The 56,512-nt window shown below is 64.7% G+C and carries 54 protein-coding genes and 1 pseudogene (2 of these 55 only partly in view); 30 read left to right on the top strand and 25 right to left on the bottom strand.

Annotated features, from left to right (window positions below):
• The 5 genes in view from kdpC to X733_RS29165 are tightly spaced (at most 18 nt apart) and all read right to left on the bottom strand, a layout consistent with a single transcriptional unit that may run on beyond the window.
• Positions 1-448 carry the 5' portion of a potassium-transporting ATPase subunit KdpC gene (kdpC, locus tag X733_RS165385; protein ID WP_023817175.1) on the bottom strand. 119 nt of this gene lie to the left of the window's left edge, so 448 of the gene's 567 nt are visible here — the first part of the coding sequence; it begins with the start codon at positions 446-448; its stop codon lies beyond the left edge, outside the window.
• A gap of 12 nt (positions 449-460) precedes the next feature.
• Positions 461-2,554 carry a potassium-transporting ATPase subunit KdpB gene (gene kdpB, locus X733_RS165380; protein ID WP_023817176.1) on the bottom strand — a complete coding sequence of 698 codons (2,094 nt, stop codon included), beginning with the start codon at positions 2,552-2,554 and terminating at the stop codon, positions 461-463.
• Positions 2,551-2,778: a hypothetical protein gene (locus tag X733_RS165375; protein WP_023817177.1), complete on the bottom strand. Its 228-nt coding sequence runs from the start codon at positions 2,776-2,778 to the stop codon at positions 2,551-2,553. The genes kdpB and X733_RS165375 overlap by 4 nt, the downstream gene beginning before the upstream one ends.
• Positions 2,779-2,786: 8 nt before the next feature.
• Entirely contained in the window at positions 2,787-4,490 is a 1,704-nt protein-coding gene (kdpA, locus tag X733_RS165370; protein WP_023817178.1) for a potassium-transporting ATPase subunit KdpA, read from the bottom strand.
• An 18-nt stretch (positions 4,491-4,508) separates the two neighbouring features.
• On the bottom strand, positions 4,509-4,598 hold the full coding sequence (locus tag X733_RS29165) for a K(+)-transporting ATPase subunit F (protein ID WP_023817179.1): 90 nt from the start codon (positions 4,596-4,598) through the stop codon (positions 4,509-4,511).
• Between the two features lie 403 nt (positions 4,599-5,001).
• Here X733_RS29165 and X733_RS165360 point away from each other — a divergent pair, with 403 nt between their 5' ends.
• A complete protein-coding gene (locus tag X733_RS165360; protein ID WP_023817181.1) occupies positions 5,002-6,780 on the top strand; it encodes an NAD(P)/FAD-dependent oxidoreductase in 1,779 nt (592 codons plus the stop codon).
• Between the two features lie 163 nt (positions 6,781-6,943).
• On the opposite strand, the gene X733_RS165355 is transcribed toward X733_RS165360, so the two are convergent.
• Both X733_RS165355 and X733_RS165350 read right to left on the bottom strand, forming a co-directional pair.
• A complete protein-coding gene (locus X733_RS165355) occupies positions 6,944-8,170 on the bottom strand; it encodes an amidohydrolase/deacetylase family metallohydrolase (protein WP_023817182.1) in 1,227 nt (408 codons plus the stop codon).
• 105 nt (positions 8,171-8,275) lie between these two features.
• A complete protein-coding gene (locus X733_RS165350; RefSeq protein WP_023683098.1) occupies positions 8,276-8,641 on the bottom strand; it encodes a RidA family protein in 366 nt (121 codons plus the stop codon).
• Positions 8,642-8,816: 175 nt separating this feature from the next.
• On the opposite strand from X733_RS165350, the gene X733_RS165345 reads away from it, so the two are divergent.
• Complete coding sequence (locus X733_RS165345) at positions 8,817-9,302, top strand: hypothetical protein (RefSeq protein WP_023686540.1); 486 nt, start codon at positions 8,817-8,819, stop codon at positions 9,300-9,302.
• A gap of 132 nt (positions 9,303-9,434) precedes the next feature.
• Here X733_RS165345 and X733_RS165340 read toward each other — a convergent pair whose 3' ends face one another.
• Complete coding sequence (locus X733_RS165340; protein WP_023817183.1) at positions 9,435-9,659, bottom strand: hypothetical protein; 225 nt, start codon at positions 9,657-9,659, stop codon at positions 9,435-9,437.
• A 146-nt stretch (positions 9,660-9,805) separates the two neighbouring features.
• Here X733_RS165340 and X733_RS165335 point away from each other — a divergent pair, with 146 nt between their 5' ends.
• The 3 genes from X733_RS165335 (at position 9,806) to X733_RS165325 (ending at position 13,181) form a co-directional block, all read left to right on the top strand.
• Positions 9,806-10,447, top strand: coding sequence for a glutathione S-transferase family protein (locus X733_RS165335; protein ID WP_023710834.1), 642 nt, complete (start codon positions 9,806-9,808; stop codon positions 10,445-10,447).
• A gap of 137 nt (positions 10,448-10,584) precedes the next feature.
• Entirely contained in the window at positions 10,585-12,087 is a 1,503-nt protein-coding gene (locus tag X733_RS165330; RefSeq protein ID WP_023817184.1) for an ATP-binding protein, read from the top strand.
• Positions 12,088-12,215: 128 nt separating this feature from the next.
• Positions 12,216-13,181 (top strand): hypothetical protein, encoded by a 966-nt coding sequence (locus tag X733_RS165325; RefSeq protein WP_023817185.1) that lies wholly within the window; start codon positions 12,216-12,218, stop codon positions 13,179-13,181.
• A 68-nt stretch (positions 13,182-13,249) separates the two neighbouring features.
• Here X733_RS165325 and X733_RS165320 read toward each other — a convergent pair whose 3' ends face one another.
• Positions 13,250-13,693, bottom strand: a complete 444-nt coding sequence (locus X733_RS165320) for an SRPBCC family protein (protein WP_023683102.1) — start codon at positions 13,691-13,693, stop codon at positions 13,250-13,252.
• A 415-nt stretch (positions 13,694-14,108) separates the two neighbouring features.
• Between X733_RS165320 and X733_RS165315 the strand changes: the two genes are divergently transcribed.
• From X733_RS165315 to X733_RS01000000165685, 4 genes and pseudogenes are all read left to right on the top strand, one after another.
• Positions 14,109-15,533 (top strand): family 16 glycosylhydrolase, encoded by a 1,425-nt coding sequence (locus X733_RS165315; RefSeq protein WP_023817186.1) that lies wholly within the window; start codon positions 14,109-14,111, stop codon positions 15,531-15,533.
• On the top strand, positions 15,534-17,294 hold the full coding sequence (locus X733_RS165310) for a type I secretion system permease/ATPase (protein ID WP_023817187.1): 1,761 nt from the start codon (positions 15,534-15,536) through the stop codon (positions 17,292-17,294).
• Positions 17,295-17,351: 57 nt separating this feature from the next.
• Positions 17,352-17,546, top strand: a pseudogene (locus tag X733_RS1000000170545) (HlyD family type I secretion periplasmic adaptor subunit); the annotation flags it as partial.
• An 85-nt stretch (positions 17,547-17,631) separates the two neighbouring features.
• Entirely contained in the window at positions 17,632-18,690 is a 1,059-nt protein-coding gene (locus X733_RS01000000165685; protein ID WP_245274363.1) for an HlyD family type I secretion periplasmic adaptor subunit, read from the top strand.
• On the opposite strand, the gene X733_RS165305 is transcribed toward X733_RS01000000165685, so the two are convergent.
• A complete protein-coding gene (locus X733_RS165305) occupies positions 18,677-19,666 on the bottom strand; it encodes a GlxA family transcriptional regulator (protein ID WP_023817188.1) in 990 nt (329 codons plus the stop codon). The two genes, X733_RS01000000165685 and X733_RS165305, sit on opposite strands and share 14 nt — an antisense overlap.
• Positions 19,667-19,872: 206 nt before the next feature.
• Between X733_RS165305 and X733_RS165300 the strand changes: the two genes are divergently transcribed.
• The 5 genes from X733_RS165300 to X733_RS165280 all read left to right on the top strand — a co-directional run bounded on the left by X733_RS165300 (position 19,873) and on the right by X733_RS165280 (position 23,922).
• Complete coding sequence (locus X733_RS165300) at positions 19,873-20,079, top strand: hypothetical protein (RefSeq protein WP_023817189.1); 207 nt, start codon at positions 19,873-19,875, stop codon at positions 20,077-20,079.
• 356 nt (positions 20,080-20,435) lie between these two features.
• Positions 20,436-21,584, top strand: coding sequence for an amidohydrolase (locus X733_RS165295; protein WP_023817190.1), 1,149 nt, complete (start codon positions 20,436-20,438; stop codon positions 21,582-21,584).
• Positions 21,585-21,672: 88 nt separating this feature from the next.
• Positions 21,673-22,032 carry a hypothetical protein gene (locus tag X733_RS165290; RefSeq protein ID WP_023817191.1) on the top strand — a complete coding sequence of 120 codons (360 nt, stop codon included), beginning with the start codon at positions 21,673-21,675 and terminating at the stop codon, positions 22,030-22,032.
• A gap of 103 nt (positions 22,033-22,135) precedes the next feature.
• Positions 22,136-23,011, top strand: a complete 876-nt coding sequence (locus X733_RS165285; protein WP_023698639.1) for an alpha-1,2-fucosyltransferase — start codon at positions 22,136-22,138, stop codon at positions 23,009-23,011.
• Positions 23,008-23,922, top strand: coding sequence for a glycosyltransferase family 2 protein (locus X733_RS165280; protein WP_023817192.1), 915 nt, complete (start codon positions 23,008-23,010; stop codon positions 23,920-23,922). The genes X733_RS165285 and X733_RS165280 overlap by 4 nt, the downstream gene beginning before the upstream one ends.
• Here X733_RS165280 and X733_RS165275 read toward each other — a convergent pair.
• Both X733_RS165275 and X733_RS1000000170070 read right to left on the bottom strand, forming a co-directional pair.
• A complete protein-coding gene (locus X733_RS165275) occupies positions 23,906-25,117 on the bottom strand; it encodes a cytochrome P450 (RefSeq protein ID WP_023817193.1) in 1,212 nt (403 codons plus the stop codon). The two genes, X733_RS165280 and X733_RS165275, sit on opposite strands and share 17 nt — an antisense overlap.
• A gap of 13 nt (positions 25,118-25,130) precedes the next feature.
• Entirely contained in the window at positions 25,131-25,799 is a 669-nt protein-coding gene (locus X733_RS1000000170070) for a hypothetical protein (RefSeq protein ID WP_031202403.1), read from the bottom strand.
• Between the two features lie 198 nt (positions 25,800-25,997).
• On the opposite strand from X733_RS1000000170070, the gene X733_RS01000000165690 reads away from it, so the two are divergent.
• Positions 25,998-26,990, top strand: a complete 993-nt coding sequence (locus X733_RS01000000165690) for a hypothetical protein (protein WP_023817194.1) — start codon at positions 25,998-26,000, stop codon at positions 26,988-26,990.
• A 160-nt stretch (positions 26,991-27,150) separates the two neighbouring features.
• The gene (locus X733_RS165265; RefSeq protein ID WP_023817195.1) at positions 27,151-27,591 is read left to right on the top strand and encodes a hypothetical protein; all 441 of its coding nucleotides are present in this window, start codon (positions 27,151-27,153) and stop codon (positions 27,589-27,591) included.
• 292 nt (positions 27,592-27,883) lie between these two features.
• Here the strand turns inward: X733_RS165265 and X733_RS165260 are convergent, their stop codons facing one another.
• From X733_RS165260 to X733_RS165225, 8 genes are all read right to left on the bottom strand, one after another.
• On the bottom strand, positions 27,884-28,864 hold the full coding sequence (locus X733_RS165260; protein WP_023817196.1) for an ABC transporter permease: 981 nt from the start codon (positions 28,862-28,864) through the stop codon (positions 27,884-27,886).
• Positions 28,865-29,126: 262 nt separating this feature from the next.
• Positions 29,127-30,098, bottom strand: a complete 972-nt coding sequence (locus tag X733_RS165255; RefSeq protein WP_023817197.1) for an ABC transporter permease — start codon at positions 30,096-30,098, stop codon at positions 29,127-29,129.
• The gene (locus tag X733_RS165250; RefSeq protein WP_023817198.1) at positions 30,095-31,645 is read right to left on the bottom strand and encodes a sugar ABC transporter ATP-binding protein; all 1,551 of its coding nucleotides are present in this window, start codon (positions 31,643-31,645) and stop codon (positions 30,095-30,097) included. The genes X733_RS165255 and X733_RS165250 overlap by 4 nt, the downstream gene beginning before the upstream one ends.
• A gap of 241 nt (positions 31,646-31,886) precedes the next feature.
• Positions 31,887-32,921, bottom strand: a complete 1,035-nt coding sequence (locus X733_RS165245; RefSeq protein WP_023683115.1) for an ABC transporter substrate-binding protein — start codon at positions 32,919-32,921, stop codon at positions 31,887-31,889.
• Between the two features lie 77 nt (positions 32,922-32,998).
• Positions 32,999-33,913, bottom strand: coding sequence for a sugar phosphate isomerase/epimerase (locus tag X733_RS165240; protein ID WP_023817199.1), 915 nt, complete (start codon positions 33,911-33,913; stop codon positions 32,999-33,001).
• Positions 33,914-33,935: 22 nt separating this feature from the next.
• Complete coding sequence (locus X733_RS165235; protein WP_023817200.1) at positions 33,936-35,471, bottom strand: mannitol dehydrogenase family protein; 1,536 nt, start codon at positions 35,469-35,471, stop codon at positions 33,936-33,938.
• Positions 35,468-36,250, bottom strand: coding sequence for an SDR family oxidoreductase (locus X733_RS165230; RefSeq protein WP_023704171.1), 783 nt, complete (start codon positions 36,248-36,250; stop codon positions 35,468-35,470). The genes X733_RS165235 and X733_RS165230 overlap by 4 nt, the downstream gene beginning before the upstream one ends.
• Before the next feature lie 79 nt (positions 36,251-36,329).
• Positions 36,330-37,217: a MurR/RpiR family transcriptional regulator gene (locus tag X733_RS165225; RefSeq protein ID WP_023704170.1), complete on the bottom strand. Its 888-nt coding sequence runs from the start codon at positions 37,215-37,217 to the stop codon at positions 36,330-36,332.
• Between the two features lie 86 nt (positions 37,218-37,303).
• Between X733_RS165225 and X733_RS165220 the strand changes: the two genes are divergently transcribed.
• Together X733_RS165220 and X733_RS165215 are read left to right on the top strand one after the other, a co-directional pair.
• Positions 37,304-38,488 (top strand): Gfo/Idh/MocA family oxidoreductase, encoded by a 1,185-nt coding sequence (locus tag X733_RS165220; RefSeq protein WP_023704169.1) that lies wholly within the window; start codon positions 37,304-37,306, stop codon positions 38,486-38,488.
• A gap of 210 nt (positions 38,489-38,698) precedes the next feature.
• On the top strand, positions 38,699-38,950 hold the full coding sequence (locus X733_RS165215) for a hypothetical protein (protein ID WP_023817201.1): 252 nt from the start codon (positions 38,699-38,701) through the stop codon (positions 38,948-38,950).
• A gap of 12 nt (positions 38,951-38,962) precedes the next feature.
• Here X733_RS165215 and X733_RS165210 read toward each other — a convergent pair whose 3' ends face one another.
• The 3 genes from X733_RS165210 to X733_RS165200 are packed head-to-tail and all read right to left on the bottom strand — an operon-like array spanning position 38,963 to position 42,005.
• Positions 38,963-39,826 (bottom strand): carbohydrate ABC transporter permease, encoded by an 864-nt coding sequence (locus tag X733_RS165210; RefSeq protein WP_023817202.1) that lies wholly within the window; start codon positions 39,824-39,826, stop codon positions 38,963-38,965.
• The gene (locus X733_RS165205; RefSeq protein WP_023817203.1) at positions 39,823-40,713 is read right to left on the bottom strand and encodes a sugar ABC transporter permease; all 891 of its coding nucleotides are present in this window, start codon (positions 40,711-40,713) and stop codon (positions 39,823-39,825) included. Before X733_RS165205 ends, X733_RS165210 begins: the two co-directional genes overlap by 4 nt.
• Positions 40,713-42,005 (bottom strand): sugar ABC transporter substrate-binding protein, encoded by a 1,293-nt coding sequence (locus X733_RS165200; RefSeq protein ID WP_023817204.1) that lies wholly within the window; start codon positions 42,003-42,005, stop codon positions 40,713-40,715. Before X733_RS165200 ends, X733_RS165205 begins: the two co-directional genes overlap by 1 nt.
• Before the next feature lie 316 nt (positions 42,006-42,321).
• Between X733_RS165200 and X733_RS165195 the strand changes: the two genes are divergently transcribed.
• From X733_RS165195 to X733_RS165165, 7 genes are read left to right on the top strand one after another with little or no spacing between them, the layout of a single operon-like run.
• On the top strand, positions 42,322-43,596 hold the full coding sequence (locus X733_RS165195) for an extracellular solute-binding protein (protein WP_023817205.1): 1,275 nt from the start codon (positions 42,322-42,324) through the stop codon (positions 43,594-43,596).
• A gap of 49 nt (positions 43,597-43,645) precedes the next feature.
• Positions 43,646-44,578, top strand: coding sequence for a sugar ABC transporter permease (locus X733_RS165190; RefSeq protein ID WP_031192920.1), 933 nt, complete (start codon positions 43,646-43,648; stop codon positions 44,576-44,578).
• Complete coding sequence (locus X733_RS165185) at positions 44,575-45,432, top strand: carbohydrate ABC transporter permease (RefSeq protein ID WP_023691908.1); 858 nt, start codon at positions 44,575-44,577, stop codon at positions 45,430-45,432. The genes X733_RS165190 and X733_RS165185 overlap by 4 nt, the downstream gene beginning before the upstream one ends.
• Positions 45,429-46,169, top strand: a complete 741-nt coding sequence (locus tag X733_RS165180) for a PIG-L family deacetylase (RefSeq protein ID WP_031195993.1) — start codon at positions 45,429-45,431, stop codon at positions 46,167-46,169. Before X733_RS165185 ends, X733_RS165180 begins: the two co-directional genes overlap by 4 nt.
• Positions 46,166-47,041 carry an ROK family protein gene (locus tag X733_RS165175; protein WP_023691907.1) on the top strand — a complete coding sequence of 292 codons (876 nt, stop codon included), beginning with the start codon at positions 46,166-46,168 and terminating at the stop codon, positions 47,039-47,041. Before X733_RS165180 ends, X733_RS165175 begins: the two co-directional genes overlap by 4 nt.
• Positions 47,038-47,808 carry a GntR family transcriptional regulator gene (locus X733_RS165170; protein ID WP_023683130.1) on the top strand — a complete coding sequence of 257 codons (771 nt, stop codon included), beginning with the start codon at positions 47,038-47,040 and terminating at the stop codon, positions 47,806-47,808. Before X733_RS165175 ends, X733_RS165170 begins: the two co-directional genes overlap by 4 nt.
• A 37-nt stretch (positions 47,809-47,845) precedes the next feature.
• The gene (locus tag X733_RS165165) at positions 47,846-48,637 is read left to right on the top strand and encodes an SIS domain-containing protein (protein WP_023700933.1); all 792 of its coding nucleotides are present in this window, start codon (positions 47,846-47,848) and stop codon (positions 48,635-48,637) included.
• A gap of 62 nt (positions 48,638-48,699) precedes the next feature.
• Here X733_RS165165 and rsgA read toward each other — a convergent pair whose 3' ends face one another.
• Positions 48,700-49,713 (bottom strand): ribosome small subunit-dependent GTPase A, encoded by a 1,014-nt coding sequence (gene rsgA / locus X733_RS165160; RefSeq protein WP_245274118.1) that lies wholly within the window; start codon positions 49,711-49,713, stop codon positions 48,700-48,702.
• A 186-nt stretch (positions 49,714-49,899) separates the two neighbouring features.
• On the opposite strand from rsgA, the gene X733_RS1000000169280 reads away from it, so the two are divergent.
• Entirely contained in the window at positions 49,900-50,037 is a 138-nt protein-coding gene (locus X733_RS1000000169280) for a hypothetical protein (protein ID WP_023691904.1), read from the top strand.
• Positions 50,038-50,496: 459 nt separating this feature from the next.
• On the opposite strand, the gene X733_RS165155 is transcribed toward X733_RS1000000169280, so the two are convergent.
• On the bottom strand, positions 50,497-52,092 hold the full coding sequence (locus X733_RS165155; RefSeq protein ID WP_023817209.1) for a GMC family oxidoreductase N-terminal domain-containing protein: 1,596 nt from the start codon (positions 52,090-52,092) through the stop codon (positions 50,497-50,499).
• Between the two features lie 304 nt (positions 52,093-52,396).
• Between X733_RS165155 and X733_RS165150 the strand changes: the two genes are divergently transcribed.
• From X733_RS165150 to X733_RS165135, 4 genes are all read left to right on the top strand, one after another.
• On the top strand, positions 52,397-53,467 hold the full coding sequence (locus X733_RS165150) for a sugar ABC transporter substrate-binding protein (protein WP_023683136.1): 1,071 nt from the start codon (positions 52,397-52,399) through the stop codon (positions 53,465-53,467).
• A gap of 102 nt (positions 53,468-53,569) precedes the next feature.
• Complete coding sequence (locus X733_RS165145) at positions 53,570-54,610, top strand: ABC transporter permease (RefSeq protein ID WP_245274364.1); 1,041 nt, start codon at positions 53,570-53,572, stop codon at positions 54,608-54,610.
• A 5-nt stretch (positions 54,611-54,615) separates the two neighbouring features.
• Entirely contained in the window at positions 54,616-56,118 is a 1,503-nt protein-coding gene (locus X733_RS165140) for a sugar ABC transporter ATP-binding protein (RefSeq protein ID WP_023751371.1), read from the top strand.
• Positions 56,119-56,122: 4 nt separating this feature from the next.
• Positions 56,123-56,512, top strand: partial view of an ABC transporter permease gene (locus tag X733_RS165135; protein WP_023751370.1) — the 5' portion only. Its footprint extends 579 nt past the window's final position; only the first 390 of its 969 coding nucleotides appear in the window; it begins with the start codon at positions 56,123-56,125; its stop codon lies beyond the right edge, outside the window.

The following is a 56,512-nucleotide window of genomic DNA, read 5'->3' on the forward strand; positions in this document are numbered from 1 at the left end:
CGTCGAAGCCCCTGGCCTTGGCCACCCGAGCGACCTGGAAATAGGCGGCGTTCGGGCTGATGGCGGGGTCGAGGCCGCTGCCGGACGTCGTCACCAGATCCATCGGCACCGGCTGGTTCGGGTTCTCCGCCTTCAGCTTTGCAACATCGCCCTTGATGCGGTCGATCAGCTTGGGGTTGGTTGGACCGAGATTGGAGCCGCTGGACGCTGCGGCGTTGTATCCGTCGCCGGCAGCCGAGGGGCGGCCGTGGAAATATGTGTCGCCGGCAAAGCCCTGGCCGATCAGCTCGGAGCCGATCACCGTGCCATTCTTCTCGATCAGGCTGCCATTGGCCTGGTGCGGAAACAGCGCCTGGGCGATGCCGGTCATGCCCAGGGGATAGATCAGGCCGGTCAAAACGGTGAAAAAGACGATCATGATAACAGCGGGTCTTATCTGAGTGAGCATGGACGTATTTCCTTAAGCGAGGCCGAGGCCGGTGACGATCATGTCGATCGCCTTAATGCCGGCGAAGGGAACGATGATGCCGCCGAGGCCGTAGACCAGGAGGTTGCGGCTGAGCAGCGCGCCGGCGCCGATGGCGCGGTATTTGACGCCTTTCAGCGACAGCGGGATCAGAGCGATGATGATCAGCGCGTTGAAGATGATGGCCGACAGGATGGCGCTCTGTGGCGTCGCCAGATGCATGATGTTGAGCGCTTGCAGGGGGCCGATGGTATGTCCCGGCGCAGCGTAGAAGACGGCAAACATGGCCGGGATGATGGCGAAGTATTTGGCGACGTCGTTGGCGATCGAGAAGGTCGTCAGCGAGCCGCGCGTCATCAGCAGCGCCTTGCCGATCTCGACGATCTCGATCAGCTTGGTCGGGTCACTATCGAGGTCGATCATGTTGCCGGCCTCGCGGGCGGCAACCGTGCCGGTGTTCATGGCGACGCCGACATCGGCCTGCGCCAAGGCCGGCGCGTCGTTGGTGCCGTCACCGCACATGGCGACCAGCTTGCCCTTGGCCTGTTCGTCGCGGATCAGCTTCAGCTTGTCCTCGGGCGTGGCCTGGGCGAGGAAATCGTCGACGCCGGCTTCGGCTGCGATCGCCGCCGCAGTCATCGGATTGTCGCCGGTGATCATCACGGTGCGGATGCCCATTTTGCGCAGTTCGGCGAAGCGCTCGCCGATACCACCCTTGACGATGTCCTTGAGGTGGACGACGCCGAGCAGGCGGCCGTCACGCTCGACGGCCAGCGGCGTGCCGCCCGACTTGGCGATCTCGTCGGCGATCGCCTGGATATCCTTGACGGTGTCGCTGCCGGGGCGCGTGCCGTGAGTGGCCGATGTCGACTGGCTGACATAGGCGAGAACCGAATCGACGGCGCCCTTGCGCACCGACGAGCCATCGATGTCGACGCCGCTCATCCGGGTCTGCGCGGTGAAGGGCACGAAGCTGGCATGCAAGGTTGCCATGTCACGGGCGCGGATGGCGTATTTCTCCTTGGCCAGCACGACGATCGAGCGTCCCTCAGGCGTCTCGTCGGCGAGCGAGGCGAGCTGCGCGGCATCGGCCAGTTCCTGTTCGGTGACGCCCTTGACCGGGCGGAATTCGGTGGCCTGGCGGTTGCCGAGCGTGATGGTGCCGGTCTTGTCGAGCAAAAGCGTATCGACGTCGCCCGCCGCTTCGACGGCACGGCCGGACATGGCCAGCACGTTGAAGCGCACCAGGCGGTCCATGCCGGCAATGCCGATTGCCGACAGCAGGGCGCCGATGGTGGTCGGGATCAAGGTGACGAACAGCGCGACCAGCACCGTCACCGGGATATAGCCGCCGGAATAGGAGGCAAAGCTCGGGATCGTGGCGGTGGCCAGCACGAAGATCAGCGTCATGCCGACGAGCAGGATGTTGAGCGCGATCTCGTTGGGCGTCTTCTGGCGCGAGGCACCCTCGACCAGCGAGATCATGCGGTCGAGGAAGGTGTGGCCGGAGGCGGCTGATATGCGCACGCGAATCCAGTCGGACAGAACCTGCGTGCCGCCGGTGACCGCGGAACGGTCGCCGCCGGATTCGCGAATGACGGGTGCGGACTCGCCGGTGATTGCCGCCTCGTTGACCGAGGCCACGCCTTCGACCACTTCACCGTCGGACGGGATGATGTCGCCGGCTTCGACCAGCACGATGTCGCCAACCTTCAGGCTGGTGCCGGGCACCAGCTTGAACCTGGAGCGGTCTTCGCCGGCAAGCAGCTTGGCCTGGGTTTCGGTGCGCGCCTTGCGCAGCGAATCGGCATGCGCCTTGCCGCGGCCTTCGGCGACGGCCTCGGCGAAGTTGGCGAACAGCACGGTGAACCACAGCCAGATGATGATCTGCAGCGTAAAGCCGAAATCGCCGCCGCCGGTGACGAGATCCTTGACGAACAGGACCGTGGTGAGAAGCGACACGATGGCGACGACGAACATCACCGGGTTCCTGACCAGCGTGCGGGGGTCGAGTTTCCTGAAGGCGCCGCCGATGGCCGGCCACAGGATGCGGGCATCCATGATGCTCGCGGATTTGGACTGGCTCATTTGGTGGCTCCAGTATCTGAACTGTTGGCCGGCACCGACCGATCGGATGCCGAAAAGAGGGGCGGCGGGCCATAGGCCAGCAGCCAGATCACGATCATGACTGCCGCGAGGCCGAGGAAGGTAGATACGCTGGGGAAGGGAGTGGGCGTTTCCTCCCCCTCACTGCCGGCTCGTGGGCCGGCTCGCGGCCGGGCCTTCATGCGTTTTGGGTAGAACCAGGACATGACAAGCCTCAGAATGTCTGGCCGTTGATGGCAGCCAGGTGCTCGACGATCGGTCCGATCGCCAGTGCCGGGAAGAAGGTCAGGCCGACGACGATCAGGATGACGCCGACGAGCAGGCCGACGAACAGCGGGCCGTCGGTCGGGAAGGTGCCGGCGGAAGCCGGAACCGTCTTCTTCGTCGCTAGCGAGCCGGCAATGGCAAGCGCTGGAATGATGACGAAAAAGCGACCCACCCACATGGAGATGCCGAGCGTGATGTTGTACCAGGGCGTGTTGCCGGAAAGGCCGCCAAAGGCCGAGCCGTTGTTGGCCGCCGCCGAAGTGTAGGCATAAAGAACCTCGGAGAAGCCATGCGGACCGCCATTGGCCATCGAGGCGACGGCGCTTGGCAGCACGACCGCTATTGCCGTGAAGACCAGCATGACCAACGGCAGAGCGAGGATGGCGAGCATTGCCATCTTGACCTCCTTGGCCTCGATCTTCTTGCCGAGATATTCGGGCGTGCGGCCAACCATCAGGCCGGCGACGAACACGGTGATGACGATGAACATGACGATGCCGTAGAAGCCGGCGCCGACGCCGCCGACGATGACTTCGCCGAGCTGCATGTTGAGCATCGGGACCAGGCCGCCAAGTGCTGTGAACGAGTCATGCATGGCGTTCACCGCACCGCAGCTCGCAGCCGTGGTGATGACGGCGAATAGTGCCGAAGCGGCAATGCCGAAGCGGCTCTCCTTGCCTTCCATGTTGGCGCCGTCGACGCCTAGCGCATGGACCAGCGGATTGCCCGCGGCTTCCGCCCAGTAGCAGATAACGACGCCAGCGATGAACAGCACACCCATCGTGGCCAGGATCGCCCAGCCCTGGCGCTGGTTGCCGACCATGCGGCCGAAGACGTTGGTGAGTGCAGCACCCAGCGCGAAGATCGTCACCATCTGGATCATGTTGGAGATGGCGTCGGGGTTTTCGAAAGGATGCGCGGCATTGGCGTTGAAGAAGCCGCCGCCATTGGTGCCGAGCATCTTGATGGCAACCTGCGAGGCGACGGGCCCAAGGGCGAGCGTCTGCTTGGCGCCTTCGAGCGTGGTGGCATCGACATACGGCCCCAGCGTCTGCGGCATGCCGAGCCAGACATAGACAAGGGTGAGCACGATGCTGAGCGGCAGCAGGATGTAGAGCGTGCAGCGGGTCATATCGACCCAGAAATTGCCGATCGATTTGGCCGAGGCGCGGGCGAAGCCGCGGATCAGCGCCACCGCAATGGAAATGCCGACGGCGGCGGACATGAAGTTCTGCACGGTGAGGCCGGCCATCTGCACGAGGTAGGACAACGTGCTTTCGCCGCCGTAATTCTGCCAGTTGGTGTTGGTGACGAAGCTGACGGCAGTGTTGAAGGCGAGATTGGGTTCGACCGATGCCATCCCGGCCGGATTGTAAGGCAGGACGCCCTGCAGGCGTTGCAGAAAGTACAGCACCAGGAAGCTGGCAAGGCTGAAGAAGATGATGCCGGCCGCATAGGCGGTCCAGTGCTGCTCCTCGCGTTCGCTGGTGCCCGAGATGCGGTAGAGGCCGCGCTCAACGGGCCCGAGTATTGGCGACAGCAATGTGCGGTCGCCGTTGAAGACGCGGTACATGTAGCCGCCGAGCGGCTTCACCAGCAAGACGACGATCCCGCAATAAACCAGGATCTGTATCCATCCGTTGAGTGTCATGGCTTTCCGTGCCTTGCTTCAGAAGCGTTCTGGGCGAACGAGGGCGTATGTCAGGTAGACGAGCAGGAACAAGGTCACGCCGCCACCGAGGGTGTAATCGACAAGCATGGTGCGATCCTTCCGCTTAAAGAGCGTCGCAAGCTTTGATGTAGGCGAGGGAAAGGCCGAAGAACAAAACCTCGATCCCGATGACGACGATGTCCATGTGTGTTGGTCCTTGCTTCTGCTTGTATTTGGCGCCTGCGACTGGCGAGCCAGAAATTCCATGAGAACGACCCGCTGTAGCTTCGATGGCTACGGCGCCCGGAGCGTTTTGCTCGAAGTGGAATATGGACCCGATCGCCATAAAGGTTCGAGACAGGCCGCGGAGGAAAGATATAAAATTCCTATAAAGATTTCGGGGAGATGGCTCCGTTTCGGGCCGCCAGAAACCGACGCCATGATATCGCGACCCCCCTTGCGGCGGCGCCGTCTTTCGAAACAATGGGAAGGCAAGGTGAGGGAAAAACAGATGCTCGACATGGCACCATCGAAACAGGCGGCGACATGGCTTTCCGCGCTTGCACGGGCGCTGGAAGCTGATGACGCCGATGCGGCCGCCAACCTGTTCGTCGAGGATTGCTACTGGCGCGATCTGCTGGCTTTCACCTGGAACATCACCACGATGGAAGGCCGCGATGCGATCCGCGACATGCTGCAAGCGACGCTGGCGGAAGTGAAGCCCTCACACTGGACGCTGTCCGGCGAGGCGACCTCGGATGAAGGCACGGTCGAGGCCTGGTTCACCTTCGAGACGTCTGTCGCGCGGGGCGAAGGGATTGTACGCCTCATGGATGGCCGCTGCCGGACCTTGTTCACGGCGGTGCGTGAGCTCAAGGGGTTCGAGGAACAAAAGGGACCGGAGCGGCCGCTTGGTATCCGTCACAAGGCCGATCCGAAGCGCGAAACCTGGGCGGAGGCGCGGGCGCGCGAGACGCGCGACCTCGGCGCCACCGAGCAGCCCTATTGCCTGGTGATCGGCGGCGGGCAGGGCGGCATCATGCTCGGCGCGCGGCTGAGGCAGCTCGGTGTGCCCACCATCATCATCGAGAAAAATGCGCGCCCCGGCGATTCCTGGCGCAACCGTTATCGCTCGCTCGTGCTCCACGATCCGGTCTGGTACGACCATCTGCCCTACATTCCGTTCCCGGAGAACTGGCCGGTGTTCACGCCCAAGGACAAGATGGGCGACTGGCTGGAGATGTACACCAGGGTGATGGAGCTCAACTACTGGGTCGCCACCAAATGCGTCAGCGCCAGCTATGACGAGACCGAGAAGGTGTGGACTGTGGTGGTCGACCGTGTCGGCCGGCAGATCACGCTGAAGCCGAAGCACATTGTCTTTGCCACCGGCGCCTATGGCCCGCCACGCCAGATCACGCTGCCCGGCGCCGAGACCTTCAAGGGCGAACTCCTGCATTCCAGCCAGTATGCAAGCGGCGAGAAATTCCGCGGCAGACGTGTCGCTGTCATCGGCGCGGCAAGCTCGGGGCACGATGTCAGCGTCGACCTCTGGGAGAGCGGCGCAGACGTCACCATGATCCAGCGGTCGCCGACGACAGTGGTGAAATCCGACACTCTGATGGAAGTCGGCTTCGAGATCTTCTCGGAAAAGGCTTTGGCGCGCGGCATCAGCACCGACAAGGCCGACCTGATCGTCGCGTCCACGCCGTTCGCGCTTGTACCCAAGGGCCAGCGGGATCTTTACGAGGTGATCAAGGCACGCGACGCAGACTTCTACGACCAGCTACGCGCCGGCGGCTTTGCCATCGATTTCGGCGAGGACGAGACCGGGCTGTTGATGAAGGCCTACCGCACCGGCTCCGGCTACTACATCGATGTCGGCGCCTGCGAACTGATCATCAATGGCGAGATCAAAGTGAAGAGCGGCGTCGGCATCAGTTCATTGACGCCGACCGGCATCCTGTTCGACGACCGCAGCGAGCTGGCCGTCGATGCGATCGTCGCCTGTACCGGCTACCAGTCGATGAACGAGACCGTGGCGGCCATCGTCTCGCGCGAGGTCGCCGACAAGGTAGGGCCTTGCTGGGGCCTCGGCTCCGGCGTCAAGGGCGATCCCGGTCCTTGGCAAGGCGAGCTGCGCAACATGTGGAAGCCGACGGCGCAGGACGCGCTGTGGTTCCACGGCGGCAATCTGGCGCTGTCGCGGTTTTACTCGAAATATGTGGCGCTGCAGATCAAGGCGCGGATGGAAGGGATTGCGACGCCGGTGTTTGGGGGCGGTGAGTAATTCGGGCGCTAGCGATCTCCCCCATTGAGGGGGAGATGTCGCCGAAGGCGACAGAGGGGGTCGCCACGCGTGGAGCGCTGACCTCCAGCTGCCGCGAGGAGCTTGCGTCCGGTCGAACCGACCCCCTCTGGCCTGCCGGCCATCTCCCCCTCAAGGAGGGAGATTATCCACGCCCGAAATGCCGTGCCGCGACCTCGACATGCGTATGGTGCGTGTGGGCCTCGAAGCGCTCGGTCTCGTTGTGGTCGGCGGCTTCGTTCGGCCACCAGGCACCACCCACGACGATGCCGTCCGATGTGAGCCGCTGATCCGCGATCAGCGCCGCACCGACCGCATCGACGAAGGTAAAGCGCCCGGGGCGCAGTCTCAGCACCGCGACATCGCCGACACCGCCAACTTTCAGCGTCCCAAGCTCCGGCCTGGCGATCGCCTCGGCTGGCCTTTGCGTGGCGGCGCGCAGCACCTCGACCAGCGGCATGCCGAGCGCCATTAGCTTCGACATGCAGACCAGTATGTCGAAGGCCGGACCGTCGACGCAATAGAGATGCACGTCGCTGGAGATGACGTCGGGCGCGAGGCCCTCGACCAGCATCGCTTTCGCCACGGCGAAGTCGAACGATCCCATGCCGTGGCCGATGTCGAAGATGACACCGCGTTCGCGGGCCAGATACATGTCCGGCCGTACCGCACCGGAGGCGAAGACCGGCGCATTGGGGAACGGGCGAAAACAGTGGGTGAGGATGTCGCCTCTCCGCAGGCGCGGCAGCACTTCGGAGCGGCCGGGCGGCGGCTCGTCTATATGCGCCATCAGCGGCAGGCCGGCCTGGTCGGCGGCCTCCAGCGCGAGATCGACCGGCGCGATGCCGCTGGCGCCGCCGGCATGCTTACCGGAGCGCACTTTTACGCCAACGACGACATCGGCGTGCTCGCGCACCGCAGCCACCGTCTCGCGTGGCTCGCAGAGCCTGAGATCGCTGCATTCGCCGACCGAGACGCTTTGTGAGAAGCCGAATATGCCGGCAAAGGAGATGTTGACGTAGGCGAGAATACGCACCTTCGAGCGCTCGATGACATGGCGGCGAAAGCCCAGAAAATTGCCGGCGCCGGCGCTGCCGGCATCGATGAAGGTGGTGGTTCCGCTCTTGGCCGCCAGCCGGTCGGCGTCAACGCCCAGCGAGGTGCCGCCCCAATAGACATGGCTGTGCAGGTCGATGAGGCCGGGCGTGACGATGCAATCACGAGCGTCGACTATCTTGGTGGCGTGCTCGGCATCGATCGCCGCCTCGATGGCCACGATCCGTCCGCCCGCAACGGCGACATCGCGCGGCGCGTCCAGGCCCGAGGCCGGATCGATCAGGCGGCCGCCCTTGATCAGGAGATCGAACTGCATCGGCGCCTGCCTCTCTCTTTGTTTCGGGGCATGATCTTTGGACAAAACGGTTTCCGTTTGTCCGAGAAAACCGGTTTCCACTTTTCGGGATCATGCCCCGACTGGTCAAACCGGCCGGTAAGCGACGGCTTCGACCTCGATCTTGATGTCGATCATCAGCCGCGATTCGACCGTGGTGCGGGCCGGCGGATTTTTCGGGAAGTGCTTGGCGTAGACGGCATTGAAGGCGCCGAAGTCGCGCGCGTCCTCGAGCCAGACCGTGGTCTTGACGACATCGTCCATGGTGCAGCCGGCCAGCGCCAGTGCTGCCTTCACATTCTGCAGCACCTGCTCGGTCTGCTCGGTAATGCCGCCCTTGACCACAATGCGGTCGCCGTCGACCGGCACCTGACCTGAGATGTAGACGAAATCCCCGGCGCGCACGGCCGGCGACAGCGGCACGTGGGATGTTCCAAAACACTCTTTGGGCAAGGGAAACTCCTGTTCAGAATGGCGGGCCGCGCCCCGTTTTCGCCGACCGCTCTACGCCTGTCCCGGTGATCCTCATAGGGGGCTTTTTGGAAAGCAACATTTTTCCAAACGCGTGTTGCTTTATCGCAGGCTCGCCAGCATCTTGCGCGTCGCATTTTCCCGACAGGAGATTTCAATGACCTTCGACAAGAACCCGTTTCCAGAGGGCGATGCCGATCGTCACGCGCTCTGGGAAATGCTGGTGCGGCGCGACATCGACGCCTTTATCGGTCAGGACTGGTCGATGGTCGAGGATGATTTCCTCGCCGACAGCTTCTTCGGCATGCATGCGCATTTCCTCAGCGATGCCGACGCCTGGCGTCTGCAATTCCCGAGCCTTGCCGTCTATCGCGACGAATGGCTGCGCCAGGCCAAGGAGACGGCGGCGACCGAATTCGCCGAGCCGCTGCGCGAGGCGCTGTTTCGCGTCACCAACATGCGCGACATCGACGTCGATGGCGACCGCGCCGTGCTGCACAAGAAGTTCAACGGCTCGGTGGCCAAGGCCGATGGCAGCGTCGACAAGCTGAAATGGCAGACGCTGTATTTTTGCAGGAAGGTGGCGGGCCACTGGAAGATCGGCGGCTTCGTCGGCTACATGCCACATCCCTTGGGGATCTGAGTCTTGCCGCTTATGCTACTGCCGGCCTTCGCGCACGAAGACGTGCGCCTCCCGGGCTGCAGTTGTAAAAGCTCGCCAACCGAACTCACTCGAGCTCAAGCGAGTTGAACGGGACAGGTTCGTCCAACAGGGCTAGCGGTGGTCGAACACGACCGCCATGGTCTTACCAATTGCCGCCATGACCACGAGTTCGACGAGATCGTCGTCGCTGTCGACACAGGTTGGATCCATCCGGCGGATGGCGTCGAGCGCCGCTCTAGTCGAGACGGTATCGCCGGCGCGGAATCTGGAAAGCGCAGAGGAAACAAGGTTCTGGGTTGTCACGTCGATGACAGGTACGCTCGGCACTACGTTCATGGCTTCCTCCTGCCAAGAACCCTCTCCCGAAGGAAATAATACGCCGAACGACGGCGTGTGCCAGCGGAATCGTGGTCCGACCAGATTGCCTGGAGGGCACGGTTGCGTGTTTGATAGGATCGAGCCCACAGCATCCAGGACCGGACATGAAACTGTACTTCAGCCGCAATCCCAATCCGCGCCTCGCGGTTGCAACTGCACGTCATCTGCAGGCCAAGGTCGAGTGTGAGTTTGCGGCACCCATGGCGCCCGGGCAGGCTGAGCGGTTTCGTCAGCTCAATCCCAATCTTACCCTGCCGATATTGGCATGGCCGGGCGGCAGCCTGTGGGAAGCCGACGCCATAGCCTGCCTTCTGTCGCGCGAAGCGGGTTCGGATTTCTGGCGCGGCGGCGGCGACCAACCCGACATGATCCGCTGGCTAAGCTGGGGCAAGGAAAATTTCGTGCGGGCCTGCGACACCGTGCATTTCGAGCGCGGAACCAAGCAGCGCTACGGGATTGGGCCCGTCGACCAGGGCAAGGTCGAGGAGGGGCTGGCGGAGTTCCGCATCGCGGCAGCGATTCTCGAGGCGGAGCTCGCCAAGCGGCCATGGCTTGTGGGCAAGTCGCTCTCCTATGCCGATTTCCGCATGGCGACGTTTTTGCCGTTCAACGATGCAGCCGGCCTGCCGCTGGCGGACTATCCCTCTGTTCTGGGTTGGTATCGCCGGCTCGAAGCCATCGATGCCTGGCGCGATCCCTTCGACGGGCTGGAAGCGCCGCTTCTGCCGCCGGTCAACTCCGCTTGATGTGCCTTCCCTATGGGCAGATGGGCTGATGTGTGGCGCTTTGGCAGCATAGGTGTGGAACAGCGGGCGAGTTGCCATGGCGCGCTCGACGGCTCGCGGCCGGGTTGATAAGCCCTGTCCGCAAGGAGAGTCGTGACATGACCGTAGCCATCGAGATGGGACAGACGACGGCGGGTGCGCCGGCGGCGCTCGACCTTGAGGAGCTGCTGGCGACCCGGCTTCTGGTGCAAGGCAATTCCGGCTCCGGCAAATCGCACCTTTTGCGCCGGCTCCTGGAGCAGAGCGCGCCCTGGGTGCAGCAGACCATCATCGACCCGGAAGGCGATTTCGTCTCGCTGGGCGACCATTACGGCCATCTGGTCATCGATGCCGAGGAGCATACGGAGCGTGGCCTGCAAGCAGCCGGCGAGCGGGCGCGCATCCACCGCGTCTCCACGGTGCTCAATCTCGAAGGGCTCGATGCCGAGAACCAGATGCGGCGCGCCGCTGCCTTTCTCGGCGGATTGTTCGAGGTTGCCCGCGAGCATTGGTATCCGATGCTGGTGGTGGTCGACGAAGCGCAGCTGTTCGCGCCCGCCGTGGCCGGCGAAGTGTCCGACGAGGCGCGAAAGCTCTCGCTCGGCGCCATGACCAATCTGATGTGCCGCGGCCGCAAGCGTGGCCTTGCCGGCATCATCGCCACGCAGCGGCTGGCAAAGCTCGCCAAGAATGTTGCGGCGGAGGCCTCCAACTTCCTCATGGGCCGTACCTTCCTCGATATCGACATGGCGCGCGCCGCCGACCTTCTGGGCATGGAACGGCGTCAGGCCGAGGCGTTTCGAGACCTGGAGCGCGGGCACTTCATGGCGTTGGGACCGGCGCTGTCGCGCCGCCCGCTCGGCGTGCGCATCGGCCAGACCGAGACCAGCCCGCGCAACGGTACGCCGCGGCTGATGGCAATGCCGGAAACAGCGCTTGAAGACGCACGCGCCATCATCCTGGCGGCGCCGCCGCCCGAGACGATCCGCGCGCCGCGCCGGATGGCGTCGCCGGAGCTGCTCGACCAGCTGATGGCGGCCAAATCGGCGGCGCTGGACATCCGCCCCGAACCTGCGGAACCGGCGGTAAGCGCCGAGGATATGGCCGAGCGGCGAGAGCGGGTGGACCGTGTCCTGCGCGCCATCCTGGCGCAGCCCAATGCGGGTTTCCGCGTCATCGGCGTGCTTTATCAGGAGTTCGTCGTCCGCTGCCGCATCGAAGGCCTCGCTTCGGTGGTGCCGGACCTCTCAGAATTCCGTCGCATGCTGACGCGCGCCCGCGCCGGGCTCGGCGCCGACATGGCAGGCGATGACGCCTGGCAGGACGTTTCCGTGCGCGCCTCGCTGCTGCCCGAGGACATGCAGGGCGTGTTCATGATGATCGCCCGCGCCGCCAAGGAGGGCTGGCCGTGCCCGAGCGACGCGGCGATCGCGCGCGCCTACGGCTCGCATTCGCTGCGGCGCGCCCGGCGGCTGCTCACCTATATCGAGGAGCAGGGCCTCATCGTCTGCCAGCTCGACGGCACCGGCCGCCGCACGGTGACGCTGGTCGAGCTCGCCTGGGCGACGGCGCCGGGCGACCCCAATGCCGCGGAGGCGGAACAGGGCAGCCTGGCGCTGTGAAAGGCGAACAGGCAGCTACCTGACTTGCTTGCGCGGTTCTGAACAAGATGTGTTTCGCCGATCGGCGCGCGACGATTTATGATGGGTTTCCGAGAATCGCAGAACGGTTCGGGCGGGAGGGTTGTCCGGTGCGGTTGAAATCTCTGGCTGTCTTTGTCTTTGGCCTCCTCGCCATCGCCGGCATCGCCTTGACGATGTCTGCCCGGTCTTTTGCCGCGTCCTCCGATTTACCGGCGTGGCTGCAGGCCCACGTCGGCAATGACGACGGCGAGATTTCGCAAGTGGTGCTGGAGCGGGCGCGCGCGCTTTACCTGAAGAAGGTCGCGCAAGGCGCGGTCCACAATGGCTGCTATTTCGCCATGGATGCGACGCGCCCCGGCGATCTCGGCAATGGCGTGCTGGGGCGGCGCTACTACGTCATTTGCGAGGCCAAGCAGTCGTTCAGGGCGATCTCGTCGGGCCATGGCGGCGGCCGCAATCTGAAGGGCGTGGTCGATTTCTCCAACGGGAAGCGCTGCGCGAAAAACTTCGGCAATGCGCTGGACTCGTCCTTGACGACCGGCGGCGCCTATATGACCGGCGAGGCAAAGACCTCATTCAAGGGTTTTTACCGCATCGGCGCAAAAAAGGACCAGGCGCTGCTGCGCACCTTCATCCAGTTCGACGGCGAGGGCGAGACGGCGAATGCCAGGCAGCGGGTGATCGGCGGCCACGCGGCGCGGCTGTTGCGCGGCATGTGCCTGCGCAAGAACCCGAACAGCTCCTATGCCGACCATGACGGCTTCGTCCCATACGGCAAGCTGGTGGATTACGCCGGCGGCCGCAGCAATGGCTGCACCAGCTGGTCGCCGTCCGACGCCGACCAGATCATTTCGATGGTGAAGAGCGATCCGACGACGCTCTATATCTACCCGGAATCGCGCGACATCGCCGCCGTTGGTAAATCGGGCGCCTATTGGAATGCGTGCTGCCTGAAGGAGATCGGCAAGCCGAAATTCTGGCCGCGAAAGAGCCTTGAGCCGATCATCGCGCAATACGCCAAGGACAACCCGCCACCGCCGCCACAACCGTTGCCGATCTGCACCGGGCCGTGAGGGATGCGTCCTCGGCTCGGCATTGTCGGCGGCGGACTGGCTGGGCGGCGCCGCCGATCCGATGGGCTCTACTGATTGATCTCGGGTTCGACGAGCTTTGCCAGATTGCGCAGCGACTCCTGCCAGCCGAGGTAGCAGGCTTCGGCCGGAATAACGTCCGGAATGCCGGCCTGCGTGATGTCGAGTTCCGTGCCGACCGACACTTTCTTCAGGAGCACGGTCACTTCGATCTGGCCGGGCAAATTGGGGTCGTCGAACCTGTCGGTGTAGCGCAGGCGCTCGCCGGGAACGAGTTCGAGATATTCGCCGCCGAAGGAATGGCTGCCGCCCGTCGTGAAGTTTCGGAACGACATCTTGAAGGCGCCACCGACTTTCGCGTCGAAGCTGTGCACGGTGCAAGTGAAGCCGTTCGGCGGAAGCCATTTCGCCAGCGCGTCGGCTTCTGTGAATGCGCGGTAGACCTTCTCCGGGCTGGTCGTCAGAACGCGGTGCAAACGTACGGTGCTTGGCATCTCTTCGGTATCCTTTGTGGTTTCGTTGTTCGATGCCCCAAGGACGGGTGAACCTCACCCGGTCCGACATAGCTGTCAAATTTTCTTGAGCCCTTTGCCGGCAGCCATCCGCCCGCGACTTCGAGTCGCCGCCTCAGGCAGGCGGTCGTGTCGCGTCAAATTGCATGAATCATTGACAGGTTGCCTAACCTTTCGGCGCGGATCTCACAATTTATTAAAATTGTAAGTCTCTCCTACAAAGTTGTATTAGGATCAGCTTAACGCCTTCGGCATTATCTATTAAATGATGGGCGACGATCTCCTTGGTGTACTATAGAATGATTCCCTGGAACGACGGATCAATTTAAGAGTTGATCCGAAATGGTCGCTCGAAGGTTGTCGAACGACCAAGGCAGCACGCGCAAGGAGTGTCGGAATGACCACAGTCCTCAACGCCAAAGGCATTCCACTTCCGTATACCGGCGCTTCCACCCATTGGTTCTCGGCGACTGGAGGCGCGCCTTACCGCTACGGCACCTCGGGCAACGATTCCTTCTGGGGCGACACCAACGTCAAGGTCACCATGTATGGCGGCGCGGGCGACGACTATTACCATCTCTATTCGACGATCAACAAAGCGGTCGAGAACTACGGCGCGGGCGTCGACACGATCGATACCTGGATGAGCTACAAGCTGCCCGCGAATTTCGAGAACCTCGTCGTCACCGGCGACGGCCACTATGCCTTCGGCAATGGTCAGGACAACATCATAACGGGCGGCGCTGGCAGCCAGACGCTGGACGGCGGCAAGGGCAATGACGTGCTGATCGGCGGCGCCGGCGCCGACACCTTCATCATCACCAAGGGCAATGGCAGCGACCTTATCTCCGATTTCGGCGCGACCGACACGGTGCGCCTCAACGGCTATGCCTTCACCTCGTTCGAGGCCGTCCACGCCAATATGGTCCAGGTGGGATCGAACGTGCAGCTGAACCTCGGCTCGAGCGAGGTGCTGGTGTTCCACAACACCACGATCGACAAGTTTCAGCCCGGCCAGTTCGAGCTGCCGATCGACAAGACCGGCATGACGCTGTCCTTCAACGACGATTTCAACACGCTGAGGCTGTGGAACGGCCAGAGCGGCATCTGGGATTCCAATTTCTGGTGGGGGGCGCAGAACGGCAGCTCGCAGCCCCAGAACGGCGAGCTGCAATGGTATATCGACGCCAATTATGCGCCGACCAGCTCGGTCCATCCGTTCAGCGTCGCAAGCGGCGTGCTCACCATAACCGCGGCGCATGCGCCCGACGACATCAAGCCGCTGATCAACAATTACGAATACACTTCCGGCATACTGACGACGCACGACACCTTCTCGCAGACCTATGGCTATTTCGAAATGCGGGCCGATCTCCCGGAAAACGCCGGCGCGTGGCCGGCCTTCTGGCTTCTGCCCGAAGACGGTTCATGGCCCCCGGAACTCGACGTGATCGAAATGTATGGGCAGAACCCGAATGCGCTTCTCATGACCGCGCACACAAATGAGACGGGAACCCACACCACGGTCGGGTCGACGGTGAATGTCTCCAACACCGACGGCTATCACACCTATGGCCTGTTGTGGACGCCGGACAAGCTGGTCTGGACCTATGATGGCGTCCAGGTCGCGGAAGCGGCGACGCCGTCCGATATGAACAAGCCCATGTATATGCTGGTCGACCTTGCGGTCGGCGGTCAAGCCGGCGCGCCGCCCGACCATCTGGCGACGCCCGCGCAAATGAAGATCGACTATATCCACGCCTATACGCTGAACGATTTGCAGCAGAGCCATCTGAGCACGACAGCCGAGCACGCGGTCTAGATGTCACGGGACCGCGCGCCACTCAGGGATGCGGCCATCGGCCTGCGCCCGGTTTTCCTGCGCGGCATCGCCGATATCGGCATCTTTTCGTTGCTGATCAACATCCTGCTCCTGGTGATCCCGCTCTATCTGCTGCAGGTCTATGACCGGGTGTTGCCGTCCTCCAGCGTCGAGACGCTGCTTTATCTCTCGGCCATGGCGGTCCTCGCGCTCGCCTTCCTCGGCCTGCTGGACGCGGTCCGCGCCATCTACGCGCAACGTGTTGCGGCCACCGTCGACCAGAAACTGGGCGCGCGGACATTCGCCGCCTCGCTTGGCGCCAGACATGCCGGCAGCGGGCTGTCGCCGCTGAACGACCTTGCCACGACTTGCGCCTTCATCAGGTCGCGCGGCGTGGCGGTGTTGTTCGACCTGCCGTTTGCGCCCGTCTTCCTGGCCTTGCTCTATTTCATCCATCCCGTCCTGTTCTGGCTGACGCTCGCCGGCGCCGTGCTGCTGTTTCTCCTGGTCGTGGCCAACCAGCTTGCCATCGGCAGGAACGATGCCAGGTCGGCGGAACGCTCGGCGGTGGCCAGCCAGGCGGAGCAGGCCTTCGCCCGCAACACCGACACGCTGCGCGCCATGGGCATGGTGCAAAATGCCGCCGCGGTCTGGGGACAGCACGTTGCTGAGGCGCTGACCCTGCATGACCGTTCCGGAAGCGCCAATGCGATCTTCAGCGCGACGTCGCGGGCGCTGCGCATGATGCTGCAACTGGCGATCCTCGGCGCCGGCGCGTGGCTGGTGCTACAAGGGCAGATGACCGCCGGCATGATCTTCGCTTCGTCGCTGGTGTCGTCGCGCGCCCTGCAGCCGCTCGACCAGCTGATCGGATCCTGGCGGCAGATCGTCGACGCCAGGCGATGCTGGAAGCGGCTGGACACCGCCCTTGCGGCGCAACCAGCGCAGGGGCGCAAGCTCGCACTGCCCGATCCATTGGGCGCGATTTCGGTGCAGGATCTGTTCTTCATCGCGCCGACTGCGGCTTTCGGCACGGAGCCCATCCTCAAGCGGTTGAATTTTGCCATCGGCGCCGGCGAAGCGGTGGCGATCGTCGGCCCGAGCGGGGCCGGCAAATCGACGCTGGCGAAATTGCTTGTGGGCGCGCTGCAGCCGACCGGCGGCGCGGTCAGGGTCGACGGCGCCGACCTGAGGAGCTGGGACGAAACCCAGCTTGGCAGGCATATCGGCTATCTCGCGCAGGAGGTGGAGCTTTTCCCCGGATCGATCGCGCAAAATGTCGCCCGCTTCGAACCCGACGCCGATGACGCCGCGATCGTCGAAGCGGCCAGGCGCGCCGAGGCGCATGAGCTGATCCTCACGCTGGCCGACGGCTATCAGACTGTGATCGGCCCGTCGCATACCGTGCTGTCGGGCGGCGAGCGTCAGCGGATAGGGCTGGCGCGCGCCTTCTACGGCAAGCCACGCATGCTGGTGCTGGACGAGCCCAACGCCCATCTCGACGGCAGTGGGGAGGCGGCGCTCGAAGGGATGCTTTCGGCCGCGCGAAGTGTAAGCGTCACGACAGTCGTCATCACGCATCGCCCTTCGATCGCCGCGGCCTGCGACCGCGTCATGGTCCTGCGCAACGGCATGGTCGAAGCTTTCGGCCCTGCGAGCGAGGTGCTGAGGCAACCGGCGGCCGGCAAGGCCGGGAGCGCGGTGGTGACAGGCTCGTTCGCGCCGACCGTGCGCCCGCACAGCGTCCGCTTCGGGTCATAGACGATGATGCAGCAGAGCCTCGCCTTCGAAGGTCGACCGCGCACCGACTTCCGCCGCATGGCCGTCGTCGGCTACGTGGCCATAGCGCTCTTCGTCGGCTGCTTCGGCTATTGGGCGGCGAACGCGCCGCTCTCCGGCGCGGTGATCACCTCCGGCACGATCTCGGCGACGGGCGGCAACATCCTCATCCAGCACCCCGAGGGCGGCATCATCGAGCAGTTGCTGGTGCATGAAGGCGACCGCGTGCAACAAGGCGAACCGCTGGTCCTGCTCGACCGCAGGGCGGCCGAGACCGACCTCAACCGGCTGACCAGACAGTCGATCGCGCTCAGGGCAAGTGCCNCTCGACCGCAGGGCGGCCGAGACCGACCTCAACCGGCTGACCAGACAGTCGATCGCGCTCAGGGCAAGTGCCGCGCGGCTGGAGGCCGAGCGCGACGGATCGGACAGGCTGGCGCCGATCGCCGAGGCAGCGCCCGCGCCGTTCCAGAGCGATTTCGACAATCTGGTGCACGAACAACAGAAGGAGTTCGAGGCCCGGCTCGCCCGGTTCCGGTCCGAGCAGTCGATCCTGGCGCAGCGCGTCGCCATGCATCGTGAGTCGGCGCTGGGCCTGGAGGCGCAGAAACTCGCCATCCAGCAACAGGCCGAGATCGTGAAGAAGGAACTCGGCATCAAGACCGGCCTGCTCGACAAGGGTCTCACCAACCGCAGCGAATATTCGCAGCTTCTGCGCAGCGAGGCCGATCTGGTCGGCCAGGCCGGCGCGCTGGAGGCGGATATCGCAGCGACCAAGACGCAGATCGTCGAAGCCCAGGCGCAGGTCGAGCGCGCGACCACGCAGCGCGTCGAGGACGCGCTGACCAAGCTCGACGAGGTTCGCACCAGCCTGGCCGACATCGGCGAACAGATCACCGCAGCCGAGGCGGTGCTGGGGCGCACGACGATCAAGGCGCCGGCACCCGGCATCGTGGTATCCTCGATCTACAACTCCAAAGGCAGCGTGATTGCGCCGGGGCAGAAGATCATGGAGATCCTGCCGACCGCGTCGGGCCTCATCGTCGACGCGAAGCTGCGGCCGAAAGACGTGGACCTGGTTCGCGTCGGCCAGCCGGCGAAGCTCAGGCTGTCCGCCCTGAACGCGCGCCTCACCCCTGAGGTCCCGGCTACGGTGACGCAAATTTCCGCCGACCGGCTGATCGATGAAACCACGCATGAGGCATATTTCCGCGCCAGGCTGAAGATCACCGACACGCTGCCGCAGGGCGTGAAGGCCGAGCAGCTTTACCCTGGAACACCGGTCGAGGCGTTTATCAGCACCGGCGAGCGGACCTTCCTCGAATATCTGGCGCGCCCGATGCTGGACTCGTTCGCGCGGGCGTTCACGGAGCGATAGGCGAGGGCGCCCCGCCCGACATTCGGTTCGGATGCCTGAGATGGGTCGGCGTGATGCCGGTCTGCTGGCGGAAGACACGGCTGAAATGGCCGGCATTGGGAAAACCGCAGCGGTAGGCGATGTCGCCGATCGCCAAGTCGCTCCCCTCCAGCAGCGACTTCGCCTGATGCACGCGCAGCGCAAGATAGGCGGCCATCGGGCCGATGCCGAGCTCGGCGCCGAACAGCCGCTCAAGCTGACGCCGGGATAAATTCAACCGGCCTGCGATCTCGGCGACCGACAGCGTCTCCTGGAGATTGCTTTCCATCAGAAGCAGCGCCCGTTTTACCGCGCGGCTCGAGGCCGCGGGAAAGAGGTCGCCGACGGGCTGCACATCCAGGCTCGAGCGGATGCGGTCGAGCACGAGGATCTTGGCGGCTTTTTCCGCAGCCTTGCGGCCGATGAACTGCGACACGAAATGGCCGGCAAGGTCGGCTGCACCCGTGCCGCCGGCGCAGGTCGACCGGCCCCTATCGACGGAAAACAGGCTGTCGGCATGGGCGTTCACGTCAGGGAATTGGCTGCGGAAATCCTTGATATGGAACCAGCTGACGGCGGCACTGTAGCCATCGAGCAGGCCGTAGCGCGCGAGCACGAAGCTGCCGGTGCAGAGTGCCGTCAGCGGCACGCCCTTTTGGGCCGCCCGCAACAGGAAGGCCTCCTTTTCGGAGCTGAGGCTGCGGTTGGTGTCGAGCAGACCGCCGACCACGACGACATTGTCGAACTCCTGCGGGTTGCCGATCGCCTTGGTCGGCAGCAACTCGACACCGCAACTCGCCCGGATCGGCAGGCCACGCTCGCCGACGATCTCCCAGTCGAACTCGATCCGGCGGCTGCGGTCGCCCTCATCGCCGGCCAGCCGCAGCGTGTCGATGAACAGCGACAGCGGCGACAGCGTGAAGTCGCGAACCAAGAGAAACGCAAACCGCCTGGCCATTGTTGCTCCGAAACCGTACCTTCGGGTGGATGGAAGCAATTATCGCGAAAGATGTCGCACAGGCGAGCACGCGGCGCTTTTCAGGAGAAGCCACCGGATGTCGGAGATGAGATTGACGACTTTCTGATGCGCCGTCACGGTATCGCTTTGGCTTCAACAGGCCGAGACCGCTCGCATCCATAACAATTTGCCGCTATATTGGGTTCATGACAAAAGCACAGACCAAACAGGAGCTGACCGGCAAGTGGGTGGTGCGCGATTCCCGCAGCGGCCGCTACGTTGAAGTGCGCGGTGCTGATTCGATGAAATCGTCGCAGTTGCCCCTGAAAAAAAGTGTGGACCTTACGAAGCCGATTGCTAATCAAGCCCTCAAAGGCGGCTCTCACCAGGTGCGCAAACCCAGGGATAGTTGATCCTTGCCAGGGGCGCTTCTCGACACGCATACGTTTTATTGGCTGGTAACGGCCGCAGGCACGCTTTCGGAAGAAGCTCTCATCGCAATCGCCGAGAGCCAAACTGCGGGCAAGCTTTATGTTTCCCCAATCACTGCGTGGGAATTGGCGATCGCGTCCCATAAGCCGACGCACAAGAACCCGCCCTATCTCGGCATAGGAGGATCCCGGCGACTGCTACCTGATCGCAACGGCGCGAGTAAGAAAAATTCCGATCATCACCCGCGACACAATCATGCAGGGGCTTGCCTCGCCGGACTATCTACAGATCATTGTATGTTGAGTTTGCAGCCACAGCACTAAGCGGAGCCCCAACCATGACCCTGACCAATCGCGATATCATCGAGCTGACGGCATGGCGGCGCAGGCTGCACCAGCGGCCGGAAATCTCCAACGAGGAAGAAAAGACCGCCAAGGAAGTCGTCGCCTTCCTCGCCGATACCGGGCCGGACAAGGTGCTGACCGGCCTCGGCGGCCATGGTGTGGGAGCGGTGTATGACAGCGGCCAGGCCGGGCCGACGGTGCTGTTCCGTTCGGAGATCGATGCGCTGCCGATCGAGGAGCTTTCAGGTGTCGAGCATGCCTCGCAGGTGCCGGGAAAGTCGCATATGTGCGGCCATGACGGCCACACCGCGATCCTCGCCGCACTCGGCCGCCAGCTCGGGCGCGAACGGCCGGCGCGCGGCCGCGTCGTCTTGATGTTCCAGCCGGCGGAGGAGACCGGCAATGGTGCGGCCGGCGTCGTCGCCGATCCACGCTTTGACGAGATCGCGCCGGACTTCGCCTTCTCGCTGCACAATCTGCCGGGCGTGCCGTTCGGCGAGGTTCGCCTCAAGCCCGGCGTGGTCAACTGCGCCTCGCGCGGCATCCGCATCGTGCTGGACGGCAAGACCGCGCATTCCTCCATGCCCGAAACCGGCGTGTCGCCGATGCCGGCGATCAGCCAGCTGATGCCGGCGCTTCCGGCACTCGGGCGCGGCACTTTCGCCGATGACGATTTCAGCATGGTCACCGTCACCCATGCGACGATGGGCGAGGCCGTGTTCGGCATCGCGCCCGGCTACGCCGAGGTGTGGGCGACGCTGCGCACAAGGCGTGACGAGCGCATGGCGGAGCTGGTCGCAGCTGCGGAAGCGCTGGCCGCCAGGATAGCGGCCGAGCACCGCCTGTCCGTGCGCTGCGACTATCACGAAATCTTCGTCGCCAGCGTCAATGCGCCGGACGCGGTGGAACATCTCAACCGCGCGCTTGACGAAGAGGGCGTCGCGCGCAGCGAGGAAGCCTTGCCGATGCGCGCTTCGGAAGATTTTGGCATCTTCGGCCACAAGGCGAGCTCAGCCATGTTCTTTCTCGGCGCCGGCGAGCGCCATCCTTCGCTGCACAACCCCGATTATGATTTTCCCGACGATCTGATCCCGATCGGTTCGAAGATCTTCATGCGCACGGCGCGCAACCTTTTGGGGTGAGCGGCCCTGCAAAATCCGCATCCTGAAGCTGCCTTTTTCCCGCTGGAATCGTCTTGTAGTCGCGTCCTACATTAGGAGGGGCTTGCGGATGAGAATTGCAATGGTCGTCGCGTTGACTGCGACAGTGGCAGGGTGCGTATCGTCTCCGGTCCAGTATGGAGCCTCGCTCTCGACCCAAGAACCGAAATGGGCGACGCCGGAATGCCAGCAGGCCCGCACCGATGCCATGAATTACGACGCGCGCGAGAAGGAGCATCCGGGATGGGCCGCCGGCGTCGTGCTGGGGCCCTACAGCATGGGCCTCGTGGCGGCCATCAAGGAGAATGAGCAGAAGCAGCGAAGGCTGTTGGCGCGCCAGATGCATCTACAGTGCTCGAGCCTGCCGCTGCCGAAGGATTTGGACTTCGATCCGCAAATCTACGCACCAAAGCCGACGCATTATCCCTGAGGGTGGCCTGACGGCGGCGATCATGATGCGCCCTTGGCCAGAGGCCAGTCGACCGGCCCGCGCAGCTCGGGTAACAATGACCGTCTTTGGCGAAAGGGGTCCAATGCGGCAAGTGCCCATCGTGATGCAGCCGTTTGGCGGCATGGCGAACAAGATGTTCCAGTACATGTTTTGCCATGTGCTGGCGAAGCGTATCCCCGGTGGCTATGTCTGCGACGCCGACCTGCCGGAATGGTCCATTGCCAGGGTGCGGCCGCCTTTGTTGTGGAAATACCGGCTGCTTCGGGTCGACGGCTATCACCGCTACGACCTCGACGGGATCATAGCCGCGTTCCGCGACAGGCGGGCGCGGAGCATCCGCTTCAAGGGCTTCGCGCAGCGGCTGGGTTATTATGACCGGGACGAGGTCTCCGGGCTTTTCGACGGGCGTGCCGTCGCCGCGCCGACCCATGGCGACGATTTCCTCGTCATCCATGTGCGGGCCGGCGACATCCTCGACGGCTTCCACCGCAACTATTGCCCGATGCCATTCGGCTTCTTCGAGACCCTCATCAAGGATAGCGGCCGCAAGCCGGTCTTCGTCGGCCAGACCCATGAGGACAACGATTATTGCCGGCGCCTGCGTCAGCGTTTTCCCGATGCTGTCTTCGCGCCGAAGGCGTCGCCATTGACCGATTTCGAGACGCTGCGCCGGGCGAGCCATCTCGTCACGGGGGTGAGCAGCTTCTCCTGGCTGGCCGGTTGGTTGTCTTCGGCGCGGACGATCCATCTGCCGGTGGCCGGCATATTCGACCGGTGCATCAGGCCGGATATCGACCTGCTGCCCCTTGACGACCCACGCTATCGGTTCCACCAGTTCGACATGGGCGACTGGACGGGCTCTTCGGAGCAGCTTGCGGCATTTTATGGCGATGCGATCCCGTTCCGGCAGGTCGAGCCTCAAGCAGCAGCGGGTGGCGCGGGGAAAGCGTTGCGATGAGAATTCCGTTTTCCGTCAACAGGCCGGTGATCTGCGCGATCATGAAGCTGGAGCAGCCCTATGTGATCGAGTGGGTCGCCTGGCACAAGCTGCATGGCTTCGACCTGATGATCGCCGACAACTGCAGCGCCGGCCCGCAGTCGGCGGTGCTCCAGGCGTTGCGCGATGCCGGCTGGATCCGGCTCGTCGACTGGCGGCACGACACGGTGCTGCCGCAGCGGCGGGCCTATTCCTATCTTTACTGGCAGGCATTGCTCCACGGCTATCGCTATCTGGGCTTCATGGACGCCGACGAGTTCCTCGAGCCGCTCGACGGGCCGCCCTGGAGCGGAGCCGAACTGGTCCGCTCGCTTTTGAGCCGCCCGGGCGTGCGCAGCGTCGCCTTTCGCTGGGTGAATTTCGGCAGCGACGGCAAAGAGGCCTATGACGACGAACTGGTGACGGTGCGGTTTCAAAGGCGCGGCACGCATGACGCCCCGACCGCGCGCTGGAAGAAGTCGTTTGCCCGCGTGTCCTCGGCGCTGCGCAAGGCGCTGCGGGATCCCGGGCAGTTCATGCCGCACCCGCACGGTTTCCGCATCTCGCTGCGCAGGACGCTGGTCGACGGCATGACGCTCGACAAGCACCCGGCGGCCATGCCGATGGAATGGAAGATCGGCTGGATCCGCCACTATGCCGTGAAATCGAGGCAGGAACTGGCCGACAAGCATGCCCGCGGCGGCGGCTTCACGCCGTCGAGCGAGGCGCCGTCGCTGGACGAGTACCGGGTATCGAGAGATCAGAACGATATTCTCGATCCGCTCGACGATGCGACGGTGGGCGCCTTGCGGGCAAAGGTTTCGGAAATCGTCAGGTCGCTCGACCCCGCGGTGATCGCCCAGACGCGGCCGCTTTTCACGCAGCGGGGTTGAGGATCAGCGGCGCGGTAGCCATGCCGTGAAACGACATCGTGGCGCGGCGCTCGGCATTTGCGGCATCGAGCCGCCATCCGGGCGCACGGGTGAACAGGGCTTCTATCATCGCCGCGATCTCGATACGGGCGACATGTTGCCCGAGGCAGACATGCAGGCCGGTGCCGAAGGTCATCGACATGGCTGGCGGGCGCGTGAGGTCCAGCCGGTCGCCATCGGCGAAGACGGCATCGTCGCGATTGCCGCTGCCGAGCACCGGCACGACCGCTTCGCCAGCCGCAATCCTGACGTCGCCGAGGTCGACGTCCTGCGCCGCGATGCGGGCGACGGCGTATTGCACCGAGGCGCCATAGCGCAGCAGTTCGGCCGCCGCGCTGCTCCAGTCGACAGCGCCGCGCTCGAGCAGCGCGCGCTGTTCGGGAAATCGATCCAGCGCAACAATTGCGTTGCCGAGAGCGTCGACGACAGTCTCCTGTCCGGCAAACAGCATGAAGACGATGTTGGCCACCATGTCCCCGCGCGACCAGCGGCCTTGCGCAACCTCCCGCACCATGCCGGCAACCATTCCGTCCGGCCGGTAGGCCTGTCGAGCCAGCCGCTCCTCGACAAAAGCCTGGCATTCGCGATAGGCCTCGGCGCTTGCTGCCGGCGGCTGCGCTCTTCGCAGGTCGAATGCGCTGGCCATGCGGCGGGTCACCGATTTCAACGCCCAAGGGTCCTCGATCTCGATGCCGAGGATTTCCTGCAGCAGCCAGAAGGACACCGGCACGGCGAGCCCGGCGACGGCGTCGACGCGGCCATCCGCCAGCGCACGCTCGACCAGCTCGTGGCTCAGCGCGCGAAGACCTTGCGTCAGCGCTTCGATGGCCGGCCGTGAGAAAAAGCCAGCGACCGGCCGGCGCAAGGCGCCATGCTGAGGCGGATCGGCGAGCAGCACCGAGCGGCTGAGCAGAGCCATGGGCGCATGGTCGACGAGCTTGCGGCGGACCTCTTCATATGTACCCGGCGGCGCCTGAAGAAGAGCGGGATGCTTCAGCGCGCCCGACACCAGCTCATGGCTGAACACATAATGCGCGTCGGCCAGCTCGGGATAGGGCGCGACGCCGCGCGCAATGCCGCCGGCGGCGCGCATGCGGGCGAAATGCGGAAACGGGTCGTCGCCGAGCGCGAACGGATCGAAATGCGGAGCTGTCATGACGGCTCGAATCTCATGCCTTGAGATTCTTGGCTGAAATGACCCTGAAGCCGCCTGACGTGGCGTCCTGCGGGAAGAAGTCCGGCATGACGTAGAGGAACTCGCATCCGTAGACGCGGTAGTGCATGCGCAGCAGCGGATCGCGGATGATCTCTTCCAGCGGCGGTCTTGTGCCGGTCTGGTTCCAGCGGTCGATGGTGGCGCGGAACCGCGCATCGGCCTTGACATGATCATACTCTTCGCCCGAGGAGCCGGCATAGGACGAGCAGCGGCCATCGCCGATCAGCCAGCTGGCGCCCAGGCGGCGGCCGTGGCTCTCCATCTCCTTCAAGAGCCGCACCGCCGTGTTGGAGCCGCGATGGCTCGGCCGGACGCAGAGATTGTAGGCGTAAAGTGCGTAAACCGGCTCGCTGCGCGGCAGCGATGCATAGGCATCGAAATTCCTGGGGAAATCGGCGCGCACCAGCGGATCCTGGCTGGTCTCGGTAAAGCAGATGGTGCCAGCAAGCAGATCGCCATCGATCGCGCCGAACATGGTGTGTCCGAGTGCCAGCCGGTGGCGGATGGTCGTTTCGCTCGCCTGCAGCGGTGCGGCCCAGGCGGCAGCCTCAAGCTCCATCAGCAAAGGGATGTCTTCCAGGTCTAACCGGCGGATGGGTATCGCAACATCGTCTAAATTCATGTGTCGGCTGCCTCGACTTCTAACGCGTTGATGGCGCATGGCAGTTTCTTGCCAATGCGGTTTGCAGCTTCACGGAAACGTCAACCTGTTCTATCTCCTGTTTGACGCATGCCGGATCGAGAACCATTTCACGGCTTTCACAAGCCTGTCTAATTATCATGGTTCCCCTTTGCAACTACATACGGACAACGGAAACGCATGATATTTTACGTCGCGCACCGGGAGCACGCCTACACGCAGGCGGTGGTGCTTCTGTATCACCGGACTGACCTGGAGGCGTGGTTCCGGCTGGTGCGCTACGAGGATGCCGGGCTGCTGCGCGGCGTTCGCGCCGGGGTGGTCATCTGGTCCGACATGGACCGGCTGACATCGGACGAATTGAGCCGCGCGGCCGGCATCAGCGCCGAACTGGCTGACAACACCGGCCTGACGCAGCTCAATCACCCGACCGCCAGCCTGCAGCGCTTCGACCTGCTGCGCCTGCTTCATGCCGACGGCAGCAACGCTTTTCGTGTGTTCAGGCCGGACGAGCTGGAAGAGGCGATACGCTATCCCGTTTTCATCCGCGACGAGACGGGCGCACTCTACAGGGAGCCGCCGCTGCTGCACGACCGGCCGGCGCTGGACGCCGCGATCGCCCGGCTGGACGGTAGCGATCTGGTGCGGCCGATGGTGGTGGAGATGATCGGCTCCCCCGGAATGGACGGTTATTTCAGGAAGTACGCGGCGTTTCGGGTCGGCGATACGATCTACGGCCAGCATTGCGCCATGTCGAAATCGTGGTTCGTCAAGAATTCGCCCGAGCAATTGCTGCCGGCGCATATCGAAGAAATCAGGACCTATATCGATACGAATCCTGACGCCAATGCGGTCATGCAGGTCTTCGAAAAAGCCCGCATGCAGTATGGCCGCATCGACTACACTTTCGTGGACGGCAGGCTTGTAGTGTTCGAGATCAACAGCAACCCCACCGTGCTCAGCGACCCGCCGACGCCGTTCGCCATCTATGACCCCAAGCCCTTTGCCGATCTTCAGGCCGACGCGCTGCTCGCGCTGCCGCAGGCTACCGAGGCGGACTCGCTGGCTGCAATCGACACCGCCCACCAGTCGGCGCTGGCCAAGTTGCGGCGCCATTACCAGATGAGGCGGTTGAAGTTAACGCTGCGTAAAGTGCTCAGGAAGAGGAAATAGCCGCCGCCTCCTCCGCAACCCGAAAGTACACCACGTCACGTTTCGTCGGATCTTGTCACAGCCTGCCTGGAACCAAATCACGGGCTAGATTGTTCAAGTCGGTTACGACGCCGACGAGCCCTGCCGGTTGGGTGAGCGGCGCACTTGAGGAGCTCCCACCATGACCATCTCGTCCAGCTTTCGTTCGCTCGCGGTTGCGGCCATCACCACTGTGTCCGTCAGCGCTGCCAGCGCCGCGCATGCCGATAGCGGCACGATCCGCTTTGCCGTTTACAAGGCGGCCTTCTTCGTCGGCGGTTCCGGTGGCGAGGGCACGCTGACCTTCCATGGCCGCATTTACCCCATCACGATCGGCGGCGTCTCGGGCGGCTTCGCTTTCGGCGTTTCCAAGACCTACTTCAAGGGCACCGTGCGGCACATCCGCAGGGTCCGTGATGCGACCGGGGTTTATGGCGCGGCCGGCGGTGGCGGCGCGCTCGGCAAGGGCGCGCAGGTGATCGTCATGACCAACGACAAGGGCGCGCAGCTTGAGCTCACGGGCCGGCAGGTGGGGCTGCAGGTGAATGCGGATTTGAGCGGGATGGCGATTTCGTTGAAGTAGGGGGCGCTCCCTCGCGTTCTCGGTGGGGTAAGCTCGTCTGGGGCGATGATAATCGCCTATGGCTGCGCCAGCCCCCTCATCCGGCCGCTTCGCGGCCACCTTCTCCCCGCTGGGGAGAAGAGGCTGGCGTTGACGCTGGCGCCCTCCTCTCCCCTCGGGGAGAGGTCGGATTGCCCCGAATTGCCCTTCGCAATTCGGTTGGCAATCCGGGTGAGGGGGAACTTGCTCCCGTGCGCTTGGCCTGAACCTTGGATGGGGAAGCTTCGCCCAATGCAGCGTCGGGCGCCAGCCCCTACCTCTCCTCCACAATCCTTAGATACGCCGCCGTCACGAACAGCACGATCAGCCCGAACAGTATCCGTCGTGCCCCCTCGGGCATCTGCAGGATGGTCAGCAGAGTCGTCAGCACGGTCAGGATCAGCGCGCCGATGATGGTGCCGGTGTAGCCGCCGCGGCCGCCGAAGATGGAGGTGCCGCCGATGACGGCGGCGGCGACCGAGGGCAGCACCAGCGGTTCGGCGAGCGACAGCGAGGGGGCCTTGATCAGGCCGATATAGAGCAGGCCGGTGATGCCGGCGAGCACGCTGGAGGTGACGTAGAGCGCGGTGATGACCTGCCAGTATTGCACGCCCGACAGGCGGGTCGCGCGCTCATTGTCGCCGACGGCGTAGAGCAGGCGGCCGAAGCCGGTGCGGGCGAGCGTGAAGACGATGAGGGCGGCGAGCGGCACGAACAAAAGCAGCGCGTTGGGGAAGCCCCATGTCACGCCGGTGCCGAGCCAAGCCAAGAAGTCGGGGATTTTTGCGCCCGACGCGATCACCGTGCGCTGGTAGACCTGCAGGCAGCCGGTGCCGATCAGGCTGGTGCCCAGCGTCATGATCAGCGGGTGGACGCGGAAGACACCGACGCCGATGCCGTTGACGAGGCCGATCAGCACCGCCGGCATCATCGCCAGCAGGAACGCCACCGCCGGGTCCTGGTTGACCACTTGCGTCGCCATGATGAAGGCGCTCATCGTTGCCACCGTGCCGACCGACAGGTCGATGCCGCCGGTCAGCATGGTCATGGTCTGGCATCCCGCGAGGATCGCCAGCGGGATGGCGAATTTGATGGTGTTGGCGATCCAGCGCTCGTTGACGATGCCGGGGCGCAGGACCTGCAGGATCACCACCAGGATGACGAGCAGGATGATGAGCGGGATGAGCGGCCGATCGGCCATGAAGCGCTTGACGCGGCGGCCGAAGGGGACGGGGGTGATGGCGGTGGTGCTCATGGGGTGGCTCTTGCTCGCGATGAGGTTTGCATGGTGCGGCAAGTTGGCGAGGACAGTGCTCTACGGCGCCCCCCTCTGGCCTGCCGGCCATCTCCCCCACTTGTGGGGAGATTGGCAGCTTCAGCGCCTCGCTCATTCTTGCAAGGTTGGAGATTGGCGAAGGTCGTCGCGACATCCAATCTCCCCCCTTGTGGGGGAGATGTCCGGCAGGACAGAGGGGGGCGCGAAGGAACGCCGACGTCTCTCTGCGACAGCCCTCCCATCATTGCGGTCTCCGCATCGTGATAAACGCGCCGAACATCACCACCGCCACCATGATCAGCCCCTCGACGATGGCGGTGACATTCGGGTCGATGGCAAGCAGCGTCAAATCCGTGCGCACCAGGCGCAACACGAAGACGGCGACGATCGGGCCGAGCAGGCCGCCCTTGCCGCCGCCGAGGGCGACGCCGCCCAGCACCACGGCGGCGACGCTGGCCAAGAGATAAGGGCCGGGGATGGGGGCGCCGATGCCGGTGCTCATGGTCAGCGCGAGGCCGCCGAAGGCGGCGAACAGGCCGGACAGCGCATAGGCGATGATGCGAGTGCGCTTGACCGGCACGCCGGAGCGGAACGCCGCCAGTTCGCTAGAGCCGATGGCGTAGATGGAGAGGCCGAGGCGCGAGCGCCTCAGCGGTATCCAGATGACGCAGAGGCACACGATCAGCACCAGCAGCGCCTTGGGCAGCCAGGCGTCTATGGCGTCGGGCAGGCCGGGGATCGGTACGGTGCCAGAGATCAGCGCCTTCAGCCATTCGGCGATGCCGCCGCCCGGCGCGTCGAGTACCAGCAGGGCTGCACCCTGCAGCACGAACAGCACGGCCAGCGTCACAACAATGTCGGGCACGCGGGTGACGACGATGAGCAGGCCGTTGAGTGCGCCGAGCACGAAACCCATGGCCAGCACGAAGGGCACCACGAACAGCGCGTATTCCTCGCTCGCGCCATTCATCATCGACGCCGCGGTGACGCTGGTCAGCGCCATCATGGCGGCGACCGACAGGTCAATGCCGCCGGCGATGACGACGACAGTCTGCGCGGCGACTGCGAAGGCATAGGGCAGAACGGCTCGGGCGAGCGAGCCGAAATCATTGCTGCCATAGGCCGGCTGGATGATCCTAGTGGCGATGAACAGGACGATGAGCAGGGCGAACAGGCCGACGACCCAGCCTTGGCGGCGCAGGAAATGGCTCATGGCGCGGCCTCCGGCGAAGCCGAAGTGTTCGCGGTCGGATCAGCCAATATGCCGATATCGGCCTTGGCGCCGCGCGGCAGGCCGTAGGCGGCGCGCATCAGCGCCGGCTCGTCGGCCTCCTCGACCGGAAAAATGTCGACGAGGCGGCCTCCGAAGATGACGATGACGCGGTCGCAGACGCGCTGCACCTCTTCGAGTTCCGAGGTGTAGAACAGCACCGACTTACCGTTGCCGGCGAGTTCGCGCAGCAGCTTGTAGATCTCCTGCTTGGTGCCGACATCGATGCCGCGCGTCGGGTCGAAGCACAGGATGGTGCGGGCATTCGCCGCGATCCAGCGGGCGATGGTCACCTTCTGCTGGTTGCCGCCCGACAGGCGCTGCACCTCGCCTTGCGCGCGGGTGTCGATCTGCAGCCGCTCGATGGCGCTGAGCACGGTCGCGCGTTCGCGGCGCATGTTGATCGGACCCCAGTTGCGCAAGGCAGCGCTGAAAGGCAGCGCGATGTTTTCGCGCACCGAGCGCTGCATGGCGAGCGCTTCCGAGCGGTCGCCCGGCACATAGGCAATGCCGGCGCGGATGGCGTCGATCGGATGCGAGAATTTCACCGGCTGGCCATCGACTTCGATCGTGCCGCCGGAGGGCCGGATCGAGCCGGCGTGGGCGGCGAACAACTCGTCCTGGCCCTGGCCTTCGAGCGCCACGACGCCGGCCACCTCGCCATCGGCAAGATCGAAGGAGACGTCGCTGAGCTTGGCGCCGACGCGGAGATTGCGCACCGAAATGCGCGGCCGGGTGGTCGCGGGCGCGGCCTTCTCGGCGGCACTGCGGGCGGCGACATGGGTTTTCACGATGCGGGTGCCGAGCATCAGCTCGACGATCTTTTCTTCCACGCCCGGCACGATGTCGACGACGCCGACGGTCTCGCCGTCGCGCAGCACGGTGGCGCGGTCGCACAGCGCCGAGATTTCGACGAAGCGGTGCGAGATGAAGATCACGGCGCGGCCCGAATCGCCCTGGCGGCGCACCACTTCCAGCACCTTTTCGGCAAGGTTGGCGGGTAGGGCCGCCGTCATCTCGTCAAGCAGCAGCACGTCGGGCTCGACGGCGAGCGCCCGCGCCAGGTCGAGCACGCGCAGCACGGCCAGCGGAATGTCGCGCGCGGTGTCGCGCAGATCGAGGTCGGCAATGCCGAGCTCGCGCACCCAGGCGCGGAACGGCTCGACCGGCGTGCCGGTGAGCCGCAGATTGGACAGAACGTCGAGATCGGGGATCAGCGACGGCTCCTGGTAGACGGGCAGCAGCCCGGCGCGGCGCGCGGCGGCCGGCGAGCGAATGTCGCGCGCCTCACCGCGGATCAGGATGCGGCCGGCATTGGCTGGAATGGCGCCGGTCAGGATCTTCACCAGCGTCGACTTGCCGGCGCCGTTGGCGCCCATCAGCGCGTGGACCTCGCCCGGCAGCACGGAGAGCGACGCGTTACGAAGTGCTGCAACCGCGCCGTAGTTCTTGGCGACGCCGGTGGCGTCGAGGAGGGGGCTGGTGGTCAAATGGTTTGGGTCTCGGTTTGTGTGGTCTGTTCAATGCAGCAATACGCCACGCTTGCGCGCGGCGTATTGTCGAGAGGCTCCCCCTTCTCCCCCTGTGGGAGAAGGTGTCGCCGAAGGCGACGGATGAGGGGTGTTCCAGGGAATGCCAACGTCTCACTTCGCTGGAACACCCCTCATCCGTCTCGGCGCTGCGCGCCGATCCACCTTCTCCCACAAGGGGAGAAGGCAGAAGCGCTGCTGCTTACTCCCCCGGCCCCTTGCAGGCCACGATCTGGTCCTTCGTGTAGGTCGTCCACTCCGGGATCGAGATCGAGACCGGCCATTCCGGGCTGAGCGACGGATCGGCGGCTGCCTTCAGCTTGGCCTTGCCTTCGTCGGTGGCGTTGTCCCAAAGCTGCGGGTCGACCAGCACGGTCTGCTGCGCCGGCTTCTTGCCGTCGAGGATCTGCAGCGCCAGCGTCACGCCCGCGCCGCCGATCGAGCCGGGGTTGGTGACGGCTGCACCGACGAGACCTTTCACCGAGCTCAGCTGGCCGACGAAGCCGGCATTGTCGGCGCCGACCACCGGCACCAGCGGCGCCTGCGATTCGACCAGCGCGTCGACGATGACGTTGTCGATGCCCGACGTCCACACGCCGTTGAACGGCGTGCCGGTGGCCAGGAACGACAGCATCTGCTGCTTGGCCTGATCCTGCTGCCAGCCGGTGAAGACTTCCTGCGCCACCTTCACGCCGGGGTTTTCGGCCAGCGCCTTCTTGAAGCCTTTGTCGCGATCGCTGTCGGCCGAGGCGCCGGCGGCGCCGCGCATGTAGAACACTTCGCCCTTGCCGCCCATCTGCTGGAACAGCCATTTGGCGCCGAGATAGGCATACTGTTCCTGGTTGTTGGAGATGATGTAGGCCGACGGTTCGGTCACCGCCTGGTCGACGGCAACGACGACGATGCCGGCCTTGGTGGCTTCTTCCAGGCCCGCCTTGATGCCGGCGGGATCAGCGGGGTTGACGACGATGGCGTCGACCTTGGCGCTGATCAGATTGCGGATGTCTTCGAGCTGGCCGGCGGCATCGGTGTTGCGGTGGGCGATGTTGAGCTTCGTCACTTCGCCCGAAGCCAGCGCCTGCGCCTTCATGGCGCAGACCATTTCCTCGCGCCAGCCATTGCCCTGCACGGTGTTGGAAATGCCGATCGTATATTTGGCTTCGGCCGACGACACGCCCATCGATGCCAGCAAGGCAGCGCCCGCAAGCAACGGGACCATGGTCAGTATTTTCTTCATGTCAGTACTCCTCCACATTGTTGTTTTTCGTCTCAGGGCCAGACCCTTCGGCAGGATCGGACCAAGTCATTACCTCGTCATTTGACGAAGGGACGCAGCACGTCGCGGGCGAGCAGGAAGCCCCGCTTCACCGCATCGTCGTTGCCTTCGAACCGCCTGTCCTCATGTTCGATGATGACCGAGCCGTCATAGCCGGCGCGGTAAAGGCCGGAGAAGAAGCCGCTCCAGTCGACATCGCCCAATCCCGGCATGCGCGGCACCTGCCAGCCTATCCCGGCGGAAAGGATTCCGCGCTCATACAAACCATCATGATCGATCATCAAATCCTTGGCGTGGACATGCAGCATGTAGGGGCCGAACTCCCGGATGAAACGGCCCTGGTCGATCATCTGCCAGACCAGGTGCGAGGGGTCGAAATTCATGCCGACCTCGCCGCCCCAGGCCTCGAGGATGCGCCGCCAGATGCAGGGCGAATAGGCGATGTTGTGCCCGCCCGGCCACTCGTCATAACTGAAGATCATCGGGCAGTTCTCGAAGGCGAGTTTTACCCCGTGATCGCGCGCATAGGCGACGGTCTCGGGCCAGACTTTCAGCGCGTCCTGCCAGTTGACGTCGACGGTCTTCGAGGCATCGCCACCGCAGAAGGTGTTGACCACCGGCACGCCCATATTGGCGGCCAGCACGATGACCTTCTTCAGATGGCCGATGACGGCCTCGCGATGGGCGGGGTCCGGATGCAACGGGTTGGGATAGTAGCCGAGGCCGGAGACCGTCAGCTTCTTCTCCGTCAGCGAAGCGACGATCTCCTTGGCCTGCGCCGCCGAGGTGGAAGCGGCATCGATATGGCTGGTGCCGGCATAGCGCCGCGTCGCGCCGGAGGTCTTCGGCCAGCAGGCGATTTCCAGCGCCTCGAAGCCGGCCGAGTGCGCCCAGCCGGCGACCTCGCCAAGCGGCGTCTCCGCAAACGGTGCTGTAAGCACTCCAAGTTTCATTCTGCCTCCCTAGACCCGACGACTATAATGCCGATTGTTTGGATCGCTTCAACCTCGCGACCTCATCTTGTTCAAGACTGTGCCGGACAGCCGCCATCGGATCGTCCGACAGCAGGTCGCCCAGCGCCGATGTGACGGCCGCGCGGAACGTATCGTCGGCGGCAAGGCCGGGGTCGAATATCCCGTCGATGGCAAGGATGGCGGACACCAGCGCGCTGGCATCGTGACCGGTCGCATCGGCGATCGCGGCGACCTTGCCGGCATAGGGGTCCGACACCGGCCAGCGTCTTTCAAAGCGATCCGAGGCCCGGATCAGATAGGCCATCCAGCCGGCGACCGGCACCGATAGCAGGCCTATGCTCTGGCCCATCGCGAGCCGGTCGCGGATCGGGTTGAGCAGGCGCTGGACGATCTTCTGCGAACCGTCGGTTGCGACCTGGTGGTTGCGGTGGCGGATCGCGGTGTTCTTCAGCCGGGCAAGACTCTGCTCGACATAGGCAAGCGGCAGGATGCCCGGCACCGGCATCAGCGTCGGCACAGTCTCTTCGACCAGCATGCGCCGGATGAAGTCCGACAGCAGCGGGTCGGCCATGGCATCCGATGTGTGCTCGAGACCAGCCAGAACGCCGAGCGTGGCGAGTGCCGTCTGGGCGCCATTCAGCACCCGCATCTTGAGATGCTCAAACGGCGTGACGTCGTCGACGAAGGTGGCGCCGACCAGATCCCAGCGCGGCATGCGGCCGGCGAATTTTTCCTCGATCACCCACTGCCGGAACGGCTCACCGACAGCGACGGCGGCATCGTGGTAGCCGAACCATTGCTCGACACTGTCGAGGTCATCTTGCGTTACCGCCGGCGCGATGCGGTCGACCATTGACGAAGGGAAGGCGGAATTGGCTGCGATCCATGCGGCCAAGCCATTGCCGCGCTGCCTGGCGAAGGTCTGCACGACATTGGCTAGGATAACGCCATTGGCCGGAATGTTGTCGCAGGACAGCAGTGTCAGCGGCCGCCCATTTGTGGCCCTGCGCTGCTCCAGCGCCCGCACCAGCAGGCCGGGGACGCTGCGAGGCGTCTCGGGGTTGGCGAGGTCGTGGACGATATCGGGATGGCCAAGGTCGAGTTCGCCGCTGGACGGGACGTGGCAATAGCCTTTTTCGGTCACCGTCATCGTCACCAGCTCGATATCGGGTGAGATCAGCACACCCAGCGCCGGTGCGGCACTCTCCTGGCTGTCGACCACCCGGACGATGCTGCCGATCACACGTGCCTCGATATGGCTGTTCTCGCGGATCAGCCTTGTGTACAGCCCGCCCTGCCGTCCCAGCGTGTCGGCAAGGCTGGGCGGACGGATGTTGATGCCGACGATGCCCCAGCGGTCGAAGCGCAGCGAGATGAGATCGTCGGTGTATTCGGCCTGGTGGCAGCGGTGGAAGGCGCCGACGCCGAGATGCGCCATCCCTGCGGCAAGCACGGTGCGATCGTAGGACGGTGTCTGCACCGATGCCGGCAAGCGATCGAGCAGCGCCGGCCCAAGCGTTTCGGTGGAAGCGCTCACCGGTTCGCCCCGATCACCGCCTGCTCCTGGTCGATGACCGCGCCGGTCATCGGGCCGGCCGCGTCGGACAGCAGGAAGACGGCGAGGCTGGCGATGTCGTCCGGCGTCAGCAGCCGGCCGAAAGGCTGCGCGGCATTGGCCTTGTCGAGCCAGCCGGGGCCGTTGCCCAATGTCTCCGCCTGCATGATGCGTTCGGCCGGCGTGTCGGTCCAGCCGACATTGATGCCGTTGACGCGGATGCGATCGAAACGGTGGGCGTTGGCGGCGTTCCTGGTCAGCGTCGCCAGCGCGCCCTTGGTGGCGGAATAGACGGCGAGTTCCGGCGAACCGCAATGGGCGTTGATCGACAGGATGTTGAGAATGGCGCCGCCCTGTCCGCGCTGCTTCATGTCGGCAATCGCCGCCTGCATCAGGAAGAACGGCGCGCGCGTGTTGACGGCAAACAGCGCCGCCCAATCGTCGAGGCTGGCGTCGAGGAAAGAGGCGCGATCGGTCAGGCCGGCGGCGTTGACCAGCGCATCGATGCGGCCGAAGCGCTCGATGCAGGCCTGCGCCAGAAGGGTGGGGGCGTCAGCATCGGCAAGGTCGGCGGTGACGAAGATGGTCGGCGTGCCCAATTGCGAAAGCTCGGCCGCCACGGCCTCGCCACGCGCCCTCTCGCGCCCGGTGACCAACAGCCCGGCGGCACCGGAACGCGCCAGCGTCTCGGCAATGGCGCGGCCAATGCCTTGCGTCGACCCGGTGACCAGAGCCACCTTGCCGTCAAGCCGGATCTCCATTCCTCCTCCCGGGAATAAAGTTTCTATTTTGAGAAATATGGAACGACAATTCCCGATAGTCAATTGGACCAGTGATGCCTCATTCGCCGCGCCGCGCCGCCACGCCATGGACCAGCGCCATCCCAACGGCGAGCGAGGCCGCCAGTGAGCGGAAGCCGGCAAAGTCGGATTCCACCACTTCCAGCCAGCTGTCCGAGAGCGGGATCAGCGGGCTGAAGGTGCTGTCGGTGACGGTGACGATACGCGCCTTGCGCTCATGCGCCACCGCGACGAGATCGGGCGTGATCGAATTGTAGGGGCTAAACGAGACAGCGAGCACGGCATCCCGGCCGCTGATGCAGCCGATCTGGTCGAGTGCGGAGGAGCCGACATTGTCGACCAGCACATTGCGCACGCCCTGCTGCGACAGTGTCAGGGAGAGATAGGCGGTGACGGGAAAGGCGCGCTTGGAGCCGATGACATAGATCAGCTCGGCGGCCGCCAGCAGCGCCACCATCTTGTCGAAACTCGCGACATCGAAGCCCGCCTCGATGCGGCCAAGCGAGGCCTGCGACGCGCCGACCATGCCGTGCAGGAAATGCAGATTGGGCTCGGTCTCGGTGCGCGGTTCGCCGCGCCCTTCCGGCCATGAGCCCTTGATGTGCTCCTTGAACAGGCCCTGGAAATCGGAAAAGCCAGAATAGCCGAAGATCTGGGCAAAGCGCACCAGCGTCGAGGGCTGCACGCCGGCCTGTGCCGCAACCTGCGCGATGGTGCCGAGCGCGACGTCGCTCGGATGCTGCCACAGGAAGATTGCCACCTGGCGCAGCCGCTTGGGGAAATGCACCGTGCCCGACGACAGCACCGCGCGCAGCTCCTCATAGGTCTGCGGCTGGATGTAGCCAAGCGCGGCCAGCGAGCGCCCGCGCTTGCGCGTCGCCGCCTCGTCGGTGCTGGACCGTCCGGATGCCTTGCTTGCCCCACTCATGATTTCAGGCTAGCGCGACACGATCGTTTTACAATATGAAAATTGGAAATCATGTTCGAAAGCGGTCTGCCGGGAGGAGCTTGAAAATGGTCTACGCAACATCGGACGGGTCGGCCGGCAAGCGGCTGCGGGTCGGCATGGTCGGCGGCGGCCGCAACGCTTTCATCGGCGCGGTGCATCGGCTCGCCATGCGCCTCGACGACCAGATCGTGCTGGTCGCCGGCGCGCTGTCGTCGGACCCGGAAAACGCCGCCGCATCGGCCGCCGAGATCGGCATCGCGCCGGATCGCAGCTATGCCGACTATCGCGAGATGGCGCGAACCGAAGCAGCGCGGCCGGACGGCATCGAGGCGGTGGTCATCGTCACGCCCAACCATCTGCACGCGCCGATCGCCACGGCCTTTCTCGAGGCCGGCATCGACGTGATCTGCGACAAGCCGCTGTCGACGACGCTGGCCGATGCAGAGGCACTGGTGGCGCTGGCGCGGGAGAAAAAGCGTCGCTTCGTCGTCACGCTCAACAACACCGGCTACGCCATGGTCCGCCAGGCGCGCGAGATGGTGGCGGCGGGCGCGCTTGGCCGCATGGTGTCCGTGCATGGCGCCTACATCCAGGACTGGCTGACCAAGCCGATCGACGCCGAGGGCCAGAAGCAGGCGGAGTGGCGCACCGATCCGGCGCGCGCCGGGCAGTCGGCGGTGCTGGCCGACATCGGCGTGCATGCCTTCAACCTGGCAAGCTATATCTCCGGCTGTGAGGCCGAGGCGGTGTCGGCGGATCTGTTCACTGCCGTGCCGGGACGCCGGCTCGACGACAATGCGCATGTGCTGGTGCGCTGGACCGGCGGGGCGCGCGGCACGATCCTCGCCAGCCAGACCTCGCCCGGCCACTACAATGATCTCTCGGTGCGCATCTATGGCGACAAAGCCGGGCTCGAATGGTCGGGTGGCCGGCCGGAGGAATTGCGCTTCTCCATCTACGGCGAGGAGACCCGCACGCTGGTGCGCGGCGGCCATGGCTCGACGACGGAAAGCCAACGCGTGTCGCGCATGCCGGCGGCGCATCCGGAAGGCTATATCGAGGCCTTCGCCAATTTCTACCGCGACGCCGCCGATATCATTCGCGCCCATCGCTCTGGTGGGGTGGTGGATGCGGCGCGCGCAGCGCAGGTGCCCGATGTGGTGGAGGGCGCGCGCGGGGTGAAGTTTGTTGCGGCGGCGGTGGAGTCGAATGCAGCGGGTGGGGCTTGGACGGCGGCAAGGTTTGGGTGAGGACGGGAGCTGCCGTGGTTCAGCGGTAGAAGCAATCACCTGGGGGACTGGCGCTGCCCTAAGGGATTGACCTGCCGAAGGCGCTACCGCCGCCGCAGCAGACCTGGCAGCGGCGGGGCGCCAAGTACTCTTCGGTCGCTTTACTGGGCAAAACGCTGCTATGCATGTGTTAATCTTGTCAGAGCATCGGCCCAGCCGTATTCGGTAACAATGCGCAACTTGTCTCTCTTCCTTGCTGCCAGCCTCGGCTGCCTCGTTCTCTCGGCGGTTTCCTTCGGCGCTCCGCAAGGCCTGCTCGTTACCCTGTTCCCGGACAGCAATGCAGCGAAGGTGGCGCAGTGCAGAAGCCTACTCAAAATCCGTTTCGACACGGGCGAATGGCCGGACAAGGGCGCGGCTGACTACATGCGCTATGACGAGTGCTACTATCTGATCTGTGGCGGAACCAAACCGAGCGCTTGAGGGTTTGGCGAGCTATCCCTTGATCGCCGAGCCGACGATGGAATCGACGAAGAAGCGCTGCAGGAAGACGAACAGGATGAGCGGCGGCAGCACGGCGAGCGTGGCGCCGGCCATCACCAGGCCGGTGTTGACCGCACCCCTGTTGTAGCTGAGCAAGCGGCTCAAGCTGATGACGATCGGATAGGCGTCGGTATTGCCCTGCAGCACGGTCAGCGGCCAGAGATAGCTGTTCCAGTGGTAGACGAAGGCGAAGAGGGCCAGAGCCGCGATTGCGGGAGCGACGCTCGGCGCCACGATCTTGTAGAGGATCAAGAACTCCGAGGCGCCGTCCATGCGCGCGGCGTCGATCAGGTCGTCGGGCACGCCGGAGATGAACTGGCGCATCAGGAAGATGCCGAAGGCGTTGGCGAGATTGGGCACGATGATGCCGGCGAGGCTGGCGTTGAGGCCGATCGAGCCGACCAGGCGATAGAGCGGGATCAACGTCACGATCGGCGGCAGGAACATGGTGGCGATCAGCACAGAAAACAGCAGCGACTTGGCGGGGAAGTGGTATTTGGCGAATGCGTAGCCGGCCATCATGCTGGTCAGCAGGATGCCGGCGGTGGTGATCGAGGCGATGACCAGAGAATTCCACATCGAGCGGCCGACATTGACGACGCCCGACACCTTCTCATAGGCGTCGAGGCTCGGCGTAAGGGGGATCCATACCGGCGGCACCTGCATGCTCTCGGCCGGCGTCTTGAGACTCGATAGCGCCATCCAGACCAGCGGGAAGGCCGAGGCAACGGCGACCAGCAGCATCAGCGTCGCCAGCAGCGCCTTGCGGCCCGACGGGCGCCGGCGCGACAGCCGGCTCGACGATCCCGCGCTCATTCGTCGTTCTTCCGGTTGGCGAAGGCAAACAGCGCGCAGACGACGACAATCAGCGAAAGCATCAACATCACCGCCATGGCCGAACCCAACCCGCCCTGCGCGCGTTCGATGCCGACGCGGCGGATGTGGTAGGTCAGGACGTTGGTCGAGCCGGCCGGCCCGCCCTGTGTGATCAGCGCCACCGGCTCGAACACCTGCACGGCGTTAATGATGGCGATGACGGCGCTGAACAGAAGCGTGCGCCGCATCAGCGGCAGCGTGATGAAGCGGAACTGCTCGAAGCGGTTGGCGCCGTCGAGCTTCGCCGCCTCGTAGAGGCTGCCTTGGATTTGCGTCAGCCCGGCGATGGCCAGCACGGTGAAATAACCGACCTGCTGCCAGACATTGAGGAAGACGATCGAGACCAGCGCCGAGCGCGGCGACGACAGGAAGGGCTGTGGTCCCATGCCGATCAGGTCGAGCATCTGGTTGAGCGGCCCTTCGCTCGGCGAATAAAGCTTCGACCAGACCAGCGCCACCGCGATCATCGGCACCATGTAGGTGGCAAACAGCACCGTGCGCAGCGCCGTGCCGCCGGGCACATCCTGCTGGTAGACCATCAGGCCGAAGGCCACCGACAGAGGCAGGATGAGGACGACGGAGAGCGCGGTGTAGACGGCTGTGTTCGTGAGCGCGGCCTTGAAGTCGCGGCCGATCGAGGTGGCCCCGAAAATCTCGCGGAAATTGTCGAGGCCGACGAAGCTGGCGCTGGAAAACGGCGTCTGCGTCGACCAGTCCTGGAACGACAGCCAGACGGTGAGCAGCATCGGCAACAGGATGAAGATGCCGATCAGCGTCACGGCGGGCGCCAGCATGATGCCCGCCGAGGCACGGTACCTCTGAATCATTATTTGGCGGCGCGCTCCAGGATCGAAATGGCGTCGGCCTGCGCCGTCGCCTGCGCATCCTTGGCTGAGACCTGGCCATACTGCAACGCCTCGAGCGTCTGCTGCAGCGATTCCGAGAATTCCTGGCCGCCGGGCACGACAGGGAACGGCTTGGCATCGGTGAGCACGCTGACATAGCCGGAGAGGAATTCCGAGCCGAGCTTGTCTTTGTGCGCCTCGATGTCGGAGAGGCGTGAGGGCAGGATGCCCATCGACATGAGGATATCCGACATCGCGGAAGCACCGTTCTTGCCGGACTTTGGATTGTTCAGCCAGGCGAGGAAGTCCCACGCCGCCTTCTGCTCGGCGGCACCTGCATTGGCGTTGACCACGGTCATCCAGGAGTAGGATATCGAATGCGGCTTGTCGCCGCTCGGACCGACGGGAATCGGCGCCGTCGCAATGTCGGCGAACTTGTCGCCCATGCCGGCCTTCAGCGCGCTCTCCCACCAATTGGCCATGATGATCATGCCGGTCTTGCCGGAGACGAAATTGTCGAGGAAGGGGCCGGTGGTGTTGGCGTCGGCTGTCGCCATCGAAGGCACGCTGGCGCCCGACTTGATCAGGTCTTCATAGAGCTGGAAAGTCTCGGTGGCCTGCGGGCTGTCCAGCACCGGCTTGCCGTCCTTGACCAGGTCGCCGCCATTGGAGACCAGCAGCGAGGCGAAGGGATGAACGACACCGGCGGCCCATGAATTGATCATGCCGAAGCCTTGCTGTCCCGCATCCTTGTTGGTCAGCTTCTTGGCCGCATCCTTGAACTCGTCCCAGGTCTTGGGTGGCGCCGCGATGCCGGCCTGCTTGAACAGCGCCTTGTTATAGTTCAGCGCATAGACGTCGATTTCGTTGGGGATGCCGTAGAGCGTGCCGCCGACCGAGGCGGCGCTGGTGACGCCCGCCGGCCAGGCGGCCTTGACCTCGCTGGCCACCGCATCGGGAGCGGGCGCGACCAGCTTGTCGCGCGCCAGTTCCGGCAACCAGAGATCGTAAATGCCGCCGATCGTCGGACCGTCCGCGCCGCCGCCTTGCGAGCGCAGCGTGGTCAGGAGGTCGCCGAAGGGGACGGCACGCACGGTGACGCTGACATCCGGATTGGTCTTGGCATAATCCTTGGCCGCCGCTTCCAGCAGCGCCACCGTCTCCGGCGACCAGTGGGTGAGATAGGAGATGTTGACCGACTGCGCCCAGGCCGTGGCGGGCAGGATGGCGAGGCCTGCGGCCAGTGCCAGTTTCGACGTCCAGGCAAACGACATTCCTCATCCTCCCTATTGGTTCGCATGAGGTTATGACAAGTCAGCGCGGCGACGCAAGGGCTTGCTGGCGAAAAAGTCTCACATGGTACGGTCACAGATTTCTTTGCGGCGCTGGAATGTGGGTATTTGTCGTTACGTAACAAACAGTTGCGGGTACTGCAATGTCGTGAGCGGGCCAACGCCGCCATTCCTGAGGCGCAGCAGACCTCTTGCGAATACCGCTATGTCGTTATAATGACTTTTGCCGAACCAATGACTTCTCACGGCACGGAAACGCCGCGGGACGCCAAGGACAGAGAACAATGGGAGACTGGCAATGAGCATGCTTTCACTTCACCGGCGCGCAGCACTTGGGCTGATCGGCGGCCTTGCCGCCGCCTGCGCCGGCGTCTTCGCCTCATTGCCGGCGCGAGCCGCCGACAGCACGGTGACGCTGTGGAGCTGGCGCACCGAGGACGAGGCCGCGATGCGCCGCATCTTCGATGCCTTCGAGGTGAAGAATCCCGGCATCAAGGTCGCCATCCAGTTCACGCCCGATGCCGACTACCAGAACCGGCTGAGCACGGCGCTGCGCGGCGGGCGCGGGCCTGACATCGCCCAGCTCAAGGCCTATGGCGAATTGCAGCCCTTCGTCGAGGCGGGCTATCTCGACGCGCTGGACGACAGCGTGCCGGAGCTGAAGAACATGGAGGACGCAGCGCTTGGCGGCGCGCGCGGCCGCAGCGACGGCAAGCTCTACGGCGTGCCCTACTCGGTGCCGATGATGGGCGTCTTCTACAACCAGGATATCTTCGCCGCCCAGGGCATCGAGATCCCCAAGACCTACAAGGATTTCACCGCCGTCTGCGAGAAGCTGAAGGCGGCCGGCATCACCCCGATCGCCACCGGTGGCGCCAACGGCTCGGCCTGGGAACTGGAGATCGCCGTCGGCGTGGTCGGCCCGACCATCTATGGTCCTGATTTCTACGACGAGATGATGAGCGGCAAGGCGACCTTCCAGGATCCGCGCTATGTGGCGGCGCTGAAGCGCTTCGCCGAGCTGAAGCCGTATTTCCCCGACGGCTTCGCCGGCATCGACTACACCACCGCCACGCAGCAGTTCATCGGCGGCAAGGCGGCGATGTTCCTCGGCGGTTCGTTCGAGAACGGCAGCTTCAAGGCGCAGAACCCGAAGCTGAAGTTCTCGATCTTCCCGTTCCCCGCGGACGATGCCGGGGCAAAACTCTACACCTCGGCCTTCTCCGACGGCTCCTATGGCCTGGTCTCCGAGAGCCAGAACAAGGAAGCCGCGACCAAGGTGCTGGGCTTCATGGCTTCGGCAGAGTTCGCGCAGATGTTCGCCGACGAGCTCGGCTGGCCGCCGGCCCGCACGGATGTGAGGGTGAAGGATCCAGTGCTGGCCTCGATGATGGAGATGGCGAAGAATTCGACGCCGTATCTGACGCTGGTCGGCTTCCGCTGGCAGTCGCCGACGGCGTCTTCGGTGCTGCAGTCGGAGATCATCGACATGGTCGAAGGCAACATCGCGCCGGAGAAGCTGGCGGCCGACATGCAGGCCGCGGTCGCCACCTGGTTCAAGCCGAAGCAGTAGGCGCGGCCGGTCGCAAAAGCGGCCGGCCTCTCACGGACCAGAAAAGCGCATGAGCACCCTTCGCCGCACCAGCAGCCTTCGCCGCACGCAGCAGCGCATGGCCGTGCTGTTCATCCTGCCGGCGCTGGCAGTCTATGCGCTGTTCGTCCTCTATCCCCTGGGGATGTCGCTGTGGGGCAGCTTCTTCGTCTGGAAGGGGCTGCGCATGGTCGAGTTCGCCGGCCTGTCGAATTTCTCAAGGCTGTTCGCTTTCCCGAGCGGCGCGCGGATCTACGGCGCGCTGTGGCACAACACCGCCTGGTTCTTCGGCATCATGGTCTTCCAAAATGGCCTCGGCCTGTTGTTTGCCTGGCTGCTGTTCCTGCGCGACAAGGGTGCGGCCTTCTTCCAGTCGGTGTTCTTCTTTCCGGCGGTGCTGAGCCCGGTCATCGTCGGCGCGCTGTGGCGGTTGCTTTTGGCACCGGGCGGCGTCGTCGAATGGGCGCTGAACGGGCTTGGCCTGCACCAGGGCAGCCTGACCGTGCTCGGCAACAGCCACACCGCGCTCGCCATGCTGATCGCCGTCGATGCCTGGAACTGGATGGGCCTGCCGGTGCTGATCTACACGGCAGGTCTGCGGCAGATTTCCGGCCAGATTTTCGAGGCGGCAAAACTTGACGGCGCCGGCAATGCGCGCATGCTGTTCTCGATCGCGCTGCCGCTGCTGATGCCGGCGCTGGGCACGCTGACGACGCTGTCGTTCATCAACACCTTCAACCAGTTCGACATCGTCTATGTCACGCAGGGCGTGCAGGGCAATCCGAGCTATTCGACCGACACGCTGGTGACCTACTTCTACCGGCTGGCCTTCGGCGCGGAAGGCGCTGTCGGCATCACCGATATCGGTCTGGCGCTGGCGCTCGGCACCGTGCTGTTTTTGATCCTCAGCATCGGCACGCTCATGATGCTGCGCTTCTTCGACCGCCGCACGGTGCAGCTATGAGCGCGCTGGCGATTGCGCAGAGGCCAGACATCTCTCGGCAGCTGGCGCGGCTGCCCGGCTGGACGGTGCTGGTCGTTTGGACGGCGGCTGTGCTGTTGCCGCTCTACATCCTTGTCGTCTCCTGTTTCAAGACCACGGCCGAGATCTACGACAACAGGCTCGGCCTGCCGCAAAGCTTTGCCTTCGACAATTTCATCAACGCCTGGACGCGCGCCGATCTCGGCCAGAATTTCATCAACAGCCTGATCGTCACGGGCGGCGCCGTCATCCTCACCATCGTCGTCTCGGCGATGGCCGCCTATCCGCTCAGCCGCTACAAGCTTGGCTGGAATGCCATCATGCTCGGCCTGTTCCTGTCCGGCATCATGCTGCCCATCCGGTTGGCCTCGGTCGAACTGTTCACGCTGATGCGCAATCTCGGCCTGCTGGATTCGCTGACCGGGCTGATCCTGGTCTATTCGGCGATCCGCATTCCCTTCGCCGTCTTCATCTTCGCCAATTTCATGCGCGTCTTGCCCTCCGAGTTGGACGAGGCCGCGCGCATGGACGGCGCCGGCGAGGTCCGCATCCTGTTCCAGATCATCCTGCCGATGGTCAAGCCGGCGGTGTCGATCGTGGCCATCTTCACCGCGATCGCGGTGTGGAACGATTTCTTCTTCCCGCTGATCTTCATCTTCGACGACCGCTACAAGACGGTGCCGCTGGCGATCAGCATCTTCGTCGGCCAGTTCCGCACCGACTGGGGCCTGGTGTTCGCCTCGCTGGCGATATCCATGGCGCCCATCCTGATCATGTATTGTCTGCTGGCGCGCCAGATTCGCGAAGGCGTGGGCACCGGAGGAGGCATGAAATGATCGAAGACAGAATTTATGCGGCGAAATCCATCCTGGTGGTCGGCGCGCACGCCTTCGATGCCGAGGTGATGGCCGGGCCGCTGGCGGCCGCTGCCGTCAAGCGCGGCGCCACGGTGACCTTCCTGCATCTGACCATGGGTGAGCAGGGCCATCCGTACCTGGTTCCCGCGCATTATTGCGTGCAGAAGGAAGAGGAAGCGGGCAGCGCGGCGGAGCGGCTCGGCGTCACCATGCGTGGCTTTGGCCTGCGCGACGGCTTCCTGCCCACAGACGATCAGACGGCGCTCGAAGTGGGCGACATCATTCGCGAGCTGAAACCCGAGATCGTCATCACCCATTGGCATGGCAGTTGGCACAAGGACCATCGCGCCGCCGCCCATTTGACGAAGACCGGTATCTTCTTCGCCGGACTGCCGACCGTTGCCAGCGACCATCCGGCGCACACGCCGCAACTGCTGCTGTTCGGCGAGAACTGGGAGGACGATGACGGCTTCCGGCCCGAGCATCTCGTCGATGTCAGCGACGGGTTCGAGGCCTGGCGCGACGCGGTCATGGAGTATGAGCTGGCGCGCGGCCTGAGCAGCTTCCCCTATGTCGACTATTACAGTTCGCTCTACCGGCTGCGCGGCTGCCTGCGCGGCACGCGCCATGCGCAGGCCTTCGCGGCGGCGTCGCATTCGTGGAATGCCGGCAGCGGTCTGTTCTCGCTCCCCTTCGGCAAAGGGTCGGGTCGATGACGCGGGTACTCGCCATCGATCTCGGCGCCACCAATTTGCGCGCTGCCGTATCTACGGGCGATGTCGGTGCGTTGGAGGCGCTGGGCAGCGAGCCGGCGCCGGCAACCCTTGATGCCTTCATTGCGCGCATCGACGCGCTGTGCACTGAGGCCGGGTCGGTCTCAGCGCTTGGCATCGCGGTGCCGGGTCTGGTCGAGGGCTCAATCTGCCGCTGGATCCCCAACTTGCCGTTCCTCGACGGCGTCGATATCCAGCCGCTGTTTCCCAAAGTGCGCGTAGCGCTCGGCAATGACGCACAGATCGCGCTGCTGGGAGAGGCTGTCGAAGGCAGTGCGAAAAACATGCCGGATGCGATCCTGCTCGCCATCGGCACCGGTATCGGTTCGGCGGTGCTGGCCAATGGCCGCATCGTTGCCGGCGCGCATGGCGGCGCCTGCTCGTTCGGCTGGGCCTGCGCCGACGTGAGGGATCATGGTGAAGAGCGCAGCGGCTGGCTGGAGCGCGTTGCGTCGGGCCGGGCGCTCGATGCCCTTGCCGGCCAGATCGGCCTTGCCGACGGCCGCCAACTGATCGCCGCTGCCCAGGCCGGCGAGCTGGCTGCACTCACCTTGCTTGAACTGCCGGCGCGACAGCTCGGCACCGCGCTGGCAGGCGCTGTCGCGCTGCTCGATCCGCAAGCGGTGCTGATTTCGGGTGGTTTGGCGGAGGCGCTGGATGTGATCCGGCCGCCGCTGCTTGCGGCGCTGCGACGTCAACTGCCGCCACATCTGCGCGGCATCGACGTCAAGGCTGGAAAGTTCGGTCCCCGCGCCGGTCTGGTCGGCGCGGCGCTGGCCGGCGCCGTTGGGCAAGGGTGGAGGCAGGTGCGATGAGCGAAGCAAGCTTTCAGCAACCGGACCGCAGACGGCCGGAGCCGCTCTGGTACCAGGTCGAAGAGGCGATCCGAGCCATCGTCAAGAGCGGCGAATGGGCAACGGGCGACCAGATCCCGGCGGAGGACAGGCTGTGCGCCCTGTTCGGCGTCAGCCGCATCACGCTGCGCCACGCCTTGCGCAATCTCGAGGAGGCAGGACTGCTCAGGCGCGAACATGGCCGCGGCACGTTCGTGCGCTCGACCACGCTGGTCGCCGGCACGCGCGAGCTGACCAGCTTTACCCAGGAGATGGGCAATATGGGCGTGGTCGCGGGCTCGCGCCTGCTCGACTGCAGCCTGACCACCGCCAATGCGGCGGCTGCCGGCGCGCTGGAGATCGAGGAGGGCGATCCGGTGGTGCGCATTCGCAGGCTGCGGCTCGGCAACAACGAGCCGATCGGCATCCAGACGGCGCAGCTGTCGGCGGTGCGCGTGCCGGGCTTCCTCGATGCCGGCCTGCTGCAGGGCTCGCTCTACGAGGCGCTGGAGCGCCATTACGGCATCGTGCCGGTGGCCGCGCGGGAGAACTACCGGGTCGGCGCGGTCGGCGCGGCGGACGCCGAACTGCTCGACCTCGCTGTCGGCAGCCCGGCCTTCGTCGTCGAACGCATCACCACCGACGAGCGCGGCCCGTTCGAATTCACCGTCTCGATCATGCGCGGCGACCGCTACGAAATCCGCTCGACGCTGCGCGCCGGACGCGTGCCGCTGAACCCGAGAAGCTGATCCATTCCAGACCGACACAGCAAACAGGAGTACCCACGTGTCCGATCTCTACATCCACCGTCTCGCCGCCCTCATCGACCAGGCTGCGAAAGCCAATGAAGAGGCCTTTGGCCAGGCCGCCAGCCGCTTTGCCGACTCCCTCGAGGGCGGCGGGCTGGTGCATCTCTATGGCTCCGGCCATTCGGTGCTGCCGGTGCAGGAAGTGTTTCCGCGCTATGGCAGCTATGTCGGTTTCAACCCGCTGACCGACCCGCGCGTGATGTGGCACAATGTGCTCGGCGCCGGCGGCGTGCGCGAGCTTTTGTGGCTGGAGCGAACTGAAAAATACGCCGAAAAATTCCTCGACCACCAGCCGCTCAACAAGGGCGATTCGATCATCATCTTCGGCCATAGCGGCCGCAACTCGTCGGGCATCGACACCGCGCTCTACGCCAGGAAGCGCGGCATCTTCGTCGTCGCTGTCACCAGCAAGAACAATCTGGACAAACCGGCGACGCACTCGTCCGGCAAGCGGCTGGCGGATGCCGCCGACCTCGTCATCGACACCTGCTCGCCGATCGAGGACGCCATCGTGCCGGTCGAGGGCTGGAGCCGGCCGGTGTCGGGCTCATCGACGGTGCTTGCCATGATCCTGGCGCATGAGCTGATCGCGCGCACGGCCGAGCAGCTCGCCAAGCGCGGCATCGAACTGCCGGTCTTCGCCTCGCCGACCATTGCCGGCGTGACGCTGCACGACACCGACGTCATCTACGGCGTCTACCGCGAGCGCATGCTGGAGGCGCAGCAGAAGCACCTGCCGACCTTCCAGGCGACGATGCGGGGAGAGTGAAAGCACGGAGGCCCGGCACATGGCCAGGCCTCCAATTTCTCTCGCTGGAATTTTCCGGATGTTCAACGCCGCTTCGGGCGGCTCGCGGGAGATTTGTTGCCGCGCGGGCCGCTCTGAACCGGCGTGTTGCCCTGGTTTTCCTCCGACAGCTTGCGCCAGCGGGCAAGGCGCTCAGGGTCGAGCGTACCCGCCTTCAACGCAGCCTGCACCGCGCAGCCCGGTTCGTGGACATGGGTGCAGTCGCGGAATTTGCACAGCGGTGCGAGCTCGGTGATTTCGGCAAACAGCGTGTCGATGCCGGAGGCGACGTCGCTGACATGCAGCGTGCGCATGCCCGGCGTGTCGATTACCCAGCCGCCACCGGCAATGGGGTGCAGCGACCGCGCCGTGGTGGTGTGGCGACCCTTGGCATCGTGTTCGCGGATGCCCGCCGTCTGTTGCGGCGATTGCTGCGCCGATCCGGCCAGCGTGTTGACCAGCGTCGATTTGCCGACCCCGGAGGAGCCGACCAGCGCCACCGTCTGCCCTGCGCCACACCAGGGAGCAAGCGCCGCTGCGGCATCGGCGACGCGCGGGTTCAGCATCACCACGGCCAGTCCACGCTGCAGGGCGGCGGCCTGGCTTTGGTAAGCCTCGGCATCGTCAGCGGTGTCGGCCTTGGTCAGCAGGATCACCGGCGTCGTTCCGGCCTCGTTGGCCAGCGCCAGATAGCGCTCGAGCCGGGCGATGTTGAAATCGGCATTGCAGGACGTCACGATAAACAGCGTGTCGACATTGGCCGCGGCCAGCTGCGGCACCCTGCCGCCCTGTGTGCGGCGCTCCAGCACCGTCTTGCGGGTCAGGCGGCGGCGCAGCAGATGCGTATGCGGCTCGACCAGCACCCAGTCGCCGACGGCATAGTCGCCGGTGTTGGCATTGGCCGGCAGCGTCAGATCCACTGGCCCTGCCCGGGACAGGCCGGCCAGGCGGTCGCGGTGCACCGAGGCGATGCGCGTCGGCACGAGGTCTGCCTCATCGGCTTCAAGCTGGTCGCCGAAGAAATCCGTCCAGCCCAGGCTTGCGAGGGAGGCCGTCACGGCTTTGACCAGGGGGACGGCGTCACAGACATCGGAGAGTATCCTTTGGCAAAATGGGCGCGGACCCTCGGGGCGGTTGTTCAAGCCGTGTATGGGCGGCATGGCGGCATTTGACAAGCCGAACCGCGCCGATGGCCGAGCCGTTTCGCGCACCACGTTGGAACGCATCGCGGCGGTGGTTCGCTGATGCGCTTACGCGTCGTTACTCTCAATGTCTGCAACACGGAAGGCGAACCGGAGCGCCTGGCGGCCATCAACCGGGAGCTGAGGCGGCTCGACCCCGATCTGTCGCTCTCCAGGACGTCGTCCAGACAGCCGATGTGAAATCCCTCGATACGCTGCCGATGGTCTTGATTTGCATGCCACGCATCAGGCCTCGTCGTCGACCTCGAAGTTGGCAGCGACGGCTGAGGATGGCAGGTCGAGAAGCCTGCCAAAAGGGGGAGGGGGATGGCCGGTACCGCAGGGGGCGGGGGGTTGGGATGGGGTTGCCTGAAGCACCGGCCAAAGCGGGACAAGTCCCACGCCCACAAGCTAGCAGAGCTTGGATCGGTTCATATGGTGTGATCGCGGAACTGGCGCAAAAGCGCTTTCACATCCCCGCGCAGGCGTCGGCAACGAGCCCGCAACCGGGGGTTTCCGGTCGGTTGGTGGATTGCGCAAGCGTCGGTTGAAGGCGCTGCGGGAGGCTGTCGTTTTTAGTGCGGTTCGAGTGCTATGCGCTCAGCGACAGGTGCTCAAGGCAGGGCAATCGCGTGGCGCCACCACATGCGATTGTCCTGCTTACGCCACCGGCAGCGTTCGCCCCGCAATCAGATCCGCAGCCTTCTCCGCAATCATGACTACGGCGGCGTTGGTGTTCGACGACACGATGCTTGGCATGACCGAGCTGTCGCAGACACGCAGGCCTTGCAGACCGCGCACGCGCAGCTCGGGATCGACGACGCTGTCGGCATCGCCGCCCATCCGGCAGGTGCCGACTGGGTGATAGGCGCTGCGGCCATGTTCTCGGGCGAAGGCTTCGAGTGCTGAGCGCCCCTGCATCGCCTTGCCGGGCAGATGCTCGCGGCTGATGTATTTGGCGAAGGCCGGCTGCGACAGGATTTCGCGGCTGATCTCGATGCCGTCGATGGCGCGTTCGAGATCATAGCGCTCGGCGAACGGGTTGGGGTCGATGATGGGCGCATCGCGCAGGTCCGCGGACTTGAGCGTGACGCTGCCGCGCGAACGCGGGCGCACATGGTAGGAGTTCAGCGTGCAGCCATTGCCGCCGGGAACCGAGCCGATGCCTTCCTCAACGCCGGCGCCGGGCAGGAAATGGAACTGGATGTCCGGCGTCTTCTCCGCGCGGTCGCCCCACCAGAAGCCGCCGGCCTCTACAATGTTGGAGGCCACCGGCCCCTTGCCGAACAGCGCATATTCAAGACCGGCGACCGCTTGCCAACGCTTCTTCTTGTAACGGTCGATGCCGTGCGGTCCGTTGAGCTCGGCGACGACATCGACGTCCATGTGATCGTGCAGATTCTGGCCGACGTTTTTGGAATCGTGGACCACCTTGATGCCGTGCTGGCCGAGATGCACGGCCGGGCCGATGCCGGACAGCATCAGCAATTTCGGCGAGCCGATGGCGCCGGCGGCGACGATGACTTCGCGCTCGGCGCGGAGCAGTTCGGTGCGGCCATTGACGATGATCTCCACGCCGATGGCGCGGCCGTTCTCGACCACGATGCGGCTGACCGAGGCGTCGGTGCGTAGCGTCAGATTCTTGCGGCCGAGCGCCGGCTTCAGATAGGCGACCGCCGTGCTCGAGCGTTTCCCCTGACGCGTCGTCGTCTGGTAGAAGCCGGCGCCCGCCTGCTCACCGGCGTTGAAGTCGGCGCGGAAAGGAAGGCCCGCCTGCTGCGCCGCCTTGACGAAGATGCGGGTCAGCGGATGCGGCGCGCCGCTGGAGACGCCGAGCGGGCCGTCAGTGCCGTGCTGCGCATCGGCAAAAGTGTCGTTGCCCTCGGAGCGGACGAAGTAGGGCAGCACGTCGGCATAGCTCCAGCCGGCACAGCCATCGTCGGTCGCCCAGCCATCGTAGTCCTGCGGGCAACCACGGGTGAACACCTGGGCGTTGATCGAGGAGCCGCCGCCGAGCACACGCGCCTGCGGATAGACCATGGTGCGGCCGTCGATCTCCTTGCCGGGCGCGGTGTCATAGCCCCAGATCAGAGGCCCCGACGTCATCTTGAAGAAGCCGACCGGCAAATGGATGTAGCGGTCGGTGTCGGGCGGACCGGCCTCGAGCAGCACGACGGACACGTCCGGGTCCTCGCTCAGCCGGGCGGCCAGAATGCAGCCAGCCGAACCGCCGCCGACAATGATGTAATCCGTCATTTCCACTCCCGGGTTCTCTTTGTTGGAGCATGATCTCCGGACAAAACGGTTTCTCGATTTGTCCGAGAAAACCGGTTCCCACTTCTAGGGATCATGCTCCGGCGGGCGATGAAATCACCGCCCCTTCCTCTTGCGCGCGACGATCTCAAGTCGCTTGTGCCACGTCAAGAGAAAGGGTATGGTTATCGTGTTGAAGGGTTGTCGTACAAGTGGAGGAGCTTGACGATCCTCACCAGGAGGTCCCGGCCGCGCTCCCTGCGCAAGATGCCGGGCGGAACAGAATTCAATCGGGAGGTTTCGAGGCATGAACGACACGAAGAATTTTGCGGTCAACCGGCGCACGCTGATGATGGGCGCCACCGCCGGCGTGGCGGCACTCGCCATGCCGAGCGTGCTGCGCGCGCAGGACAAGCCGACGCTGGTGACGTCGATCCGCTCGCTGTCCAACCCCTATCACGCGGTGTGGAAGACCGGCGCGGAAGCGTATGCCAAATGGGCCGGGCTGGAACACGTCACGCTGGTTTCGGAAGGCAACAGCGAGAAGGGCATTGCCGACATCAAGGCGATGCTGGCCAAGACCGGCGGCAACATGGTGCTGAATTCCGATCCCAACGACACGCCCGATGCGCGCCCGATCGTCGAGGCCTGCGCCAAGGCCGGCGCCTATGTGGTGACGCAGTGGAACAAGCCGGGGGATCTGCACCCGAAGGATTTCAACCCGAACTATGTCTCGCATATCGAGTTCGACGGCATCGACAGCGGCAAGACCATCGCCGAGATCCTGTTCAAGACCATTGGCGGCAAGGGCGGCATCGTCGCACTCGGCGGCCTGATCTCGACCACGGCGGCGATCGAACGCAAGAAGGGCCTCGATGCGGCGCTTGCCGCCAACCCAGACATCAAGCTGCTCGATTTCCAGGTCGCCAACTGGAAGTCGACCGAAGCCTTCGACCTGATGGGCAATCTGCTCACCCGCTTCGGCGACGACATCAAGGGCATCTGGGCGGCCAATGACGATATGGGCTCCGGCGCACTGGAAGCGCTGCGTGCCGAAAATCTCGCCGGCAAGGTGCCGATCGTCGGCGTCGACGGCATCAAGACGGCGGTCGATGCGGTGCGCACCGGCGAGTTCGCCTGCACGGTCACTTCGGATCCGTTCTGGCAGGGCGGCATGGGTCTAGCCATCGGCTACAACGCCAAGATCGGCAAGTTCGACCCGACCAAGGAGCCCCCGGAGCACCGCGAGTTCTACGGCAAGGCGGTGCTGATCTCGCACGACAATGTCGAGGAATATTACAAGACCAATGTCGATGCGAAGCCCGAGATCGACTGGAACGATCTGTGGGGCCGGGTCACCGGAGCAATCCGCACCTGATCCATCGGAGTGGGCTGCAACTCCCTGGCGGCCCGCTTCCTCCCGCAGCCGTCGCGATCCCCTTGTCGCGACGGCTGTCACCCGCAGACGGGAAGCGGTTTCTTGACAATCCATACAGAACCCCTGAAGTCCGTTTCGGACATCGAGCGGACGACGCCCATGACACCGTTCCCCGGCCGCATCGCGACATTCCTGGGCGGCAGGCGCTGGCGCAGCCTGGCGCCGCTGGCGGTGCTGATTGTACTCTGCGTACTCATCGCCATTGCCAATCCCAATTTCATCGAGCTGCGCAATCTGGTGCGGCTTGCGAATTCCGCCGCCGTGCCGCTGACGCTGGCGATGGGGCTGACCTTCATCATCCTGATGGGCAGCATCGACCTCGCAGTCGAAGGCACGCTTTCGGTGGCGGCAATGGTGCTTGTGCTGCTCGCCGCCAATGACGGCAACGGCAACGACTATGGCTGGTGGGCGGTGCTCGCTGCCATCGCCGCCGGCACCGCCATGGGCTTCGTCAGCGGTCTCGTCCAGACCATGCTGCGCATCCCGTCCTTCATGGGCACGCTCGGCATGTGGTTCATCGGCCTCGGCCTGTCGGTCTATATGCTGGGCGGCACGGCCATCAAGCTGAACGACGCCTCGATCCGCGACCTGGCCTTGCACCGTTTCCTCGGCCTGCCGGTGGCGGTCTGGGTCGCGTTCGGCGCCTTCCTGCTCGCCACCGTCATCCAGTATCACACCAAGCTCGGCCGCCACATATTGGCGATCGGCGGCGACGAGGATGTCGCCAAGCTCTCGGGCGTGAATGTCGTGCGCGTGCGCATCACCGCTTTTGCGCTGGCCGGTTTCTTCTTCGGCATTTCCGGTGTGCTGGCCGCAGCACAGCTCGGCCAGTCGCACGCCGTGATCGGTGACGGCAGGCTGTTTGCAGCGGTCACCGCAGTGGTCGTCGGCGGCACCGCTTTGACCGGCGGCGAGGGCGGCGTCGTCAACACGCTGATCGGTGTGCTGATCGTCACCGTGCTTGCCAATGGCATGATCCTGCTCGGCATCTCGCCCTACATCCAGCAGACGGTGCAGGGGCTGATGATCATCGCCGCGGTGGCGCTGTCGCTCGACCGCGTCCGCCTGAAAATCGTCAAGTGAGCGCCATGCTGCAGGCGTCCAACATCATCAAGAATTTCCCCGGCGTCCAGGCGCTGCGCGACGTCTCCATCGAAGTGCAGCCCAACGAGGTGGTCGGGCTGATCGGCGAGAACGGCGCCGGCAAGTCGACGCTGATGCGGGTGCTGGCCGGCGGCTACCGGCCGGATGGCGGCTCGCTCACGCTGGATGGCGAACAGCTGCGCATGCGCAACGCCCGTGATGCGGCCAGGCATGGCATCGGCATGGTGTTCCAGGAGCAGTCGCTGGTGCTGAACCTGACGGTTGCCGAAAACATCTATCTCGGCGAAGAGGACCGCTTCACCCGCTTCGGCCTCGTCAATTGGCGCGCCATGAACGCGGCGGCGCGGCGGCAACTGGCCAAGATCGGCATCGACATCGACGTCACCGCGCGCACCTCCGAACTCACCTTCGCCGCACGCCAGATGGTCGAGCTCGCCAAGGCGCTGACCTTGGAGGAAGTGGTCGAGCGGCAGTTGCTCATCCTGCTCGACGAGCCGACCTCGGTGCTCAACGCCGCTGATATCGAGGTGCTGTTCGCGCGGGTGCGCTCGCTTAAATCCCGCGCCAGTTTTGTGTTCGTCTCGCACCGCCTCGACGAGGTGCTCAACATCTCCGACCGTGTCTACACGATGAAGGACGGCGCGGTCGTCGCCGAGCACCGCGCAGCTGAAGTCACCGCGCCGGAGCTGCACGAGATCATGGTCGGGCGCGGCTTGCAGGCCGAATATTACCGCGAGGCCCGCCAGCTCGCGCCGCGCGATATCGTGATGGTCGAGGCCAAGGGGCTTGGCGCCAACGGTTACTATCACGGCGTCGATCTCTCGATCCGGGCCGGCGAGATTGTCGGCATTGCCGGCGTCGTCGGCTCCGGCCGCGAGGAGGTGACGCGCACCGTTGGCGGCTTCGTCCAGCATGATGCCGGCGAGATGAAAATCGCCGGCGATGCCGTGCGCTTCTCCTCGCCGGAGCCGGCTGTGCGCAAGGGCATCGGCTATGTCCCGCGCGAGCGCCGGCTCGAAGGGCTGGTGATGTTCCTGTCGATCGCGGAGAACATTTCGCTGGCCGATCTCTCCAGCGTCATGCGCCATGGCGCCATCGATTATGGCAAGGAGCGCCGGCTTGCCGCCGACTGGATCAAGCGGCTGCGCATCAAGGCGCCCGGTCCCGATGCCGCCTGCCGCAAACTCAGCGGCGGCAACCAGCAGAAGGTGGTGCTGGCGCGCTGGATGACGGCGGGCTCGCGCATCCTGGTGCTCGACCATCCGACGCGCGGGCTTGATGTCGGCGCCAAGGAAGAGGTCTACGAGCTGGTGCGCGACCTCTCCGCGCAAGGCGTCGCGATTCTTTTGATTTCCGACACGCTGGAGGAAACGATCGGCCTGTCGCACCAGGTGCTGGTGATGCGCGACGGTGCAATCACCGCGCGCTTCGATGCCAGTCCGGGCAACAAGCCGAACCAGGTCGATCTTCTCAGGGCAATGGTGTGAACCGATGAATGAGGCGTTCTCCATCAGGCAGGTTTTCGAAGGCAAGTGGACGCAAGGCGCCATTCCGCTGATCCTGCTGGTCGGCCTGCTGCTGATCATCGAGATCGCCGCGCCCGGCTTCCTCACCGGCGAAACCGTGGCGCTTTTGTTTGCCAACACCGCCGTGCTGTTCATCCTGGCGACCGGCGTCACCTTCGCCATCCTGCTTGGCGGCATTGATTTGTCGATCCAGGCGGTGGCATCGCTGGCCAGCGTCATCCTGGCGCAATTGCTGCCTTCGCTCGGCCTTGCCGCCTTCCCGGTGGCGATCCTGTCGGGGCTCGCCTTCGGCGTGTTGAGCGGCGTCGTCCACGTCAAGCTGCGCGTGCCGTCCTTCGTCGCGACGCTCGCCACC

This window comes from Mesorhizobium sp. L2C066B000 (genome assembly GCF_000502335.1).
Lineage (GTDB): Bacteria > Pseudomonadota > Alphaproteobacteria > Rhizobiales > Rhizobiaceae > Mesorhizobium.

What these genes read in the sequence shown, in the direction of transcription:
- kdpB (WP_023817176.1), bottom strand. Translation starts at nt 2,554, where the DNA reads ATGAGCCAGTCCAAATCCGCGAGCATCATGGATGCCCGCATCCTGTGG.
- X733_RS165375 (WP_023817177.1), bottom strand. Translation starts at nt 2,778, where the DNA reads ATGTCCTGGTTCTACCCAAAACGCATGAAGGCCCGGCCGCGAGCCGGC.
- kdpA (WP_023817178.1), bottom strand. Translation starts at nt 4,490, where the DNA reads ATGACACTCAACGGATGGATACAGATCCTGGTTTATTGCGGGATCGTC.
- X733_RS29165 (WP_023817179.1), bottom strand. Translation starts at nt 4,598, where the DNA reads ATGCTTGTCGATTACACCCTCGGTGGCGGCGTGACCTTGTTCCTGCTC.
- X733_RS165360 (WP_023817181.1), top strand. Translation starts at nt 5,002, where the DNA reads ATGCTCGACATGGCACCATCGAAACAGGCGGCGACATGGCTTTCCGCG.
- X733_RS165355 (WP_023817182.1), bottom strand. Translation starts at nt 8,170, where the DNA reads ATGCAGTTCGATCTCCTGATCAAGGGCGGCCGCCTGATCGATCCGGCC.
- X733_RS165345 (WP_023686540.1), top strand. Translation starts at nt 8,817, where the DNA reads ATGACCTTCGACAAGAACCCGTTTCCAGAGGGCGATGCCGATCGTCAC.
- X733_RS165340 (WP_023817183.1), bottom strand. Translation starts at nt 9,659, where the DNA reads ATGAACGTAGTGCCGAGCGTACCTGTCATCGACGTGACAACCCAGAAC.
- X733_RS165335 (WP_023710834.1), top strand. Translation starts at nt 9,806, where the DNA reads ATGAAACTGTACTTCAGCCGCAATCCCAATCCGCGCCTCGCGGTTGCA.
- X733_RS165330 (WP_023817184.1), top strand. Translation starts at nt 10,585, where the DNA reads ATGACCGTAGCCATCGAGATGGGACAGACGACGGCGGGTGCGCCGGCG.
- X733_RS165320 (WP_023683102.1), bottom strand. Translation starts at nt 13,693, where the DNA reads ATGCCAAGCACCGTACGTTTGCACCGCGTTCTGACGACCAGCCCGGAG.
- X733_RS165315 (WP_023817186.1), top strand. Translation starts at nt 14,109, where the DNA reads ATGACCACAGTCCTCAACGCCAAAGGCATTCCACTTCCGTATACCGGC.
- X733_RS165310 (WP_023817187.1), top strand. Translation starts at nt 15,534, where the DNA reads ATGTCACGGGACCGCGCGCCACTCAGGGATGCGGCCATCGGCCTGCGC.
- X733_RS165305 (WP_023817188.1), bottom strand. Translation starts at nt 19,666, where the DNA reads ATGGCCAGGCGGTTTGCGTTTCTCTTGGTTCGCGACTTCACGCTGTCG.
- X733_RS165300 (WP_023817189.1), top strand. Translation starts at nt 19,873, where the DNA reads ATGACAAAAGCACAGACCAAACAGGAGCTGACCGGCAAGTGGGTGGTG.
- X733_RS165295 (WP_023817190.1), top strand. Translation starts at nt 20,436, where the DNA reads ATGACCCTGACCAATCGCGATATCATCGAGCTGACGGCATGGCGGCGC.
- X733_RS165290 (WP_023817191.1), top strand. Translation starts at nt 21,673, where the DNA reads ATGAGAATTGCAATGGTCGTCGCGTTGACTGCGACAGTGGCAGGGTGC.
- X733_RS165285 (WP_023698639.1), top strand. Translation starts at nt 22,136, where the DNA reads ATGCGGCAAGTGCCCATCGTGATGCAGCCGTTTGGCGGCATGGCGAAC.
- X733_RS165280 (WP_023817192.1), top strand. Translation starts at nt 23,008, where the DNA reads ATGAGAATTCCGTTTTCCGTCAACAGGCCGGTGATCTGCGCGATCATG.
- X733_RS165275 (WP_023817193.1), bottom strand. Translation starts at nt 25,117, where the DNA reads ATGACAGCTCCGCATTTCGATCCGTTCGCGCTCGGCGACGACCCGTTT.
- X733_RS1000000170070 (WP_031202403.1), bottom strand. Translation starts at nt 25,799, where the DNA reads ATGAATTTAGACGATGTTGCGATACCCATCCGCCGGTTAGACCTGGAA.
- X733_RS01000000165690 (WP_023817194.1), top strand. Translation starts at nt 25,998, where the DNA reads ATGATATTTTACGTCGCGCACCGGGAGCACGCCTACACGCAGGCGGTG.
- X733_RS165265 (WP_023817195.1), top strand. Translation starts at nt 27,151, where the DNA reads ATGACCATCTCGTCCAGCTTTCGTTCGCTCGCGGTTGCGGCCATCACC.
- X733_RS165260 (WP_023817196.1), bottom strand. Translation starts at nt 28,864, where the DNA reads ATGAGCACCACCGCCATCACCCCCGTCCCCTTCGGCCGCCGCGTCAAG.
- X733_RS165255 (WP_023817197.1), bottom strand. Translation starts at nt 30,098, where the DNA reads ATGAGCCATTTCCTGCGCCGCCAAGGCTGGGTCGTCGGCCTGTTCGCC.
- X733_RS165245 (WP_023683115.1), bottom strand. Translation starts at nt 32,921, where the DNA reads ATGAAGAAAATACTGACCATGGTCCCGTTGCTTGCGGGCGCTGCCTTG.
- X733_RS165240 (WP_023817199.1), bottom strand. Translation starts at nt 33,913, where the DNA reads ATGAAACTTGGAGTGCTTACAGCACCGTTTGCGGAGACGCCGCTTGGC.
- X733_RS165230 (WP_023704171.1), bottom strand. Translation starts at nt 36,250, where the DNA reads ATGGAGATCCGGCTTGACGGCAAGGTGGCTCTGGTCACCGGGTCGACG.
- X733_RS165225 (WP_023704170.1), bottom strand. Translation starts at nt 37,217, where the DNA reads ATGAGTGGGGCAAGCAAGGCATCCGGACGGTCCAGCACCGACGAGGCG.
- X733_RS165220 (WP_023704169.1), top strand. Translation starts at nt 37,304, where the DNA reads ATGGTCTACGCAACATCGGACGGGTCGGCCGGCAAGCGGCTGCGGGTC.
- X733_RS165215 (WP_023817201.1), top strand. Translation starts at nt 38,699, where the DNA reads ATGCGCAACTTGTCTCTCTTCCTTGCTGCCAGCCTCGGCTGCCTCGTT.
- X733_RS165210 (WP_023817202.1), bottom strand. Translation starts at nt 39,826, where the DNA reads ATGAGCGCGGGATCGTCGAGCCGGCTGTCGCGCCGGCGCCCGTCGGGC.
- X733_RS165205 (WP_023817203.1), bottom strand. Translation starts at nt 40,713, where the DNA reads ATGATTCAGAGGTACCGTGCCTCGGCGGGCATCATGCTGGCGCCCGCC.
- X733_RS165200 (WP_023817204.1), bottom strand. Translation starts at nt 42,005, where the DNA reads ATGTCGTTTGCCTGGACGTCGAAACTGGCACTGGCCGCAGGCCTCGCC.
- X733_RS165195 (WP_023817205.1), top strand. Translation starts at nt 42,322, where the DNA reads ATGAGCATGCTTTCACTTCACCGGCGCGCAGCACTTGGGCTGATCGGC.
- X733_RS165190 (WP_031192920.1), top strand. Translation starts at nt 43,646, where the DNA reads ATGAGCACCCTTCGCCGCACCAGCAGCCTTCGCCGCACGCAGCAGCGC.
- X733_RS165185 (WP_023691908.1), top strand. Translation starts at nt 44,575, where the DNA reads ATGAGCGCGCTGGCGATTGCGCAGAGGCCAGACATCTCTCGGCAGCTG.
- X733_RS165180 (WP_031195993.1), top strand. Translation starts at nt 45,429, where the DNA reads ATGATCGAAGACAGAATTTATGCGGCGAAATCCATCCTGGTGGTCGGC.
- X733_RS165175 (WP_023691907.1), top strand. Translation starts at nt 46,166, where the DNA reads ATGACGCGGGTACTCGCCATCGATCTCGGCGCCACCAATTTGCGCGCT.
- X733_RS165170 (WP_023683130.1), top strand. Translation starts at nt 47,038, where the DNA reads ATGAGCGAAGCAAGCTTTCAGCAACCGGACCGCAGACGGCCGGAGCCG.
- X733_RS1000000169280 (WP_023691904.1), top strand. Translation starts at nt 49,900, where the DNA reads ATGCGCTTACGCGTCGTTACTCTCAATGTCTGCAACACGGAAGGCGAA.
- X733_RS165155 (WP_023817209.1), bottom strand. Translation starts at nt 52,092, where the DNA reads ATGACGGATTACATCATTGTCGGCGGCGGTTCGGCTGGCTGCATTCTG.
- X733_RS165150 (WP_023683136.1), top strand. Translation starts at nt 52,397, where the DNA reads ATGAACGACACGAAGAATTTTGCGGTCAACCGGCGCACGCTGATGATG.
- X733_RS165140 (WP_023751371.1), top strand. Translation starts at nt 54,616, where the DNA reads ATGCTGCAGGCGTCCAACATCATCAAGAATTTCCCCGGCGTCCAGGCG.